The organism is Yinghuangia sp. YIM S09857 (assembly GCF_051388915.1).
Lineage (GTDB): Bacteria > Actinomycetota > Actinomycetes > Streptomycetales > Streptomycetaceae > Yinghuangia.
This window is the reverse complement of record NZ_JBPKBH010000003.1, coordinates 520,291-576,457: the sequence shown is the minus strand read 5'-3', so window position 1 is coordinate 576,457 and position 56,167 is coordinate 520,291. Positions and strand designations below refer to the sequence as shown.

General features: G+C 69.9%; 55 protein-coding genes (1 of these 55 cut by a window edge). 16 read left to right on the top strand and 39 right to left on the bottom strand.

From position 1 onward, the window contains the following. Positions 1-1,917 carry the 3' portion of a transglutaminaseTgpA domain-containing protein gene (locus ACRX5S_RS08655; protein WP_436772195.1) on the top strand. The gene continues 525 nt to the left of window position 1, outside the view, so only the last 1,917 of its 2,442 coding nucleotides appear in the window; the start codon falls outside the window, past its left edge; its stop codon occupies positions 1,915-1,917. Here the strand turns inward: ACRX5S_RS08655 and ACRX5S_RS08650 are convergent. Genes ACRX5S_RS08650 through ACRX5S_RS08640 form a run of 3 tightly spaced genes read right to left on the bottom strand, consistent with a single transcriptional unit; the run spans position 1,851 to position 6,697 of the window. Further along, a complete protein-coding gene (locus tag ACRX5S_RS08650; RefSeq protein WP_436772194.1) occupies positions 1,851-3,119 on the bottom strand; it encodes a pyridoxal phosphate-dependent aminotransferase in 1,269 nt (422 codons plus the stop codon). The two genes, ACRX5S_RS08655 and ACRX5S_RS08650, sit on opposite strands and share 67 nt — an antisense overlap. A 50-nt stretch (positions 3,120-3,169) precedes the next feature. After that, complete coding sequence (locus ACRX5S_RS08645; RefSeq protein ID WP_436772193.1) at positions 3,170-4,168, bottom strand: AAA family ATPase; 999 nt, start codon at positions 4,166-4,168, stop codon at positions 3,170-3,172. A 36-nt stretch (positions 4,169-4,204) separates the two neighbouring features. After that, the gene (locus tag ACRX5S_RS08640) at positions 4,205-6,697 is read right to left on the bottom strand and encodes a fibronectin type III domain-containing protein (RefSeq protein WP_436772192.1); all 2,493 of its coding nucleotides are present in this window, start codon (positions 6,695-6,697) and stop codon (positions 4,205-4,207) included. Positions 6,698-7,195: 498 nt separating this feature from the next. On the opposite strand from ACRX5S_RS08640, the gene ACRX5S_RS08635 reads away from it, so the two are divergent. From ACRX5S_RS08635 to ACRX5S_RS08625, 3 genes are all read left to right on the top strand, one after another. Continuing rightward, positions 7,196-8,203: an AraC family transcriptional regulator gene (locus ACRX5S_RS08635; protein WP_436772191.1), complete on the top strand. Its 1,008-nt coding sequence runs from the start codon at positions 7,196-7,198 to the stop codon at positions 8,201-8,203. Positions 8,204-8,328: 125 nt separating this feature from the next. After that, positions 8,329-9,348, top strand: coding sequence for a lytic murein transglycosylase (locus tag ACRX5S_RS08630; RefSeq protein WP_436772190.1), 1,020 nt, complete (start codon positions 8,329-8,331; stop codon positions 9,346-9,348). 48 nt (positions 9,349-9,396) lie between these two features. Continuing rightward, positions 9,397-10,260, top strand: coding sequence for a hypothetical protein (locus ACRX5S_RS08625; protein WP_436772189.1), 864 nt, complete (start codon positions 9,397-9,399; stop codon positions 10,258-10,260). Positions 10,261-10,283: 23 nt separating this feature from the next. On the opposite strand, the gene ACRX5S_RS08620 is transcribed toward ACRX5S_RS08625, so the two are convergent. The 11 genes from ACRX5S_RS08620 to ACRX5S_RS08570 all read right to left on the bottom strand — a co-directional run bounded on the left by ACRX5S_RS08620 (position 10,284) and on the right by ACRX5S_RS08570 (position 23,141). After that, a complete protein-coding gene (locus ACRX5S_RS08620; RefSeq protein ID WP_436772188.1) occupies positions 10,284-10,589 on the bottom strand; it encodes a hypothetical protein in 306 nt (101 codons plus the stop codon). After that, the gene (locus ACRX5S_RS08615; RefSeq protein WP_436772187.1) at positions 10,582-11,124 is read right to left on the bottom strand and encodes a DUF4913 domain-containing protein; all 543 of its coding nucleotides are present in this window, start codon (positions 11,122-11,124) and stop codon (positions 10,582-10,584) included. The genes ACRX5S_RS08620 and ACRX5S_RS08615 overlap by 8 nt, the downstream gene beginning before the upstream one ends. Then, complete coding sequence (locus ACRX5S_RS08610) at positions 11,121-12,890, bottom strand: type IV secretory system conjugative DNA transfer family protein (RefSeq protein WP_436772186.1); 1,770 nt, start codon at positions 12,888-12,890, stop codon at positions 11,121-11,123. Before ACRX5S_RS08610 ends, ACRX5S_RS08615 begins: the two co-directional genes overlap by 4 nt. A 51-nt stretch (positions 12,891-12,941) precedes the next feature. After that, positions 12,942-14,192, bottom strand: a complete 1,251-nt coding sequence (locus tag ACRX5S_RS08605; RefSeq protein WP_436772185.1) for a hypothetical protein — start codon at positions 14,190-14,192, stop codon at positions 12,942-12,944. Next, complete coding sequence (locus tag ACRX5S_RS08600; protein ID WP_436772184.1) at positions 14,180-15,502, bottom strand: ATP/GTP-binding protein; 1,323 nt, start codon at positions 15,500-15,502, stop codon at positions 14,180-14,182. Before ACRX5S_RS08600 ends, ACRX5S_RS08605 begins: the two co-directional genes overlap by 13 nt. Positions 15,503-15,747: 245 nt before the next feature. Next, positions 15,748-17,244, bottom strand: coding sequence for an SCO6880 family protein (locus tag ACRX5S_RS08595; protein WP_436772183.1), 1,497 nt, complete (start codon positions 17,242-17,244; stop codon positions 15,748-15,750). Positions 17,245-18,194: 950 nt separating this feature from the next. Beyond that, entirely contained in the window at positions 18,195-18,485 is a 291-nt protein-coding gene (locus tag ACRX5S_RS08590; protein ID WP_436772182.1) for a hypothetical protein, read from the bottom strand. After that, positions 18,482-19,012: a DUF6668 family protein gene (locus tag ACRX5S_RS08585; RefSeq protein ID WP_436772181.1), complete on the bottom strand. Its 531-nt coding sequence runs from the start codon at positions 19,010-19,012 to the stop codon at positions 18,482-18,484. The genes ACRX5S_RS08590 and ACRX5S_RS08585 overlap by 4 nt, the downstream gene beginning before the upstream one ends. A 162-nt stretch (positions 19,013-19,174) precedes the next feature. Further along, the gene (locus ACRX5S_RS08580; protein ID WP_436772180.1) at positions 19,175-19,408 is read right to left on the bottom strand and encodes a hypothetical protein; all 234 of its coding nucleotides are present in this window, start codon (positions 19,406-19,408) and stop codon (positions 19,175-19,177) included. 208 nt (positions 19,409-19,616) lie between these two features. Then, complete coding sequence (locus tag ACRX5S_RS08575; protein WP_436772179.1) at positions 19,617-21,266, bottom strand: long-chain fatty acid--CoA ligase; 1,650 nt, start codon at positions 21,264-21,266, stop codon at positions 19,617-19,619. Between the two features lie 108 nt (positions 21,267-21,374). Continuing rightward, positions 21,375-23,141 (bottom strand): MDR family MFS transporter, encoded by a 1,767-nt coding sequence (locus ACRX5S_RS08570; protein WP_436772178.1) that lies wholly within the window; start codon positions 23,139-23,141, stop codon positions 21,375-21,377. Between the two features lie 301 nt (positions 23,142-23,442). On the opposite strand from ACRX5S_RS08570, the gene ACRX5S_RS08565 reads away from it, so the two are divergent. Continuing rightward, on the top strand, positions 23,443-23,820 hold the full coding sequence (locus ACRX5S_RS08565) for a hypothetical protein (protein ID WP_436772177.1): 378 nt from the start codon (positions 23,443-23,445) through the stop codon (positions 23,818-23,820). On the opposite strand, the gene ACRX5S_RS08560 is transcribed toward ACRX5S_RS08565, so the two are convergent. From ACRX5S_RS08560 to ACRX5S_RS08535, 6 genes are all read right to left on the bottom strand, one after another. Beyond that, the gene (locus tag ACRX5S_RS08560; protein ID WP_436772176.1) at positions 23,774-24,574 is read right to left on the bottom strand and encodes a glycoside hydrolase domain-containing protein; all 801 of its coding nucleotides are present in this window, start codon (positions 24,572-24,574) and stop codon (positions 23,774-23,776) included. The genes ACRX5S_RS08565 and ACRX5S_RS08560 overlap by 47 nt on opposite strands. A gap of 191 nt (positions 24,575-24,765) precedes the next feature. After that, complete coding sequence (locus tag ACRX5S_RS08555; RefSeq protein ID WP_436772175.1) at positions 24,766-25,947, bottom strand: lipid-transfer protein; 1,182 nt, start codon at positions 25,945-25,947, stop codon at positions 24,766-24,768. Next, positions 25,944-26,369, bottom strand: coding sequence for a MaoC family dehydratase (locus tag ACRX5S_RS08550; RefSeq protein ID WP_436772174.1), 426 nt, complete (start codon positions 26,367-26,369; stop codon positions 25,944-25,946). Before ACRX5S_RS08550 ends, ACRX5S_RS08555 begins: the two co-directional genes overlap by 4 nt. Further along, positions 26,366-27,493, bottom strand: a complete 1,128-nt coding sequence (locus tag ACRX5S_RS08545; RefSeq protein WP_436772173.1) for an acyl-CoA dehydrogenase family protein — start codon at positions 27,491-27,493, stop codon at positions 26,366-26,368. The genes ACRX5S_RS08550 and ACRX5S_RS08545 overlap by 4 nt, the downstream gene beginning before the upstream one ends. 2 nt (positions 27,494-27,495) lie before the next feature. Next, positions 27,496-28,494, bottom strand: coding sequence for a bifunctional MaoC family dehydratase N-terminal/OB-fold nucleic acid binding domain-containing protein (locus tag ACRX5S_RS08540; RefSeq protein ID WP_436772172.1), 999 nt, complete (start codon positions 28,492-28,494; stop codon positions 27,496-27,498). After that, complete coding sequence (locus tag ACRX5S_RS08535) at positions 28,491-29,672, bottom strand: acyl-CoA dehydrogenase family protein (protein WP_436772171.1); 1,182 nt, start codon at positions 29,670-29,672, stop codon at positions 28,491-28,493. The genes ACRX5S_RS08540 and ACRX5S_RS08535 overlap by 4 nt, the downstream gene beginning before the upstream one ends. Before the next feature lie 144 nt (positions 29,673-29,816). On the opposite strand from ACRX5S_RS08535, the gene ACRX5S_RS08530 reads away from it, so the two are divergent. Continuing rightward, the gene (locus ACRX5S_RS08530) at positions 29,817-30,761 is read left to right on the top strand and encodes a hypothetical protein (RefSeq protein ID WP_436772170.1); all 945 of its coding nucleotides are present in this window, start codon (positions 29,817-29,819) and stop codon (positions 30,759-30,761) included. Positions 30,762-30,824: 63 nt separating this feature from the next. Here ACRX5S_RS08530 and ACRX5S_RS08525 read toward each other — a convergent pair whose 3' ends face one another. Next, positions 30,825-31,475 carry a DUF4291 domain-containing protein gene (locus ACRX5S_RS08525; RefSeq protein ID WP_436772169.1) on the bottom strand — a complete coding sequence of 217 codons (651 nt, stop codon included), beginning with the start codon at positions 31,473-31,475 and terminating at the stop codon, positions 30,825-30,827. Between the two features lie 412 nt (positions 31,476-31,887). Between ACRX5S_RS08525 and ACRX5S_RS08520 the strand changes: the two genes are divergently transcribed. Next, positions 31,888-32,736 carry a phosphotransferase family protein gene (locus ACRX5S_RS08520; RefSeq protein ID WP_436772168.1) on the top strand — a complete coding sequence of 283 codons (849 nt, stop codon included), beginning with the start codon at positions 31,888-31,890 and terminating at the stop codon, positions 32,734-32,736. A 74-nt stretch (positions 32,737-32,810) separates the two neighbouring features. On the opposite strand, the gene ACRX5S_RS08515 is transcribed toward ACRX5S_RS08520, so the two are convergent. After that, a complete protein-coding gene (locus ACRX5S_RS08515) occupies positions 32,811-34,250 on the bottom strand; it encodes a DUF2079 domain-containing protein (RefSeq protein ID WP_436772167.1) in 1,440 nt (479 codons plus the stop codon). A 52-nt stretch (positions 34,251-34,302) separates the two neighbouring features. Then, positions 34,303-35,115 carry a DUF1838 family protein gene (locus ACRX5S_RS08510; protein ID WP_436772166.1) on the bottom strand — a complete coding sequence of 271 codons (813 nt, stop codon included), beginning with the start codon at positions 35,113-35,115 and terminating at the stop codon, positions 34,303-34,305. Between the two features lie 226 nt (positions 35,116-35,341). On the opposite strand from ACRX5S_RS08510, the gene ACRX5S_RS08505 reads away from it, so the two are divergent. Beyond that, a complete protein-coding gene (locus ACRX5S_RS08505; protein WP_436772165.1) occupies positions 35,342-36,151 on the top strand; it encodes a cyclase family protein in 810 nt (269 codons plus the stop codon). Between the two features lie 288 nt (positions 36,152-36,439). On the opposite strand, the gene ACRX5S_RS08500 is transcribed toward ACRX5S_RS08505, so the two are convergent. From ACRX5S_RS08500 to ACRX5S_RS08490, 3 genes are all read right to left on the bottom strand, one after another. Beyond that, positions 36,440-37,177 carry a methyltransferase domain-containing protein gene (locus ACRX5S_RS08500; protein ID WP_436772164.1) on the bottom strand — a complete coding sequence of 246 codons (738 nt, stop codon included), beginning with the start codon at positions 37,175-37,177 and terminating at the stop codon, positions 36,440-36,442. Continuing rightward, positions 37,174-37,527, bottom strand: a complete 354-nt coding sequence (locus ACRX5S_RS08495; RefSeq protein WP_436772163.1) for an ArsR/SmtB family transcription factor — start codon at positions 37,525-37,527, stop codon at positions 37,174-37,176. Before ACRX5S_RS08495 ends, ACRX5S_RS08500 begins: the two co-directional genes overlap by 4 nt. 153 nt (positions 37,528-37,680) lie before the next feature. Beyond that, entirely contained in the window at positions 37,681-38,043 is a 363-nt protein-coding gene (locus tag ACRX5S_RS08490) for an ArsR/SmtB family transcription factor (protein ID WP_436772162.1), read from the bottom strand. Positions 38,044-38,271: 228 nt separating this feature from the next. On the opposite strand from ACRX5S_RS08490, the gene ACRX5S_RS08485 reads away from it, so the two are divergent. Both ACRX5S_RS08485 and ACRX5S_RS08480 read left to right on the top strand, forming a co-directional pair. Then, positions 38,272-38,445 (top strand): hypothetical protein, encoded by a 174-nt coding sequence (locus tag ACRX5S_RS08485; RefSeq protein ID WP_436772161.1) that lies wholly within the window; start codon positions 38,272-38,274, stop codon positions 38,443-38,445. Positions 38,446-38,491: 46 nt separating this feature from the next. Next, positions 38,492-38,992 carry an ArsI/CadI family heavy metal resistance metalloenzyme gene (locus ACRX5S_RS08480; RefSeq protein WP_436772160.1) on the top strand — a complete coding sequence of 167 codons (501 nt, stop codon included), beginning with the start codon at positions 38,492-38,494 and terminating at the stop codon, positions 38,990-38,992. Positions 38,993-39,105: 113 nt separating this feature from the next. Here the strand turns inward: ACRX5S_RS08480 and ACRX5S_RS08475 are convergent, their stop codons facing one another. The 3 genes from ACRX5S_RS08475 to ACRX5S_RS08465 are packed head-to-tail and all read right to left on the bottom strand — an operon-like array spanning position 39,106 to position 40,944. Continuing rightward, entirely contained in the window at positions 39,106-39,948 is an 843-nt protein-coding gene (locus ACRX5S_RS08475) for a 1-aminocyclopropane-1-carboxylate deaminase/D-cysteine desulfhydrase (protein WP_436772159.1), read from the bottom strand. Beyond that, positions 39,929-40,111 (bottom strand): DUF397 domain-containing protein, encoded by a 183-nt coding sequence (locus tag ACRX5S_RS08470; protein WP_436772158.1) that lies wholly within the window; start codon positions 40,109-40,111, stop codon positions 39,929-39,931. Before ACRX5S_RS08470 ends, ACRX5S_RS08475 begins: the two co-directional genes overlap by 20 nt. After that, positions 40,108-40,944, bottom strand: a complete 837-nt coding sequence (locus ACRX5S_RS08465; RefSeq protein ID WP_436772157.1) for a helix-turn-helix domain-containing protein — start codon at positions 40,942-40,944, stop codon at positions 40,108-40,110. Before ACRX5S_RS08465 ends, ACRX5S_RS08470 begins: the two co-directional genes overlap by 4 nt. 193 nt (positions 40,945-41,137) lie before the next feature. On the opposite strand from ACRX5S_RS08465, the gene ACRX5S_RS08460 reads away from it, so the two are divergent. After that, positions 41,138-41,611, top strand: a complete 474-nt coding sequence (locus tag ACRX5S_RS08460) for an ATP-binding protein (RefSeq protein ID WP_436772156.1) — start codon at positions 41,138-41,140, stop codon at positions 41,609-41,611. A gap of 43 nt (positions 41,612-41,654) precedes the next feature. Beyond that, positions 41,655-42,728: a serine/threonine-protein kinase gene (locus ACRX5S_RS08455; protein WP_436772155.1), complete on the top strand. Its 1,074-nt coding sequence runs from the start codon at positions 41,655-41,657 to the stop codon at positions 42,726-42,728. 25 nt (positions 42,729-42,753) lie between these two features. Here ACRX5S_RS08455 and ACRX5S_RS08450 read toward each other — a convergent pair whose 3' ends face one another. Together ACRX5S_RS08450 and ACRX5S_RS08445 are read right to left on the bottom strand one after the other, a co-directional pair. Further along, entirely contained in the window at positions 42,754-43,611 is an 858-nt protein-coding gene (locus tag ACRX5S_RS08450; protein ID WP_436772154.1) for an RNA polymerase sigma-70 factor, read from the bottom strand. A 23-nt stretch (positions 43,612-43,634) separates the two neighbouring features. Then, on the bottom strand, positions 43,635-44,546 hold the full coding sequence (locus tag ACRX5S_RS08445) for an NAD-dependent epimerase/dehydratase family protein (protein WP_436772153.1): 912 nt from the start codon (positions 44,544-44,546) through the stop codon (positions 43,635-43,637). Between the two features lie 273 nt (positions 44,547-44,819). Between ACRX5S_RS08445 and ACRX5S_RS08440 the strand changes: the two genes are divergently transcribed. Continuing rightward, positions 44,820-46,229, top strand: coding sequence for an SPFH domain-containing protein (locus ACRX5S_RS08440; RefSeq protein WP_436772244.1), 1,410 nt, complete (start codon positions 44,820-44,822; stop codon positions 46,227-46,229). Positions 46,230-46,316: 87 nt separating this feature from the next. Here ACRX5S_RS08440 and ACRX5S_RS08435 read toward each other — a convergent pair whose 3' ends face one another. The 4 genes from ACRX5S_RS08435 to ACRX5S_RS08420 all read right to left on the bottom strand — a co-directional run bounded on the left by ACRX5S_RS08435 (position 46,317) and on the right by ACRX5S_RS08420 (position 49,356). Further along, entirely contained in the window at positions 46,317-47,681 is a 1,365-nt protein-coding gene (locus ACRX5S_RS08435) for a chloride channel protein (RefSeq protein WP_436772152.1), read from the bottom strand. A gap of 150 nt (positions 47,682-47,831) precedes the next feature. Continuing rightward, entirely contained in the window at positions 47,832-48,023 is a 192-nt protein-coding gene (locus ACRX5S_RS08430) for a hypothetical protein (RefSeq protein ID WP_436772151.1), read from the bottom strand. Between the two features lie 183 nt (positions 48,024-48,206). Then, entirely contained in the window at positions 48,207-48,869 is a 663-nt protein-coding gene (gene tenA / locus ACRX5S_RS08425; RefSeq protein ID WP_436772150.1) for a thiaminase II, read from the bottom strand. 169 nt (positions 48,870-49,038) lie between these two features. Beyond that, positions 49,039-49,356: a cupin domain-containing protein gene (locus tag ACRX5S_RS08420; RefSeq protein WP_436772149.1), complete on the bottom strand. Its 318-nt coding sequence runs from the start codon at positions 49,354-49,356 to the stop codon at positions 49,039-49,041. Between the two features lie 123 nt (positions 49,357-49,479). Between ACRX5S_RS08420 and ACRX5S_RS08415 the strand changes: the two genes are divergently transcribed. From ACRX5S_RS08415 to ACRX5S_RS08405, 3 genes are all read left to right on the top strand, one after another. Beyond that, positions 49,480-49,854, top strand: coding sequence for a phage holin family protein (locus ACRX5S_RS08415; RefSeq protein ID WP_436772148.1), 375 nt, complete (start codon positions 49,480-49,482; stop codon positions 49,852-49,854). A gap of 79 nt (positions 49,855-49,933) precedes the next feature. Next, a complete protein-coding gene (locus ACRX5S_RS08410) occupies positions 49,934-51,055 on the top strand; it encodes a cystathionine gamma-lyase (RefSeq protein ID WP_436772147.1) in 1,122 nt (373 codons plus the stop codon). Between the two features lie 290 nt (positions 51,056-51,345). Continuing rightward, positions 51,346-52,242 (top strand): LysR family transcriptional regulator, encoded by an 897-nt coding sequence (locus ACRX5S_RS08405; RefSeq protein ID WP_436772146.1) that lies wholly within the window; start codon positions 51,346-51,348, stop codon positions 52,240-52,242. A gap of 100 nt (positions 52,243-52,342) precedes the next feature. Here ACRX5S_RS08405 and ACRX5S_RS08400 read toward each other — a convergent pair whose 3' ends face one another. The 4 genes from ACRX5S_RS08400 to ACRX5S_RS08385 form a co-directional block, all read right to left on the bottom strand. Beyond that, positions 52,343-52,807: an NUDIX domain-containing protein gene (locus ACRX5S_RS08400; RefSeq protein ID WP_436772145.1), complete on the bottom strand. Its 465-nt coding sequence runs from the start codon at positions 52,805-52,807 to the stop codon at positions 52,343-52,345. Between the two features lie 169 nt (positions 52,808-52,976). After that, entirely contained in the window at positions 52,977-53,648 is a 672-nt protein-coding gene (locus tag ACRX5S_RS08395; RefSeq protein WP_436772144.1) for a response regulator, read from the bottom strand. Then, positions 53,633-55,024, bottom strand: a complete 1,392-nt coding sequence (locus ACRX5S_RS08390; RefSeq protein ID WP_436772143.1) for a sensor histidine kinase — start codon at positions 55,022-55,024, stop codon at positions 53,633-53,635. The genes ACRX5S_RS08395 and ACRX5S_RS08390 overlap by 16 nt, the downstream gene beginning before the upstream one ends. A 31-nt stretch (positions 55,025-55,055) precedes the next feature. Beyond that, positions 55,056-56,167 (bottom strand): MMPL family transporter (locus ACRX5S_RS08385; RefSeq protein WP_436772142.1); only part of this gene is annotated, 1,112 nt, incomplete at its 5' end.

Here is a 56,167-nt window from a genome sequence, read left to right as displayed (position 1 = left end):
GTCTGGGCCGTTGCCTTCGGCGGGGCCGAGTTGGCATTGCGCGGTCGGGGGCGCATCACGGCCGTTCTCCCTGCTGCTCTGACGATCGCCGCGGTACCCCTCGTAGTCGTCGGCGGGGCAGCCACGGAGACGCCCGTGACCGTCCTCGCCGTCGTCGCCGCCTGCGTGTTCGCACTCCTCCGGGCGCCGTCCGAGGCGGGTCGGATCACGCCACGCGTCGCCGGGGCCGTCGCGCCCGGTGTGGTGCTCGCCCTGGTCGCGGTGGCCGTTTCGACGGCCCTGCCCGGGACCTCACGGCATGCGGTCGACCTGCGCGGCCAGGTGAGTGCCGGGGAGCGTACGGAAGTCGTCGGGGTCAACCCGCTGGACCGCATCTCGGCATGGCTGGCCGACCCGCATCGCCCGATGTTCCGTGTCTCGACTCCCGATGCAACGCCTGAACAGCTCTGGCGGCTCACGGTCTTCGACCGGTACGACGGCGTCTCGTGGCACCCGGTGACCCGACTTGAGGCAACCGGCGGCCGAATCCCCGAGGCCGGAGAAGCCGCACCCAAGTCCATTCATGTGGCGCAAGAGATCACGTTGGACAAGCTCCCGGGCCCCTGGCTGCCCACCGCCGAACGCCCAACACAGGTCCAACCGGAAGACGGCAGCGTGCAGTTGGCTGTGGACGCCGACGCGGGAGTGGTCGCGAGCACCGCGAAGTTCAGCCCTGGTACCCACTACTCCGTCGAGTCGGCCGTACCCGTCCACGAACCGCAGGACATCCAGTACGCCCCGGTCGCCGACGATCCCGAGAACACCGACATCCCGCTCGTCGACGCCGCCGGCACCGTGATCGACGCAGTCGCTTCGCTGCGCGAACAGGCTCAAACAGCCACCGCAGGCAGCGCTTTCCCCTACCAGCAGGCGCTGCGCCTGGCCGAATGGCTGCGCACGAAATACACCTACGCCCCGGCCGCCGTCCCCGGTCATGGCTACCGCAACCTCCAGTTTTTCCTGGAGTCCACAAAGCAGGGTACGTCCGAGCAGTTCGCCGCGGCGTTCGCGGTCATGGCCCGCACGCTGAACCTGCCCACCCGCGTCGTCGTCGGCTTCCGCTCGTCCCCAGCCGTCGACGGGACTGTCCAGGTACATGCGGGCGACGTACTGGCCTGGGCCGAGGTCCATTTCGAGGGCATCGGATGGGTGCCCTTCTTCCCGACCCCGGAGCAGTCGCAGACCGCCCGCACCGCTCCCGCGCCGCCCGAGAACCCGGCACAGGCTCCCCCGCCCCCGGCCACGCCGCGGGAGCAAGCCGCCCCCGCGGACCGTGCAGAGGCGGATGCGCGCATCCGCGAGGCGGAACGCGACGGCGCAGCCGCTCCGGCCGAGGACGCCGAGCCCGGCACGCCGTGGTGGCTGTGGGCCGCGGCGGTCGCGGCGGCGTGTTCGACGGCGACGACCCTGGTGGTGGCTGTGCCCGCGACGGGCAGCGCCTGGCGTCGACGGCGGCGGACGAGAGGCAGCCCCGAGCAGCGCGTCCGTGGTGCCTGGGCGCAGGCGGAGGATCAATTGCGCCGGGTGGGCATGCCGCGTACCGACACCCTGACCACCGGCGAGGTCGTCGCGTTCGGACGACGCAGGCTCGGTGCAGAGGCCGGGGAGGCGCTGTCTCTGCTCGCGCGGTTCTACGGCGAACTGGTCTATGGAGAGAGCGACTTGGTCGTCGAGCAGGATGCTTTCCGCAAGGGTGCCGGAGACGACGCCGACCCACGCCGCTCAGCGGACCTCGCCTGGCGCTGCTGCGCCGAAGTGGAGGCGGCGGTAAGGGCCGCGGCCTCCCGGCACGCGGCACTGCGGTCCCGCGCTCAGTCCTCGTCGGCCCGTACCGCGAACAGGTCGGTCAGCGCATCGTCGAAGAAGTCCAATGCCTGAGAAATCCACGGAAGTTCGAGCGGGTCTGCGGCTTCGAGCGCGGCCGTGCGCTGCTCGTCGTCGGTGCCGTAGAGCCGCGACGTGGCGATCCTCAACCGCAGGTCCTCGGCGCTGTCGCCGAACACCTCACCGGGCAGTACACCGATCCCGTGCCGCATCAGCAGCAGGTCGGCGAGGTCGGCACCCGTGCGGACGTCCCAGTTCCGCGCGAGACGCCGGGCCTGCTCGACCAGGCGCGGGTAGATGTAGAACCCCGCCTCGGGCAGGTAGTCGAGGCTTCCCCAGGACAGCCAACGTGCGGCCACGGCACCGGCCATCCGGCCGTGCAACCGCGCGCTGCGGCGCACTCGTTCGACCAGCTCGTCCGGCTCGTCGAACGCGGTCGCGGCGGCCACCTGGATCGGATGCGAGGGAGCCGACCACACCTCGTCCGCGAAGGTTCTGACGCGCTTCCACAGCCGGTGCCCGAGGTGTGAGTCCGGGAACCGCGCGGCGCCGAGGCGCCATCCTCCAAGCCCCAGGCTCTTACTGGGCCCGGTGGTCACCACCGTGCGGTCGGGTGCGATCTCCGCCGGGCCGACCAGCTCGGCGCCGTCCTCGTGCACCAGGTCGCGGTAGATCTCGTCGGAGACGATGACGAGGTCCCATTCCTCGGCGACGCGGCACAGTTCGCGTACGGTCTCGGGCTTGGGCAGCGAACCGGTCGGATTGTCGGGGATGGTGACGACGATTTGGCGGATGTGCCGTCCTTCGGCCCGGGCGCGGACCACCGCCTCCCGGGCCAACTCCGGGTCAGGTACGCCGCCTTCGCCAGGCGGAGTCGGGACGGTCCAGTTGCGGCCGCCCAGCATTGCGGTCTGCGGCGCGTACCCGAACCAGTTGGGACGGGGGAGGATCACGTCGCCGCGCAGTGCGACACGAAGTGCGTACAACAGGGGCTTGCTGCCAGGTCCTATGACGACGAGATCGGGGTCGGCCACGATGCCGCGGCGCGACCAGTAGCCGGACACTGCCGCTTGCAGGCGTGCGTCGCCGGTGACCGGGCCGTAGGTGTTGTGTCCCGCGGCGGCGGCCAACTCCGCGCGCAGCAGCGGATGTACGGGAAGCCCCGCCTCCCCGAAAGCCAGACCGTACGCACGTTCACCGCGCCGTCGCCGCTCCTCCAGGAGCTCGTGGGCGGCCAGGGTCGCGGGCGATTCCATGGTCTCTCCGGTTGGCGTGTCGGTCGCTCGGCCGCCTAACTCCCCCGCCGTTACTGCGGCTTGGGTACCGCGATGCGGCCGAGTACTCCCTTCACCAGCTCGACGTCCGTCACTCCCGCCGCCTCGGTCTCCGGGTCCAGCAGCAGGCGGTGGGCCAGCACCGGCACGGCGAGTTCCTTCACGTCGTCCGGCGTCAGGTACGACCGGCCCTGCCATGCGGCCCGCACCCGGGCGGCACGCACGAGCGCGACGCTGCCGCGCGGGCCGGCGCCGAGGCGTACGCCCGGGAGTTCGCGCGTCGCGATCCCGATGCGGAGGGCGTACGCGACGACCGCCTCGGGCAGGCGCACGCGTTCCCGTACCACCTGGGCGAACTCCGCGACGTGCGTGGACGTCGCGATCACCGGAAGCTCGCCGACGCCATCGCTCCCCCCGCCCGACGCGACCGCCAACTCCGCGGCGAAGTCCGGGTATCCGACTGTCAGCCGCATCATGAACCGGTCGAGCTGGGCTTCCGGCAACGGGTAGGTCCCCGCCATCTCGACGGGGTTCTGCGTCGCGAACACCATGAAAGGACGCGGAACGTCATGGGTCACGCCGTCGGCGGAGACGCGTGCCTCCTCCATGACCTCCAGCAGGGCCGACTGCGTCTTGGGCGACGCCCGGTTGATCTCGTCGCCGATGACGACGTTCGCGAACACCGGCCCCGGCAGGAACTCGAACCGCCCGGTGTCCTGTCGGAACACGGACGCGCCCGTGATGTCGGAGGGCAGCAGATCGGGGGTGAACTGGACACGATGACATGTCCCGTCGAGCGAGGCCGCCATCGCGCGGGCGAGCGTGGTCTTGCCGGTTCCGGGAACGTCGGTCACCAGCAGATGGCCTTCCGCGAACAGGCAGGTCAGGGCCAGTTCGACGACATCCCGCTTGCCTTTGACGACGCGTTCGATGTTGTCGGCCAGGGCGCGGAAGCACTCGGCGAAGAGCTTGAGGGGCGAGGGCGGCGCGGCGGGCGCGGCGCCGTTCGACCGCACGGGGACGGACGTCATGCCGCGCTGCCGTTCATCGTTGCCAATCTCACCGTCTCACTCGCATTCCCACAGCTCGGGGGAATAGGCGTTCCTTCCGGAGTTCGACGTGGAGATGTAGACGTCGGTCGTATATCCGGTGATCCCCTGGTACGTGACCTTGTCCCAGATGGCGCTCTTGCCACCGGTGCCGTCCCATCGGCTCTCCGTGGTGCCCTTCGTCTGGCAGTGGACCACGATCGCCTTGTTGTATCCGGACGGAATCGCCCCGGCGCGCCCGCCGTTCTGCGAGTCGGGCTCATTACGAATGCCCATGTTGACGCCGTCGTCCTCGTTGTGGTGCACCTGCAACGTCAGTTTCGGCGGCGTCATATCGACCTTGACCGACGACGCGGAGCTGGTGCCGGCCGCGTTCACCGCCTTCACTGTGACGTTGTAGATACTGCTGTTCTTCAGGTTCTTGATCGTGTACGACGTCGACGTCGTGGTCGCTTTCCCGTCCGGCGCGTCGCCGTCGCCCTTCCACGTCACCTCGTACATCAGGCCGACGCCCGGCGGGGCCTTCCAGCTCATCTTGACCTGGTGGTTGCTGCGCGTCTGACCGGTGATCTTGGGCGCGCCGGGGGCCACACACGGACGTACCGCCGATGAGGCAGGGGAGGCCAGCCGCTTGTCGCCGTACACGGCGACGACCTTGAAGCTGTACTCGACGTCCTTCGCGCACGTCAGCTTGCCGATGTCGAAGCGGAACGGCCCCTTGGGCGACCCCGTCTTCGGCGTGACCTCCGAGCCCGCGGGTGCACCCTCCAGCTCGTAGCGGTCCGGCCGGGCGCCGGAACCGGGGGCGTACGTGAGGGTGATCCCGTCCCCGGATGTCTGTGCCTTCGGTCGGCCAGGCGGAGTCTGCTGCGGTGGCGGTGAGTTCGTCTCCGTGGGAGTCGGACTACCGGTGCCGGTACCGGTGTTGCCCGTCGGCCCCGGCGTCTTCGTCGGCGCGGGCGTCGTCGGTGCGGGCGGCGGCGAAGTTGGGGCAGGAGGCGGGTCCTTGGGGATCTGCGGCGGTGCGGGAGCAGGGGGTGGCGTGACCGTCTTCGTGACGGTCACGACGGGCGCCGGAGCACCGGCGGGCGGATTCGCAACGGGGTCCGGATCGGACGCCGGCGGATCGAATGACCCACCGTCCGCGGAGTCGTCGCCGGGACCGCTGCCCGTCCCGTCGCCCGCATCCGATCCGGGCGCATCCCCCACGGGATCCGCCACCGGGTCGATGACCGGGTCCACCGGCGTGCCGACCGGTGGGCGAGGCGTGGAGGGGTTCGGTGAAGGCGTGTTCGACGCAGAGGGCGACGCGGACGACGTGTCCGCCCCGGGAACCTGCGTGTCGTACTTGTCGATGCGGTGGACCTTGCCCTCGTCGTCCACGACCGCCGCGGTGGCGTTGTCCTGGTCGTTGACCCATAGCCGGTCGCCGCGGGCGTGGACCTCCAGGTCACCGGGCTTGCCGGTGACCTGGATCCGCGACTCGAACCTCGCCGACGCCGTGTCGTAGACCACGAGTTCGCCCGTGCCCGTGTCCGGGATGTAGATGCGCGACCCGAGCGCTTGCGGGGCACCGTACGACCTCCCCGCCGTCTCGTCGAGTTTGGTCGCCTGGACCACGCCGCTCTCCACGTTGGCCACCACAAGCGAGCCCGTGTCGGGCGCGAGGATCGGGACGAGCGGGCTGACGTGCTGCTCGGCCATCAGCACCGAGTCCGGTGCCGACGCCGCGAGTTCGCCCGGGAGCCTGATGGTCAGCCCCTGGGCCTCCGACGAAAGGACGCTCAGTGTCCCGGCCTTCGTGTTGAGCACCGCTGCACGGCCGGCCGCCACGGTCAGGCGTGCGCGTTCACCGGGTTCGCCGACCACTGCGGGCTCGCCGAGTTCGTCGTCGGCGACGGGAATCGCCGTGCCTTTGCTCGGGACCAGCACCCACAGCACGTCCTCTTCGTCGATCCGTGCCGCCTCGGGCTTGCCGGGCAACTGGACCATCTTGCCGTCGGGGCCGAGCGTCACCCGGTCGATGCGCTGGACCGTGGCCGCAGCCTCGTCGACGGCCCAGGTGCTGTCCTCGGACGCGACGATCCGCATCCGTGCGCTGTCGAAGGACTTCGCCTGGGCCACGGTGAGTTGGCCTGGATCGATCCTGGTCACGACGCCGGTGGAGCGGTCGAGCACGAGAAGGCCCTGGCCTTCCTGGACGACGTCCAGTGGACCCTTCGTGTCCGCACCGACGCGGACGACGCCGTCGACGCGTCCGGTGCTGCCGTTGACGTGAACGATCGTGCTGTTCTTGAGACTTGCCAGCCATGCGCCCGCGTCCGACATCCGGCTCTCGGTGCCGGCCGCGCCCACCCCCACCAGCACCGACGCGGCGATGAGCGTGCCGACGACAAGCGTGGACGTCCATCCCGCGGCGCGACCGGTGCGCGCGTTGCCGCGTCCGTCCTCGACAGGCCGCCGGGAACCGTGAAGTCCGGCCCTCGACGCACCGATCCATGTCTTCCGCATGCGACGGCTCCGGGGTATGTGTGCCGCCCGACTCAGGGGCGCTGGGATATTTCGGAGGCTAGGCAGCGGACCGACACACGGTCAATATCCATTGTCGGTATCGCGATTGGGATAACCCCGGTGCGACGCCCCCGGCGGTGCAGAACGACACCCGTGGCGCGTTTCCACCGTGCAGACAGGCCCTCGCCGCGCCACCCCCGGGCTCCGTAAAGTCCGGTGTTGATCGGGTTTCCGCGGCGCCGTTCTCCGGAACGCCCGTTTACCCGTTTACCCGTTGGAGTTTCGCGCGTTATCGGAAGGGACCGCATGAACAGTGCCGCCATAAGCGTGCTGCACGATGCCGCCGCCCCGCACGCATACGCAGGTGTCGAACGCTCCCCGGGACTCGAACGCTCCGCGCGGCACAGGAGGATTGTCGGCGCCCAACGGCCGACCTCGGTCAAGGGAAGCCCGCAGCTCGTGCGGCCCCGCCCGGAAGGAGACCGCGCGCCGAGCGCCATGCCTGGCACCACGTTCGCCGGGAGCGACCTCACGCGACTGCAAGAGGCACTCGGCGAACACCTGGGCCCGTACCACCTCCGGCCCCTCGGCCCGGGCCGACTCCAGGCCCGGCTGACCGTCGCACGCTCGCACGACCTGGTGGTGGCCACGCTGACCAGCGACATCGGCCTCCAGGTGGACGTCGCGGCGATCCCGGACAACGCGTACTTCATCACGCTCGCGTCCGGCGGCCTGGCCGGCCAGGTGGACAGCGGCTCCGTCTACCACGGCTCGCACATCGTCGGCCCCGGCCGCCGCTACCAGGCGCGCTGGGCCGCGAACCGCTCGATCACCGTGATCCGCCTCTCGCGCCGCCTCGTCGAGGTCGTCTGGCGCGAACAAGGCGGCCGCCGCCTGATCCGCCCCCTCCGCTTCTCCTCCCCCCTCGCGCAGGTCTCCGTACGCAGCGGCATCTGGGAAGCCCTCGCCGACGCCTTCGTCGCGGCCCGCGACACCGGCCTCGTCGTCCGCTCCACCGCCGTCAACGCCCGCTTCGGCCAGCTCTTCGCCCAGGTCCTCCTGGCCTCCCAACCCCACATCCAGCCCGAGCCGGCCCCCGTCCTCGGCACCCAAGCCCCGCACCACACCGGCGAGAACGGCGCCGACACCGTCCTCCCCCTCCCCGTCACCGTGCTGCGCGCCTTGGAGTTCTGCCACTCCCACGCCCGCGAACCCCTCAGCGTCGCCGACATCGCCGCCGTCGCCGGCCTCAGCGTCCGCCGCCTCCAGGCCACCTTCCGAACCCACCTCGGCACCACGCCCATCGACTACGTCAAGTCCCTCCGCCTCGCCGGCGCCCACGCCGACCTCAAGCGGATAGCCGACGGCTCCGTCCACGAAACCGTCACCGACGTGGCCCTCCGCTGGGGCTTCACCCACCTCGGCCGCTTCAGCGGCACCTACCGCTCCGAATTCGGCCAACTCCCCTCCGAGACCGCCCGCAGCGCACGACCACCCGCCCAGTGAACCGCTTCGCCCGGCGGCGCGGCGAAGACGGCAGGCCCGCAGGGCCAACGGGGCGACTCCCCAGGGCTGTTGTGGTCATGCCCGTGGTGCTGTGCTGCCTTTTCCTCACGGGATGTGCGGGGGGCGTGGAACTCGTGGAGAGCGCTGCCGTGCGCCACGTGATGTTGGAACGGAGGCGGTTTGATCCGAACCTGCTGCCTCCCGAGGCACAACCGTACAAACAGTGGATCTGGGATGCCGGCGCGTTGTGTGACGACGTCCCGCCGGAAGTGGTGGCAGCGGTGATCACCGCCGAGAGCCAATGGGACCCGCTGGCCAACAAGGGCGAGGCAGGCGCGGCGTACGGCATGGGGCAGTTCATGCCGGAGACGTGGTCCGAATTCGGCCAGGACGGCGACGGCGACGGCGTGAAGGACGTCTTCAATGGGGCCGACGCCATCATGGCCACCGGCACCTACCTGTGCCATCTGGCGACTCTGATCCGTGGCTATCTCGCGAACAACCAGATTCCCGGTCTGGTGGGCGAGGGCAATGTGCGGAACCTGATGCTCGTCGGCTACAACCAGGGACCGAACATCTACCTCCCCCCGCACACATGGGTCAAGGACGGCAAGACGATACCGATCAATTACGACAGCGAGGGAATTCCGGACTCGGAGGACGGCAACGGGACCAGTGGCCGGGAATATCTTGAGATGATCCTGCCCAACATAGAGAAATACCTCTCCGCGACGGCTTCGACCACCCACCGTGCGGAGATACTGCGCCGCGCCAAACGCTGGGCAGATCTCGGACTCGGCTACAGCTGGACAACGTATTTCGACGGCTACCGTATGGACTGCTCCGGTTTCGTCTCGATGGCTTGGGGGCTGCCACCGGACGGCCTGACCACCGACACGTTGCACCAGGTCGCACACCCCATAGAGAAGGACGAGCTGCTCCCAGGGGACATTCTCCTCAACGACGCCCCTGGAATTTACGGCCACACGTTGATATTCGCCGGATGGGTTGACGACACACGTACGCATTACTACACGTACGAGGAGAGCGGCGACCGGGGCGCACACTATGGCACGGTGCCCTATCCGTATTGGCCCGGAAAGGGAACCTATAAAGAATACCGATTGAACTCGCTCCGCGACTGAGGTGTGCGTCGATTCCATCAGGGTTTTCCTCTTCTTCGAAAAGCGAGCATGGTGACCCCGAAAGAACCAAACCTGGCCGATGTGCCTGCCTGGCCCGTCCTGACCGTCGAACTGCGCACCGACGGCTACGTCGTCGTGGAAGGCGAGACCATCCCGGTGGCCGCCGGCGACGATGCCCGACAGACGGCCGTCGAAGTGGTCGCCGCGACCGCCACCTTGATAGGGCGTCCGGTACGCGTGGAAGCGCGCGAACCCGACGGAACCGTGTGGCCGTTGATCGTCACACCCGATGCCCGCGTCGTGGCGGCGGGCGCAAGTCGGAACCCGATTCAAAGCCGCAGGCGACGCGGACTGCGCAGAGGATCCCAACGCCGTCCCGCAGCCAACTCCCATACTGGTGTGCCCGTTCCACCGCCCGCCCCGGGGGCAGAGACGCGGTCCGCACCGGATCCGGACACCCAGGCCACTCTGGCCCGGATCCTGAGCGACCTTCGCAACGGCAGGACCGCGGCGGCCCGCAGCCGCGCGCAGTCTCTGGTGGACCGGCTAGACGAAGGGCATGGCCGCACCTCTCCCGCGGCATCCGCAGGGCGCGAAGTACTCGCCTTCACAAGCTTCGTCAACGGCGACGTCCTGGGCGCCGCCACCTTGTACGCCGAGTTGGCCATGTCCCGCCCGAACGGCGAGGGCCCGGTCGACGAACGAATTGCGCGTTGGGCGGACAATGCCCAATTCAGCTGGTCACAAGCCACCTACTCCGCCCACGCAGACCGCGTCGGCCGGAGGGTCCTCGCCATGCGTGTCAGCGGTTGGGGGCCGGCCAGTGCCGAAGCCGACGCCGTGATCAGGCGGCTCTCTCAATCGCCGGTTGAGGCCCAGGCGCTCCCGGAGGGAGACGACCAACAAAACTGACTGTGAGTGTTCTTCTGCGGCGGCTACGCCTTGCCCTTTTCCTTGGCCAGGGCCACTCCCGCCCCCAGAACTGCCGCGACAGCTCCCACCGCCAACGCGGGAGCCACGGAGGCGCCGAAAACTACGGCGGTGCCGGCGCCGACGCCGGCCGCCAGCACGGGGGGCTTCTGGGCCAGGGCAAGCGCGGACTTGGAGACTTTCCATCCCTCGTGAACGACCTGTGTCGCCACCCCGGATGCCGCGACCGCGGCGTCCCCGGCAACGTCGGCCCCTGCTTCGACTACTGCGCTCACAAAGTCCAGGGCTCCGCCGGTATCGGCATCACTCACGACCCGACCCCACCTTCCTGCCCAGTCGATACAAGGCCTGGTTCCATGCCTCAGATGGTGCGTCCCGTACGGGAAGCGGCGTCAACGGCCGACGGGCGTGTCCTTCGTCCGGATCACAGATTGCGAACGGGCCGTAGTCCGGGTCCAAGAGCGTCCGCAGATGCGGGTCGGCATGGTGCACCCACCACGACGACATGGCGAGCGGATCACCACTTGCAGCGCATGCCTCGAAGGCACCCCACAAGCTGTCCAGGCGAATCACGGCCTCCGCATGGCGCCACCATTCAGGGCACCACAGTGCTGTGCCCTGACCTAGCCTGCGGCAAATGATCTGCGCCAAATACTTGTTCACGAAGTGTTCCGCAGAGTCAAAGAGCCCCGTCGGCGTCACGGCACGCACAACACCGGTGGCCCCGGCTGCCGGCAGGACTTCCTCCTCCTCGACCGTCGGCGTGACAATGGGGGGCGGTATCAGCACAACCGGCGGGGCGTAGCGTCCTTGGCCCCACAGATCGCGACGCGTCGGACTGATCACGCGGCCTCCTTTGCCGTCGCCGGAGGCGCCGTGGTCGCTGCCCTGGTCGGACGGGGCTCGTAACGTGCCAGCGACGCACGGATGGCATCGGCGTACGGGCCCTCCCACCACGGCACGGTGCGTACCAATGTCGGACGGGAACCGCTCAGTTGCACGAAGGCTCTACCCCGCGGCATCGACTGCAAATCTGCGGCGTCCAGCACGCTTTCGGAGCGTGTGGAAACGCCGAAGGATCGGCGTTCACCCCACTTCACGGTCATGCTCCCGGTGCGCGGTTCGAACACGCCGCTCGACTGCGCCAGATCACCCAGGAACTTCATGTCGGAGACCCCGCCTCCGTAAACACGTACGTTGGCGGAGCCCCAGAGCTTGGCCATCCCGGTGTCCCCCCATACCGATACCCCCTGTGCCCAGGACTGGAGAATGAGCATCACGATCACCCCCCGGGAACCGAAGTGCGTGTATTTGTCGGGAAGTGCCTTCCACGGACAGATGTTCGCCGCTTCGTCCAAGACGAACAGAGCGGGGATCGGAAGCCGTCCGCCGGGAGAGTCCCGTGCGATGTTCTCCGCCTCCTCGGCCAGTGTTGTGGTGAGCGCCAAGACCAGAGGCGCGGCGACCTTGTTGGTTTCCTCCGACATCAGGTAGAGAGTGCCGGGATTGGTCAGGAAGGCTGTGACGTCGAACTCGGGCCGAGTCGGGTCGCTGCCCGGCGTCACCCACTCGTTGATGTTGTCCGCGACGAGGAAGGAGGCGAACTGGACGGCGGTGCCGTACACGCCGGCGCGCTGCCTGTCCGGCGCCGTGATCACCGACATCAGGGATCGTGCGGGCAGGCGGTGTCCCCCGTCCCGCAGGATCCGCACCGGGGTGTCGTCGGTCGGTCGCGTCAGCCAGTCATAGACCTGGGTGATGGGTTGCCCGTCGAGTGAGGCGGCGAGTAGGAGATTCGCGAAGAGGTCCAGTGCGGCAGGCTCGAAGTACGCGTCGCTGCGCGCATGTTCCGGTCGGTTGATGGCGCTGAATCTGTTGGCGAGCTTCACAGCCTTGACAATGCTGTCTCCGACATAACTGAGCGGATTCCACCAGAAGACCGGCTTGCCTCCGGCCTGGTTCTGCGGGTCAAAAATCCATACCGGGCCGACCTCTTCCCGCACACCTCGGGTGTGGTCCACGACATCACGCTTGTTGGACGTCACCACGACCGGCCCGGGCGCGGCCACGATGTTGGGTATGGCGCGGCTGGCTGTCTTGCCGGTACGAGGCCCCCAGACATCGACATGCATGTCCTCCCAGGAACCCCAGAGGTCCGCATCGCCCCGCACCGTGCGGCCGACGAAAATCCCGGGTGGAGCGGATTTGGGAATCATCAATTTGCGTGCGGTGGCCAACACGCCGGGCGTGCTCATGGGGCGCAACTCCTTGGCCACCGCCATGTAGCGACATGCGCGGTCGATCCGGTGCTGCCGTGCCACACGGCTCATCCATAGGTACATTGATGCCGCCGCGACCGCCAACAGCGCGGAAATCATGACGACCAGGGCGACGGTCGCGATGGTGCCAGGCCAAGGGTATTTGCCGAGCGCGATATGGAGGATGGTGACGGGCGGAACCTTGGGCGGTCGTTGTTTCCCGGTGACTGCCGCACCGAACGCGGCCGCGACCGTAACCACTCCTGTCAGGACCAGCACGCCGAGGATGACAGCTACCACCGCCACCGCCTCGGCGGTCACATCCGGCCCACGACGTCCTCCGGTAGCGGTCATCGTTCCCCTCCTCCGCCCATGTCGTCGCCTCCCGCCTCACTGAAAACGGAGTCAACGAAGCGTCGAGATCCCGCTCTTCACGACCTTCGCTCCCACGGCGACCGGCGCCATCGCCAGCGCTTGCGCGGCCCTGTCCCCCTGTGCGGCAGCCGATGTGAAAGGGAACGCGAGCCGGGTCATGGCAGGCAGCAGAACCGTCCCGAAGAGCAGGAACCCTGCGGACGAGAACTGCATGACGTCGGACGGCACCCCGTCGCCCGGGTCGGAAAGACGCAGGCCGACCACGTAAATGACGGTCGCCGCGGGTTTCACGAAGATGAACGCCACGACGTACGACACCATCTTCCCGAACCACTCCTTTCCGGCCTCGGTCGCGGTGCCGGCAGCGGCCAGGGGCATCAGCCCCGCCAGGAGAGTGATGACGAAGACCCGGCCGAGCATGTAGAAATACACGACCACGGACGCCACCAGCAGGAAAACGGAACACAGCACGAACAGAAAGAAGTTCATCTGGTCGAATTGCGCTGGAATCTGCGCTATGCGCGACTGTATTGCCGTGCAGTACTTGGGATTATTGGGATCCGTGCCCGCCCCCAGACTCCCCGGTGGCAGCGTTCTTAAGATGAAATATTGAGTGAACTTGTCACATGCATTGAGCAGGAACTTGATGAAAGTGAGGCTGCCCGCGGTGACAACCACCAGGGTGACCAAACCTCGGAATGTGTCCTTGGCTGGTTGGGCGTCGCGTCGCAGCGCCATGCGCGCCGCCACGAACAACAAGGAGACGACCGCGATGACGCCTGCGGTGAATGCAGTGGTTTCAACAAGGTTGCTCTGGAGCTGTCCGGCGTCCTTGGTCGCTCCGCTCCCGTAGTCTCCGACGAACGGGTCATCGACGCCCAGCCACCACTGCACCGACTTCTTGATCAGACTCGACAGTTCGAAGCGGGTCCACTCGATCGGATCGTAGAGGAAGTTGTTCGGATTGGCGTCGTCGAGCTGGATGGATTCCCAGACCTCCTTCCATTTCTCTTCCGAACCGATACGGCATTCAACGAACGAGTAGAGGTCGAACCCTTCGTCCACCTCGGCGATGGACTTGTTCCCCTCACTCTCTGTGTAGAAGACATTGTCATCCGTGCACCCGCGGGCCCAGATCTGTTTTATTTCGCTGGAGTAGTCGTTGTCGGGCATATGGCTGCCCGTGGTGTGGATGATCGAATAGGAGCCCTGGATCGTTTCCATGTAATTGGGCGCCGGGGGATAGTCCTTGTAGTCGGCGCAGGTACTCACCGCGTCCACCGCCTGTTGGTGTCATTGACGGCACGCTCGTCATCGGTGAGATCCACATGCACGGGTATGCCCGGGCGCCCGCCCACCTTGATCATGAAGTTGCCCAGGCCAGGTGGAGGCGCCTCCCCCTCCGAAGTTGCGTCCCAGGTCGGTGGTGTGGACCAGTCGGTGATCATGTGCTGCTCGGCATCCGTCATCGCCACCACTTGTGTCAACTGCGGCATTTCCGCTGCCGGCAGCCCGCCGCAGATCACCATTCCGGCACGCTCCACGAAACCCTTGGCTTTCATACGGTCCTCGGGCTCTGCCAGGGCAAGGAGGTCCGACATCGTGTGGGTGATCATGGCCATCCCCACACCGCGTTGGCGGTTGAGCCTGGTGAGGGCGTCAATGCGGTCGACGAGCCCGCGGCCCGCCCGAAGGACGCGCCACAGCTCGTCCAGGATCACGAAGTATCGGCGCTGCGGCTCCAGTCCGGCATCGGCGAGAGCCTGGGCCACGGAGATTGTGCCGAACCCGTAGCTCCAGCACGCGAGCAGCGCGGCAGCCTGCATTTGGGCGTCGGCGTCGTCGATGTTGCTCACGTCGAAGCAGACCGGCGTGTCGTGCCGCATGGGTTCGGACGTCGGCTGCGAGAACATCTCCCCCAGGCGCCCGCGCCCCAACAACCCCACCAACGATGATTCGAGGTTTTCGGTGATGTCGCGGTATCGGGCCATTTCACCCCGGTCCAATGCGACTTGCCGCAATTCTTCGGGCGCCTCATGGATCAGGCGCAGGAGGTCCCCGAGCACCGGCACCCCCTTGTGTCGTTCGTCAAGCAGGTCCAGTGCGGCGTTCAAAATGGTTTCTTCCCGGTCGCTCGGCGGGACACGGCGCAGCACGGTGATCAGCGAGGCAACGGTGTTGAGCCGTCGGCCGTGCGCGTCGGCGAGTAGCGCCCTTCGCTGCTGGCCGGACAACCGGGCTGCGGTGGTCACCGCCTCACCAGGGTCCAGGACGTTGAGGAAACCACGTCCCCGGCCGAGCGTGATGACCTGGCCGCCCAGGGCCTTGATGAGATCGACGTAATCGGGCTTGAGATCTCCGAAGACGACGGGATTGATCCCGTATCCCGCAAGGCCGAGGGCCTGGCGGCGGACGATGGTCGACTTTCCGAGCCCCGGTTTGCCGAGCACGAACTCGCTCGGGTTGAGGATGAGTTTTGCGCGCTGGAACCAACTGATCGGATCACAGCACAGGGCTGCTCCGCCGACGATCGACCGTCCCAGAGGGACACCTGTCATCGGGCTGCCGGACCCCGCCGAGAACGGCCACATGCCGCACACCTGCACCGAAGTACCCCGCCACTCCGGGACCGGTTCGATGTGGCCGACCGTTCCCGCGCCCCAGCCGGGCCACCCACGTGCCCCGGGATCCGCAGGTGTGATGCGTGGGGGGACTCCCGCGTCTGGGGCACGCCTCCCCCGACGGCCGAACCACGGGCCCCGCGGGACCACGCTGCTCGCGACCTCGGACCTGCTCCCGGCAGTCACCGAAACGTTGTCCCGAACACCGTTGCGGCTCATATCGCTTCCCGGACGACTTGCGGCACTCGGGCGTGCCGCGGCAGAACCAATCCGAGAGGGAGTGCCGCGGCGAACGAGGATGCCTGTGCTCCATATGCACGACGGAGCACGAGACGTGCTGACGCCGACAGGTTGTCAATTGCCGACGCGGCAAGGTCGAGCTTTTCGATGTGGTCCACCGTCGCCGTGACGAGCATGCCGAACCGCAACAAGCCGGCACCTGTTGCCTCTTCCAAGGCCGTCTGTTCGGCCGCGGTCAACGCCACCGAATTCCGCGCGGAGGCCTTTTTCGCCTGGTTGGCCTTGAACCGGGCGTCCTTGATGTCGCGTTCGACGATGCGCGCTGCCGTACCCGGATCATGCGGCCGGTAAAGGATCGTCACGCGTTTGCGCAGGATGTCTTCGTGCGGCGCAAGCAACCTCTGGAGGACGGTCGCGAACACCTCGCCCCGCGGTGCATCCGACATCGCCCAAGTGATGGAGAAGGCGCTGTCGTGCCGGTAGTGCCCCCATGACTCCTGTGTCGCGAACGGCCCCGCTTCGCTCCATCGCAGCCCAGTACTTTGGTCCGCCTGTGCGCGGTCGAGCAGCACCGCGACAGTCGGGTCGTAGGCCACACGCACGGCAGCGGCGATTTGGGCGCTTGTCATGGGGACCGCCGCGCCGGCGCCGGTCATCGAAAGCCCCGATGTGAGGGCCGGAAGACGGGTGCCGATCTCGGCCGCCATTTCCTCCGCGCTACGTCGCCGTCCGTTGGTGCGTGAACGGCCCTCGTAGGTCAGGGCGATGCGGGTGGTGATGCGCGCCGCGCCTTCGGGGTAGTCGTTCATGACCTTCGTCAGCACGCGGCGGGACAGTTCCGGCGCGTCGGTTCGCAGGTTCGTGGTGATCTCTTCACGGAGTCGTTCCCCCGTGTCCGGTGCCGTCTCCACGGTGATCGACGCAGCGGCCAAACCCGATTCGCTGCCGAGAGAACTCAGCCACAGACCCCAGTAGGCCACCCACGTGTCCACTTGGTCGTCGTCCACAAGCGCTGCTCCGTCGGCGTCGCACTGAAGCACCACGGTGAAATCGTCCAAGGACCGGATGTGCAGAATCCCGAACGGTCGCTTGTAGGCGTCAGTGGCGTCGAGTAGACGCGTCTTGGCCGCAAGCCCGGGCAATTGACAGGTCCCCGGCGGGATCCGTCCGATCGGCCCGGAGCGGTACAGATGCCGGCCCCTTGCCTTAGCCATGGTCCACGCCAGCCTTGTCGACAACCATTGCATACCCGTACGTCCGTGTCGGTCCCGGATCATGAGTGGCCCCAGCGCGGCACACATCAGAACCATCAGCACGAATGCAAGTGCCATCGACACCAGCAGCGTGAAGATCACGACAACGAGCCCCGCAAGCAGTGCAACCGTGGGGGCCAAGCCGAGCCCGAGAATTCCCGGCGATGTGGGCTTGCGCCAATTGCCATAGGTCCTGGGCTTGGCTCGCAGCGTCTCCATGTGCACGCACCCCTTGTTGCTTGAGGGTCACGGGAATTCCTCTCGTCCGAGTGGTTTCGCCGTCGTCGGCCCCGTCATCCGGATGACTTCACGGCGCCAGGCTGGTTGTTCCGCCTCGCGCTGTGTCCCATCTGACGAACACGTCCTGCTCCCGCGTCGGAACCGAGGCGGGTTCGCCACCGGGCGGGAGTTCCAGACGCCAGTCACCTTCGATCCACACCAATGTCCAGACGGTGTGCGAACCGATGCCGCTCAGCGGCGAACCGGTGATCACATCAACCCGTGCCCGGTCCGGCGTCTGTTCCAGAAGTCGGAACCCGATCGGCTGGGGGCCGTCTTTTGCTGTCGTGGTCGGAGCGGCCTGTCCGTACGGACCGCTGCGGACGCTTCGGTCCCGTACGTAGGCGTCCCGTCCGGGCCCCGGCGCCAGCAAGTACTGGGCCGCTGCTCCCCAGTCCTGCGTCCATCTGTACCGCCAACTGTGGTGGACGGCTGCGAATACGGCGCCGATCCGGGTTCGACTGAAGCAACGGGCGATGTCTCCGTCGATCACCTGTGGTCCGGAAATCACGGAGGACGGAGTGAGGTGGCCGCCCGCAGGAACCCACTGCGTGTCGATTGGTTCGACAGTCGGAGGCTCGGCCGCGGTCGGCGGAAACGCGGCGCAAGCACCGTTCGGTCGAGGAGCGGGGTTGTTGGCTCCTTGGGAGGGCGCGGGGACTCTCGTCTGGGGTTTCGGCGCGGCTGTGACGGACTTGGAGAATGATGGCTGCGCAACCGTGCCGGCAGATTCGGGGGGACCCGTAATGAAGGCCACGGCTCCGCAGACGGCCACGAGAGCCATGAACCCCGCGGCCGCAACGAACCCCCTTTCGGTAAAGGGGTTGTCGCTGCCCGGATCGACCGTTCGCGAACGTCGTCGCCGCAATACTGCCAACGTCCCGACCGTCTCAGCCGATGAACGTGTTGACGATCGCCGCCCCGCTCCCCGCCAGGACGGCCGCGATGATGATCCACACGAGGCCCACCATGTGTTCGCCTCCGTCGGCACCACTCCTGTGGGCCATGGCCATTCGTCCGGCGCACACCAGCACAGCCAGTCCACAGATGGCCATGACAACCCACGAGCCCCAGTTCATGAGGGTGGAAAGGCCGTCTCCGATGGATCCGGGCGGCTGCTTCGGCTTGCTGTCCGGTATGTCGTCGGCAAGGGGGGTGAACCAGTAATCCTGCGTCTTCATCGGATCTCCAAGCTCGACGGAACAAGCCGTGCCAAGTCCGCTGCCAGTCGGACGGTTTCGCGAATAGAAGGACCGGTGTGTGACGGATACGCCGAGCGCCAGTCCTCGACCCACGGAATGCGCCACAGTCGCGGTAGTCCGCCGGCCACGAAACGCAGAGAGTCGCTGAGCGCTTTGGGCATACGACCGGGGGCGTCGGCAACCGCTATCAGTCCAAGCAGAACAACGTTGCCCGCGGCGCCGGATGCCCACTGACGCGCGGCATCCTGCGCCGCTGTCAAACCTCTGGCATGCGTACGGGCGACAAGCACGACCTGCGTTGCTCCGCCATCCGGGCGGATCGGCCAGGCACGGACCCCCAAATCCGCACCGCCGGGCACCTCGTGGTGCAGCTTGGTCACTCCGGCCCCCCCGTGGCAGCCCACCCACCACCATCGGGCGACGGGCCACTGTTGTGGCGTCCACAGGGGAAGGCCGACGTCGGGCGTCGACAGGCCGCGATGCGGGCGGTCGGGTCCCACGCTCATATAGGAAGCCTCCGCACGCTTTGCGGGTGCGGTCGGCTGCATTTCCTCGCGCTTTGCGACCCATGGATTGGGTGGCAGAGGCTCTTGGTGCCGATTCATTCCTCCCCCGGAATCTCCCACTGCGAATCACGCAGCGCCGCGCACTTACAACGAGGCAGTCGATTACACGAGCGCGGAAACGATCGCCGTCGCCGAGACGGCAAGCAGGCAACCGCCCATGACCCACAGCAGACCGAAAGCCTCACGCTGCGGGTTGCCTTCAATCACACCCATGACGATCTTGGCGGCGACGATCAGGACGCCGAGCGCACAAACGGCGAGGGCATACCAGAGTGCCCCTTCAACCAACCGCATGACGTAGGCCTCGTAGTCCGACTTTTCGTCGGCAAGAAGCATCTACGAAACACCCCGCCTCCCCCATCGGTCCTTTCGCCCATGCGTTCCACACGTGACGACTTACCTCTGAAACGAGGCTAAGAGCACGGGTGTTGCCGATCTATCCGCGGGCCGCCATACGGGTGGTTGACGTAAATGGGACAGGGTGGGCATGGGTAAGGGCCCGACGCGTGGCGTGCGTCGGGCCCTGGGGAACCGGGAGTTGGGACTACGGGAGCTTGGTTACGTCGAGTTCGTTGTCGTGGTACTGGCGGCGGATCACCTTTTTGTCGAACTTGCCTACGCTGGTTTTGGGGACGGCTGCTACGAGGGTCCAGCGTTCGGGGACCTGCCAGCGGGCTACGCGGCCGGCGATGAAGTCCTTGAGGGCGGCGAGGTCGGCGGTGGCGCCTTCCCGCAACACGACGGTGGCGAGGGGGCGTTCGCCCCACTTTTCGTCGGGGACGCCGACGACGGCGGCCTCGGCGACGTCGGGGTGGGCCATCAGGTGGTTTTCGAGGTCGACGGAGGAGATCCACTCGCCGCCGGACTTGATGACGTCCTTGGAGCGGTCGGTGAGGGTGAGGTAGCCGTCGGCGGAGAGGGTGCCGACGTCGCCGGTGCGGAGCCAGCCGTCGTGGAAGCGGTCGCCCTCGACGGAGTCGGAGCCGGTCTCGCCGCTGATGTAGCCGCCGGCGATCCAGGGGCCGCGGACCTCCAACTCGCCGACGGACTGGCCGTCGTGGGGCATGAGGGAGCCGTCGGGGCCGACGAGGCGGCCCTGCACGGAGGCGGGGAGGCGGCCCTGGGTGACGCGGTACGGCATCTCCGCCTCGCCGGTGACGCCCGCCGGGGCGCGCGCGACGGTGCCGAGCGGGGACGTCTCGGTCATGCCCCACGCGTGGATGATGCGCAGCCCGTGCCGCTTCTCGAATGCCTCCATAAGCGCGGGCGGGCAGGCCGAGCCGCCGACGATGACCTCGCGCAGCGAGGTGACGTCCTGCTTGGTCTGGTCGAGGTGGTTGAGCAGCGCGGTCCAGATGGTGGGGACGGCCGCGGCCATGGTCGGCTGCTCGGCGACGATCATCTCGGCGAGCGGTTCGGCCTGGAGGAAACGGTCCGGCATGAGGATCGACGCGCCGGAGAGCATCGCGGCGTACGGCAGGCCCCACGCGTTGACGTGGAACATCGGCACCACCGGCAGCACGTTGTCGCGCGATCCGAGGCCGAAGCCCTCCATCATGCAGATCTGCATGCTGTGCAAGTAGGTCGAGCGGTGGCTGTACGCAACTCCCTTGGGGTTGCCGGTTGTTCCGCTCGTGTAGCACATCGCGGCCGCGGACCGCTCGTCGATCTCCTCGTCCCAGTCGAACTCCGTGGGCTGACCGGCGAGGAGGTCGTCGTAGCGGTGGATCGTCTTGCCGTGGTCGCCGTCCAGCGGCGTGAGGTCCACGTCGCCGGTGACGACGACGTGCTCGATCGTCTTGAGCGCGGGCAGCGCCGGGGCGAAGAGCGGCACGAGGCTGCCGTCGACGACCAGCACCTTGTCGTCGGCGTGGTTGGCGATGTAGATGAGCTGGTCGCCGGGCAGCCGCAGGTTGAGGGTGTGGAGGACGGCGCCCATCGAGGGCACCGCCAGGTAGCACTCCAGGTGCTCCTGGTTGTTCCACAGGAAGGTCGCCACCCGCTGGTCGCCGGTGATGCCGAGTCCGCGCAGTGCGTGCGCGAGCTGGGCGGCGCGGCGCCCGACCTCGGCGTACGACGCGCGCCGCGGCTCGGCCCCGGTCCATGTCACGACCTGCGAGGCGCCGTGCACCGTTGTGCCGTGCCGCATGATCCGTGTGATCGTGAGCGGCACGTCCTGCATCGTGCTCAGCATTTACGAGACCTCCTGGTGGTCTGCGGCCGCGTGGGGACCGGGCAGTGTCGGGCTGCCTACCGGCCGGTACGCCGATTACCAGGATTGTGCTGCCCGAAACCGCTGTTGTCAGCCCCGGACGCCGGCCCTTTGCGAGACGGGCGCTCCGGCTTCGGCCGCGGTCGTACCTGGCGGTACGTCGGACTCCGCATCTGCGGCGTCCCCGCCGCGCTCGCCGCCCCGCCCGGCACGCGACGCACGCGCGCCGCCGCGGGCACCGCCGCGGTCCCCGTCCCCGCCGGCCGGCCCGTCGTCCGGCCCGATCGCCTCCTTGGCGTTCCGCCCGCCGCGCAGCGCGACTTCGCGGATGGCGAGCACCGCGATGAAGCCGAGCAGCGTGACCGGCGCGGCGGTCAGGAAGACGGTGTGCAGGCCCTGGGTGAAGCCGTCCACGACGGTGTCGCGCAGCGGCGCGTCGAGTTCGTGGATCGCGGACGGGCTGCCCAGCAGGTGGTCGACGTCCGTCCCGGGCGGCGGCGCGACATGCCGCTCGCGCATCAGCTCGGGGATGCCGGAGCTGAGCCGCGAGCTGAGGATCGCGCCCAGCACGCCGACGCCGACCGCGCCGCCCATCGAACGGAAGAAGGACGCCGACGACGTCGCGGTGCCGATGTCGTCCGGGTCCACGTCGTTCTGGATCGCCAGCACCAGCACCTGCGACGACAGCCCGAGCCCGACGCCCAGCACGAGCATGTAGAGCCCGGCGAGAGCGAGCGGCGTGCCGACCGCGAGGTTGCCCAGCAGGAACAGGCCGAGCGCGATCATCGGCAGGCCGACCAGCGGGAACGCCTTCCAGCGCCCGAACCGGGTGATCATCCGCCCGGACACGATGGACGCCCCCAGCATGCCGAGCACCATGGGCAGCGTCATCAGCCCCGACCGCGTCGGGCTCATGCCGCGCACGATCTGGAGGTACTGCGGCAGGTAGATCATCGCGCCGAACATCGCGAAGCCGACGAAGAACGAGCCGGTGCCGGCGAGCCTGAAGGTCCGGCTGCGGAACAGGTGCGGCGGCAGGATCGGCTGCCGCGCCCGGCGCTCCTGCCACACCGCGGCCAGGCCGAGCACCACGGTGAGCGTCGCCAGCGTGTACGTCGTCCCCGAGTTCCACGCCCACTTCTGCCCGCCGAGCGACAGCGCCAGAAGGACCGAGGTGATCGCCCCGGTGATCAGCGCGGCGCCGAGGTAGTCGACGTGCGCCTCACGCCGGACGTGCGGCAACTTGAGGACGCGCTCCACCATCACCAGCGCGGCAACCGCGAAGGGGATGCCGACGTAGAAGGTCCAGCGCCAGCCCAGCGCCTCGGAGCCGACGAGGAAGCCGCCGATCAGCGGGCCTGCCACGGTCGCGACGCCGAACGCCGAGCCGATCCAGCCGGAGTAGCGGCCGCGGGTGCGCGGCGTCGTGACGTCCGCCATGATCGCCTGCGTCAGCGCGGTGATGCCGCCGACGCCGACGCCCTGGGCCGCGCGCGCCGCGATCAACTGGGGCATGCTCTGCGAGAGTCCGGCGAGCGCCGAGGAGGCCGCGAAGAGGATGAGCGCGATGCGGAACAGCCGCTTGCGGCCGTAGAGGTCGGAGAGCTTGCCCCAGAGCGGGGTCGAGGCGGTGGTGGTGAGCAGGCCCGCGCTCGCGACCCAGGCGAGCTGGTCCTGACCGCCGAGGTCGCCGACGATCGTGGGCAGCGCGGTGCTGATGACCGTGCCGGATATGCAGGCCACGAAGAGGGAGACGAGCAGGACGCTCATCACCTTCATGATCTGACGGTGCGTGAACTCCCCGTCGGCGCCCGGCTCCGATCTGCCTGACGCCGTGTCACTCGCAATCGCCGACATCGCTCCACCATCCACCATTGTTTCGTGCAACTAAAGATAGCGGCGTTAGTTGCGGCAAGCAACAGAGTTGACGATCACCCGCCGAGGTGTGACGCGAGTCGCGCGCAACCAGCGCCGGCGCCGGGAGGGTTTGCCGGTGCCCGGCCACAGCACCAGGCCCCCGGCCGCGCGCGGGCGCGCACGGCTCCTGCGCCCGGCGTGCCGCGCCTCGCACGCAATGCAAGTCCCCAAAAGCCCTACGTACGGGTGAAATCAGGCGCTTGTTCCACCATTCGGCCTAACCCCCGATGACAATCAGGCCATGTACGCGCCCTTCACCCCCAGGCCGTTCGACGTCGTCCTCCCCGACGCCCTCGGCCACCCCGCCCTCGGCTTCCGCGACGGCCGATGGTTCCGCGTCGGCTCCGACCAGCAGCCGCCGCACCCCGTCGCCGCCCGCGCGGCGATCCTCGGCAACCCCCACGCCGCGGGCCCGATCGTGCAGATCATGTGCTGGTGGATGCGCGAGAACCCGCGGCACGGTCACGCCGTCGACCTGGCCACCGAACTGGCCCTGCTGGTCGGCGAGATGAGCCGCGAGTTGAGCCGCGAGATGTCCCGCGGCGGTACGCGCGGCACTCCGGTGCGCGAGCTCAGAGCACCCCGACCGGCCCTGCCAGCGCGTTCCGGTCGATATTGACCGTCACCCCGCCGTAGGTCTCCTTGACGTTCCCCGCATGCTGCTTGACCCGGCGCCCCGGCCACAGGTGGTCCGGGACGGCGCCGTCCCCGCTGGTCACCGCCTTGTCGTCCCAGCGCGCGTACCAGATCGCGTCGGGCACCGACCGCGTCCCGGCGACCGCCACGAGATCCGCGACGCCCGAGCTGAGACTGCTGTAGTACCCCGGTACAAAGCCGCGGGCCCGCACCTTGTCGCTCCACGCGGACACGAAGTTGAGCACGTCACGCCGACAGTCCGCGTCACGGTTGTCGTAGTGCTCCATGTCGAGGTAGACGGCGCTGCCCTTCTTGAAGCCGACGGCCGCCGCCCGGTCGACCGCGTCGTCCCCCTCCGCCCGGCCCATGTCCCAGCTCCGCGCCGGGTCGATGCGCTGCATTTTCTTCGAGGTCGTGCAGGATGCCTGGGAGCCGACGTACAACGGCAGGAACTCCCAGCCCTGGGCGTGCACCTTCCGCACCCAGTCGCGGGTCAGCCCCTTGTTGGCGCAGCCGCGGTTCGCGCCGCCGACGTAGATGCCCACGGCCTTGTACGGCGAGGCCCGCCACGCCTTCATCGCCGAGACCGCGGGCGCCTCGCACGTGTCGAACGCGGCGCCGGTGACCGTGCGCATCCCGCGCGGCGCGGCCTCCCGGGCGTCGGCGACGGGCACCGCGAGGGCCGTCAGGGCGGCGGTGAGCAGGACGGACGTCCCCGCCCGGTGGATGCGGCGCACGACCGCCTCCCTTCTCGTCCACAGGTGTCGGTCGTTCCACGCTGCGTACGAGAAGGCAGAAGATCGGACAAATACCGCAGGACGCGCGGCACGACCACGCGTTCGGCCTAGGTTGTGTCGGCAGGCACGGCCTGGCCCCGGCCTTCCTGGGAAGACCGGGGCCGCAAGACCGTCAACCGAGCGGCGGTGCCTCAGCCCTGACCGAGGATCAGACCCGAGGTCGGCACGCCCGTACCCGCCGTGACCAGCACGTTGTGCACGTCGTCGACCTGGTTCACCGAGGTGCCCCGGATCTGCCGGACCGCCTCCGCGATGCCGTTCATACCGTGCAGGTAGGCCTCGCCGAGCTGCCCGCCGTGCGTGTTGGTCGGCAGCTTGCCGCCGCGCAGCAGGTTGTTGTCGGACACGAAGCCCGGCGCCTCGCCGCGCCCGCAGAAGCCGAACTCCTCAAGCTGCATCAGCACGAACGGCGTGAAGTGGTCGTACAGCACCGCCGTCTGGATGTCGTCCGGCGTCAGGCCCGACGTCTGCCACAGCTGCTTGGCGACCACCTGCATCTCCGCGAGACCGGTCATCTCGTCGCGGTAGAAGCTGGTCATCATCTCCTGCTGGCGGCCCGCGCCCTGCGCCGCCGCGTTGATGACGGCCGGCTTCTGCTTCAGGTCCTTGGCCCGCTCGGCGCTCACGACCACGAGCGCCTGGCCGCCGTCGGTCTCCTGGCAGCAGTCCAGCAGCCCGAGCGGCTCGACGATGCGCCGCGCGTTCTGGTGGTCCTCCATGGTGATCGGCTTGCCGTAGAAGTACGCCGCCGGGTTGGTCGCGGCGTGCTGCCGGTCCGCGATCGCCACGTGGCCGAACGCCTCGGTGCTCGCGCCGTACACGTGCAGGTAGCGCTGCGCGAACATGGCCACCCACGACGCGGGCGTGAGCAGGCCGTACGGCATGTTCCACCCGATCGCGACGCCCTCCGCGCTCGGCTCGCGCTCCAGCACGCCCGAGCCGAACCGGCGCCCCGAGCGCTCGTTGAACGCCCGGTAGCAGACCACGACGTCGGCGAGCCCGGTGGCCACCGCCATCGCCGCGTGCGCCACCGTGCCGCACGCCGCGCCGCCGCCGAAGTTCACCCGGCTGAAGAACGTCAGGTCCCCGATGCCGCACGCCTGCGCGACGGAGATCTCCGGGTTGGTGTCCATCGTGAAGGTGACCAGGCCGTCGACCTCGGACGGCGCGATGCCCGCGTCGTCCAGCGCGGCACCGACCGCCTCGGCGGCGAGCCGCAGTTCGCTGCGCCCCGACTCCTTGGAGAACTCGGTCGCGCCGATGCCCGCGATCGCGGTCTTGCCCTTCAGGGAGTCCGCATGCTTGAGACTCACTTCTCGCCTCCCGGAAGCGCGACGGTGACGGTCCCCGTCACGTGGTTGCCGAGCTTGTTCGCACCGACGACCGCCACCTCGACCAGGCCGTCGGCCTTCGCGGTGACCTTGCCGGTGAGCGTCATCGTGTCGCCCGGGTAGTTCGGAGCGCCGAGGCGGATCGCGACCTTGCGCAGCTCGGTCTCCGGACCGCCCCAGTCGGTGACCAGGCGGCCCACGAGGCCGTTGCTGGTCAGGATGTTCATGAAGATGTCCGGCGAGCCCTTCTCCTGCGCGAGGCCCGGGTCGTGGTGCACGTCCTGGTAGTCGCGCGTGGCGATCGCGGTCGCCGTGATCAGGGTGCGGGTGAGCGGGATCACCAGCTCGGGGAGCTCGTCGCCGACGTTGACGTCGGCGTACGTGCGGCTCGTCGTGGTGGTCATGCGCCTGCTCCCTTCGCACTGCCCTGCGCGAAGAGCGCACCGAGGGCCGCGAGCTGCTGGATGCCGCTGCCGAGGGTCACGTCGATCTGACGGCCCCACAGGAAGTGGCGGTGGATCGGGTGGTCGATGTCGGAGCCCATGCCGCCGTGCAGGTGCTGGCACGCGTGGACGGCGCGCTTGCCGCCCTCGGAGGCCCACCAGCGGGCGACCAGCGCCTGCTCGGTCGCGGCCTCGCCCTGGTCCATGCGCCAGGCCGCCTCCAGGACGGTGACGCGGATGGCCTCGGTGTCCATGTACGCCTCGGCCGCGCGCATCATGACGCCCTGCTTGGTGGACAGCGGCTTGCCGAACTGCTCGCGCGTCGTGACGTACTCGACGGTCCGGGTGAGCGCCTGCGCGCACACGCCGACCTGCACCGCCGCGAGCGCGACCCGCGCCCGGTCGACGATCCACGCCGCGACCGCCTCGCCGTCGGCGACCTCGCCGACCGGCAGGCCGCGCGCGCCGCTGAGGGTCACGTGGCCGGACGCCCACGGCGCGGTCGTCGGGGCGGCCTCGACGGCGACCCCGTCCGCGGCGGTGTCCACGAGGAACACCGCGGTACGCCCGTCCGCGTTCGCGGTCACCAGCACGTGCGTGGCGACCTGCGCCCACGGCACCGTGCGCTTGACGCCGTCGAGGACGTACGCGTCGCCCTCCTGACGCGCCGTCACCTTCGGCTTGCCGGGCAGCCCCGCCCCGGCCTCGGCGATCGCGCCCGCGACGATGCGGGACCCGTCGAGCAGCCCGGGCAGCTCCGCCTCGATGCGCTCGGCGGAGCCGAACCGCAGAAGCGGCAGGACGCCGTACGCCAGCGTGTCCAGGAGCGGCACCTGGGCGGTGAACCGGCCCTGCTGCTCCAGGAGCAGCGCGAGGCCGACGATGCCCAGGCCGCCGCCGTCGTGCTTCTCGTCGATGACCGCGCCCACGAGCCCGGCCTCGGCGACGTCGCGCCACAGGTCGGCGTCGAACTCCAGGCCCGCGGCCTTGAGCTGCTTCATGCGGTCGTGCGTGGACCGCGCCTCGAAGATGTCCCCGGCCAGTCCGGCCAGCGCCTGCTGGTCCTCGGTGAGGTTGAAGTCCATGGTCAGCCCTCCTGCTCGACCGGGCGGAAGGCGGGCACCTTGAGTTCGGCGTCGTGCTGCACGAACTCCAACTGCACGCGCATGCCGATGCGCACCTCGTCGTGCGGGATGCCCTCGATGTTGGACAGCGTGCGCACCCCCTCGTCGAGCTCGACGAGCGCGACGGCGTACGGCATGTCGAACGCCGCGAACTTCGGGTAGTGCATCGTGACGTGCGAGTAGATCGTGCCGCCGCCGGCCGCCTCGATCGTGTCCCACTCCAGCGACGCGCACTTGTTGCAGCCCGGGCCGAACGGCAGCCGCAGCGTCTGGCAGTTCGCGCAGCGCTGGATCAGCAGCTTGTCGGCGTCGACGCCGTCCCAGAAGGGCTGGTTGTCGCGGTTGACGACGCGGCGCGGGCGCGGCGGGCGCTTCGCCTCCTTGGCCTTCTTCTTGTGCGGCGTGTAGCGCAGGATGCGGAAGCGGTGCGTGCCGACCAGCTCCCGCTCCTCGCCGTCGCGCACGAAGATGTTCATCAGCGTGGTGATGAAGTGGCCGGTGCCCAGGCCGGTGGTCTTCTCCTCCGACACCGTCTCGATGAGCTGGTCGAACTCGATGACCTCGCCGAGCCGCAGCGGGCGGACGTACTCCTGCTCGCAGTTGGTGGCGACCACCGAGCCGAAGCCGGCCTCGACGACGAGGTCGTACAGCTTCTGCACCGGGCTGTCGGGGTTGGCGACCGCGGGCTGGAGGCCGCGCATCGTCCACACCTGGAGCATGGTCGCCGGGGCGACGATGCCGCCGAAGTGCGTGCCCTCGGCGAACTCCGCGTCCACGTAGACGGGGTTGGTGTCGCCCATGGTCTCGGCCCAGTGCCGGATCATCGGCCCGTTCACCGGGTCGAGCGCCACGACGCCCGACTCCGAGTGCACGCCCTCGAACTCCTTGAGGCGCGCGAGGAACGCCGCCTTCGCCTCGCCGTCCGCCGCCTCGGCCGCGTTGGCCGCTGTATTGACCGTCACCGCTTCACCTTCGTCATCCCGAGCCGCACCATGGCGACGATCTCGCGCTGGACCTCACTGACGCCGCCGCCGAACGTGTTGATCTGCGCCCGGCGGTTCATCGCCTCCAGGTGGCCGCCGCTGAACGCACCCGGCGCCTTGGGGCGCAGCAGGGCGTCCGGACCGACGATCTCCATGAGGTTCCGGTACACCTCGATGGCGCCTTCGGTACCGAAGAACTTGACCCCGGAGGCGTCACCGGCGTTGAGCGTGTTGTTGCCCACGTCGTGGACGAGGCGCCAGCTGAACATGCGCACCGCGGACAGACGGGCGTACGTCTCCGCCAGCTTGAGCTGCACCCACGGCTGGTCGATGACCCGCACGCCGTCCTCGACCTCGGTCTCACGCGCCCACTCCAGGACCTCGTCGAAGAAGTCCTCGGCCTGCATGCCGAGCGCGGCCAGCGCCACCCGCTCGTGGTTGAGCTGGTTGGTGATGAGGTTCCAGCCGCGGTTCTCCTCGTACACGAGGTTCGAGTACGGCACGCGGACGTTGTCGTAGTACGTCGCCGTCGTGGCCATGCCGCCGACCGTGACGATCGGCGTCCAGGCGAACCCGGGGTCGTTGGTCGGCACCAGGATCATCGTGATGCCCTTGTGCTTGGGCGCCTCGGTGTCGGTGCGGCAGGCGAGCCAGATCCAGTCGGCGCCCTGGGCGGTGCTGGTGAAGATCTTCTGGCCGTTGATCACCCACTCGTCGCCCTCGCGGACCGCCTTGGTCTGGAGCGACGCGAGGTCGGTGCCGGCCGAGGGCTCGCTGTAGCCGATCGCGAAGATGATCTCGCCGGAGACGATCTTGGGCAGGAAGTACTTCTTCTGCTCTTCGCTGCCGTACTTGATCAGCGTGGGGCCGACCGTGTTGAGCGTCACCATCGAGACGGGCGCGCCGGCGCGGTACGCCTCGTCGAAGAAGATGAACTGCATCTCCGGGCCCTTGCCCTGGCCGCCGTACTCGACCGGCCAGCCGATGCCCAGCCAGCCGTCGCTGCCCAGCTGCCGCCGGACCCGCTGCGTCGTCTCGCCGCCCGCCTCCCCCTCGGCTTCGAGGGCTGCCCGGACGTCCGGGGTGATCACGCGGGCGAAGTACTCCCGCAGCTCGGCGCGCAGGGCTTCCTGCGCGGGTGTTGGGGCGAGATGCACGTCATCGGCTCCTATTACGCAGGTACTTGGCAGAGTCGAATTTCTCCCAAACGAAAGAGCTTGTCAATATCAAGCATCTTGGGACACCGGGGCGGCCACTGTCTCGGACTGCGGGTGAGGATAGGGCGGCTTAGCGTGGTTTGTATGGATACAGACCGGCCGTACGAGCCGCCGGACCCCGGAGCGCCCGGGACTCCGGAGCCGCCGCACACCCCTCCCCCTGCCCAATCGGCGCCCGGACAGACGCCTGGACAGGCGCCTGGACAGACGCCCGATGAGGCACCGGGCCGGACGCCCGGCCAGGCACCCGGCAACGCCGCCGGGCAACCGCCGTCGGCGTCCACCCCCGCCGCGGGCCGGGCGCCCGCTCCCCCGCCGCCCCCGGTTCCGCCGACTCCGCCGCCCCCGCCCGCCGGGCCGACCGGCTCGACCCAGGCAGGCGCCTCGTCCACCGCCCCGCCCGGGGTGCCGTCCACCGCCTACGCCAAGCCGCGCGGCGGCTTCGGCGATTTCGACATGACCGAGGACTGGCCCGCGCTCGCCGCGATGGTCTGCGGCGTGATCGGCGTCGGGATGATGTTCCCCGACTGGTGGGTCGCCGAGATCTTCGATGCGGAGGAGACCCGCAACGGGTTCAACCGCGACATCCTGCCCGCCGCGCCGATCATCCTGGTGATCCTCCTGGCCGCGGTGGTCGCGATCGCCGGCTACGTGCTCCTGACGCGCCGCCGTCGCCTGCTGCCGCTCGCGGGTGTCCCCGCGTTCGCCGCGCTGATGATCATCGTGGTGATGATGACCACGCTCGACCGGGCCGGCGAACCCATCGACGACCTCCCGAACGGCTCGTTCGACCTGGCCGTCGGCGCGTATTTGTGCCTGTTCTTCACTTTGCTGGCCCTCTGCGCGAGCCTGTACCCGCTGCTCGCGATGCTCCGCCGCGGCGACGGCACCCCGGCAGCGGCGGCCCCCGGATCCGCGCGGGCCGGAGGCGAGTGGACGGCGACGGCCCCGGGCACCCCGGCCGCCACGTCGCAGCGCCCCCCGGCGCCACCCAGGCCCCCGGAGTTCCCGCACGCCGAAGGCGACTGACGCGCAGCTCGTTCCGCGGCCGCGGCCGGTTCGGGCGTACCAGTAGTAGGCGTACCAGTAGTGCTAGACGGGCGTCGCGCCGATCGTGGCGGTGAGGTCGGGGGTGAGGTCGTACGGGCGCTCGTCCGGCAGCAGTGCCGACGCTGCCGCGAGGTCACCCGCGCGGACCAGGTCGTGCATCTCGTGCGCGAGGGCGGTGACGTCCCGGACCGAGACGAGCCATTCGTCGGCGTAGGCCCGGGTCGCCCAGCCCGCGAGGCCGAGTTGGAGCGAGCGGTGGGCCAGCGGGCGCAGGTGGAAGTCGCGCTCGGGGTCCCACTGCACGCGCACGGACGTGCGGTGCAGGCGCGTGCCCCACGTGTCGCGGTCCGGGTAGACGTTCGCGTCGAAATGGCTCAGGCACGCCCCGGCGAGTGCGGACTCGAATCCCTCGCGGGTGATCTCCAGCGCGAGCACGCGTTCCTGGAGCTTCTTGGTGGCCCAGCCGCAGCGGTACATCATCCACAGGAAACTGGGCTTGACCCAGGTCATGCGCTCGCGGCTCCAGGTGTCCGGAAACTGCCCCTCACGTGCGGCGAAGGTGGCGATCTGCGGCTTGTAGGCCTGGTAGACGGTGACGGTCGCGTCGGTGTGCAGCGCCCGAATCGCGCGGTTGGGCGGGGCCTCTTGCGCGGTGGTCCCGCGGTCCGCCTCGGTGTTCTCGTGGCTTCTCATGTCCCCGGCAGTCTGCCCGTGGCGACGCGCCGACGACCACGGATTTAACCCACGATCGCATGATTCCGGCCGTGCGCCCTTGTGACGCGCCCCCCGTCGCGGCCATGCTCGATTCTCCGGAGCACCTTCCGTCCGGAGCACGAACGAGCAGTGCAGGGGTGGGAGTCGTGCCCGATAGATGTCCGCCGCACGACTGGGTCGACTGGAGCGGCAAGAAGCGCTGCCGCCTGTGCGGAACCACCATGTCGCCGCTGCGACCTGCGCCCCCGCCGCCCGGCGACGACAACCGAGGTGACAACCGTGGCGACAAGCGGGACGACAACCGCGATGCGCGCGACGGCACCGCGGGTCGGCGGGGCCTCGGCGGACCGGCGCGGCACGGCCCGGGAGGCGGCGGTCCGGGCGGTCGGCGATGACGCTCCGGATCCCCCCGCCTCCGCCGGGATTCCAGACCGCGCCGCGCATCCCGTGGCCGGATCTGCACCCGGAGGTGCGCGCCTGCGTCGAGGAGACGGTCGGCGCCGTCGGTGATTCCGCCACCGTATGGGCCGGGTACAGCTGCGACTTCGCGTCCGCGCTCGGCACCACCTCGGGCAGCTTTTTCGTCAAGGGGGTGCGCCTCGGGCATCCGGCGGTCGCGCAGCAGCACGTCGAGGCCGTCGTGGCGCCGTACGTCACCGAGCTGTCCCCGCGGCTGCTGCGGCACATAAGCAAGGGCGGCTGGGACGTCCTGGTGTTCGAGTACGTCGAGGCGCGGCACGCCGACCTGTCCCCCGGCTCGGCCGATCTGCCTTGCGTGGCCGACGCGTTGCGGCGGCTGGCCGCGCTCGCGCCGCCGGGCGCCGACGTACCCCTGGAGCGCGTCGCGGACCGCTGGGCCGACTACCTCGACACGACCGCGCTGCGCCTGCTGGAGGGCGAGAGCCTGCTGCACACCGACCTGAACCCGCACAACCTGCTGTCCTGCGGCAAGCGGGCGTACGTGGTCGACTGGGCCACCGCCGCGCGCGGCCCCGCGTGGCTGGAAGTCGCGCACGCGGTGCTGCGGCTCATGGAGCACGGCCACACCGCGGCGGACGCCGAGGCTTGGGCGCGCCAGGTCCCGTGCTGGGCCTCGGTGTCGGCGGCCGAGATCGACGCGCTCGTCACCGCGCACGTGCGCGCGTGGCAGGCGCTCGCCGGGCCGGACGACGCCCGGCGCTGCTCGGCCCGCCTGGTCGCGCTCGGCGGCGTGAAGCGGGACGGGCAGCGCGACGGGTAACGGGTCGAGAAACGGGACGGGCAGCGGCGCCGCCGGGCGTGATCAGGCCACCCGCGCGGCGGCGGCGGGCGTGCTCAGGCCACGCGTTCGAGGATGACGAACGTGTCCGCGAAGACGATCTCGTACACCGCGCCCGGGTGCCGGTCGGCGGCCTCCTGGACCAGCCGCTCGCGGGCCTCCTCGCCCCAGTCGTCCGGCTCGTTGACCGCGACGTAGTCCGGCACCACGCCGCCGGTCGCGCCGATCCAGAACACCCGGGCACGGGACGGGAGTTGCGAGATCAGCCCGAGATCGGTCTCGACCGTGGAACCCTTGGCCACCTTGTGCACCGCCGCGTTGGCGGCGGGAAGGCGCGGCGGGGTCTTGTACTCCTCGGGCTCGATGAGCCGCGACGCCGGCAGGAAGGCGCACAGCGCGAGCGACGCGCCCGCGACGCCGGCGGGGATGTTGCGCGCGTACGTCCGCAGCCACGGCCGCGGCGACTCGCCGGCGCGCTTGATGCCGTCCACGAGGGCGACGAAGACGATCGGCATCAGCACGGCGTTGTAGTGCCAGTCCTGGCCCCAGTGGTTCGGGGTGTCGGACAGCAGCCGCCAGGCGAGCGTGGGGACCGCGATGACCGCGACCGGCGAGCGCAGCGCGAGGAATCCGACCGCGCCGAACACCCACAGCAGCGTCTTGACCTTGATGAACGGCCACACCAGGTCCTTGGGGAAGCCCCCGAAGATACCGAAGAGCGAGCCGCCGCCCGCGCTCTTGCCCTGGTCGTACACGCCGTCCGGGTTGAGCGCCGGGATGAGGACATAGACCGTCAGCGCCATCGCCGCCGCGCCCGCGACCATCAGCACGGCACCCAGCCGCCACTGACGCTGGGTCAGCAGGTAGATGCCGACCGCCCCGACGGTGAGCGCGAGGTCTTCCTTGACCAGCAACAGCGGCAGACACCACAGGATCGCGGCGAGCCAGCGCCGCAGCAGCAGCTTCTCCAGCGTGAACGCGATGAGCGGTACGGCGAAGGCGATCTCGTGGAAGTCGAACTCGACCGCCCGCTGGATGCCCCAGGACAGGCCGTACGCGATGCCGACCGCGGTCCCGCGGGCCTCGCCGAGGAACCGGATGGCGATGCGTGTGACGGGGATGACGGCGACGGCGAACAGCAGCGCCTGCGCGAGCAGCAGCGTCACCGGCGACGGGAAGACACGGTACAGCGGTGCGAGGGTGACCAGGATCGGGCTGAAGTGGTCGCCGAGCTGGTTCATGCCCGGCTGCCGCACGTCCACGATCGGCGCGCCGAAGTGCGCGTACCCCTTGACCGCCTGCTCGAAGATCGCCAGGTCCCACGACGCGTTCTCGACGCGGCGGAAGCGCAGCAGCGATATCAGCGTGTAGGCGCCGAAGAACATGGTCGCCAGGATGTACGGCACGGGCTGCGCGACGATGTCCCGCGGCGGCCGGGCAGCGCCGGTCTCGCGCTGCCTCGGGATGGTCAGGGTTCCGATCCGCAACTGCTGCACACACGTTTGTCTCTCACGAGGGCAGCACTTGTCCACTTGGCGCGGATGACACTTACCCGAGGGGTTCGTTTCGCTTCCGGAAATAGGTCCAGCTGGTCTCGTTGGGCGCCGACCACTCCTCCGGAGCCCGGGCGAAACCGGGGTTCTGCGCGGCGACGTATTTGCGCAGGTGCTCGGGCAGATCGCCGTAGCCGCCGAGCTTCGTGCCGTGGCAGTGGAAGACGAGCCCGCCGGGCCGGTCGCCCATGCGCATCCACGGCAGCCACGGGGACAGCCGCGACCAGGAGAAGTGGCACGGCACCGAGGGCAGGTCGGCGCGGTCCAGGTCGGACCGGCGCGCGAAGAACTGGAACAGCTCGGCCGCGCGGTAGACGTCGTCCGCGGAGTTCTCCGGGTACTTCGCGACGGGCAACGGGGAGGGGTAGGCGAGCAGGATGTCCTGGCCCCAGACGACGTCGTCGCCGACCTCGGTGACCAGCGCCCGCCACGGGCCGCGCGGGCCGTCGAGCAGGAAGTCCATGTTCACCGGGTCGTTCCAGACGTGCAGCACGCCGCAGTCGTCCCCGGTGAAGGGGTTGGCCCAGTTCTCCAGGATCTCGCCGGTGCGCGGGTCCTGGTAGAACGCGGCCTCGCGGGCCAGGAAGCGGTGGCCGCCCTCGACCTCCTCGGTGCGCCCGATGTTGAAGCCCTCGAAGCGGAACAGGTGCCGGAAGTTCTCGCCGGGCGCCTGCGCGTGCACGTTCCCCGTCCACCACACGACGGTGTCCTCCGGCCCGAGGCTCGCTCTGGCCCGTACGAACGCCCTCAGGTTGTCGGCCGGTTGGGAGAGGTCGGGTCGGCTCGCTTCTTCGCTGTCGTGCGGCACAGGGCACCTCCGTGCGATCGGCGTTCCCCCCGCAGCCTACTGATCCCGGACGCCGTGTCGGCGGGCGTCGCGACGGGGCAGTGGACGACTTCCGAGGCGCCGGGCGCCGACGATCCCCAAACCGGTCGTCCGCAAGTGCTGAAGTGCGGCCGCTGTGCCGGTACGGTCGCGCTCCGGGGGAAACGGCATGTGACACCTTGCGGCGGCTTGCACAGAGGGAGAGCGCATGGCGTACATCGACGGGTACCAGTTGGCCGCGTCCCGCGTCCTCGACCTCGCGCAGCCGATGCGGAAGGGCATGCCGCAGTCGGCGAACCACCCGCCCTTCCGCATGTCGCTGGAGCGCAGGCACGGCGACTACGTCCGCACGGACGGGGGTTCGGCGGCCAACGAGATCATCGTCACCGGCGGCCACGTCGGCACCCATGTGGACGCCCTCGGCCATGTGTCGCAGGACGGCCTCGTGTACGGCGGGCTGGCCGCGTCCGACATCCAGAACCACCAGGGCCTGTCGGCGCTGGGCATCGACGCGTTCCCGCCGTACGTCGGCCGCGCGGTCGTCCTCGACATCCCGCGCCTGTACGGCGTGCGGGTGCTGCCCGCGGGCTACGAGATCACCGCGGACGACCTGTCCCGCGCCGAGGGCCTCGCCGGTTCCGACGTACGCCCGGGCCAGGCAGTCCTCATCGGCACCGGCTGGTCCCGCCTCTGGGACCAGTACGACCTCTTCACCGGCATGCGCGAAGGCGTCCCCGGCCCGGGCCCCGACGCCGCCCGCTGGCTGGCCTCCCGCCGCGTCCGCGTCGTCGGCGGCGAGACCCTCGCCTTCGAACGCATCGGCCCCGGCCTCGGCCACAGCACCCTGCCGGTCCACCGCATCCTTCTGGTGGAATCCGGCATCAACATCGTCGAGACGATGCGCCTGCACGAACTCCTCGACACCGGCCTCGGCGAATGCCTCCTGATCCTCGCGCCGCTTCCCATCGTCGGCGCCACCGGCGCGCCGGTGCGCCCCCTCGCCCTCATCCCGGCCTGACCGGCGCGCCCGGGGACGACTGGGTCCGCAGGTCAGCGGACGAGTAAGTGCCCTGTGTCATAGGGATGTTCAGGAGACATCACCGGGATGTCCGCGAGGGCCGGGTACGCCGCGGGCGGGCGATGACTGCCGACGTACTCGGCCGAGGCTGCGCGGACCAGGCTGCCGGGCCGCAGGGGCCGGTTGATCAGACGCGGTTGCTACGGCGTTCGGTCATGACGACGTCGCGCCAGGTGCCAGGGTGGCGGCAGAGGCGTTCGCGGGTGCCGCCGGTGCGGATGCCGGGTGTCATGGGCGCCTCGCGCGGACGATGGCGGCGTGCAGCCCGGGGCCGGCCTGGTGGGTGGCGGCGACGGTGATCTCGTCCAGGCCCGCGGCGGTGAGGAGTTCGGTGTACTCCTCGGCGGTGATCGCGGTGGTGCCGCAGCCGGTGGGGTCGACGTCGAGGGTGCGAGTGGCGTCGGTTTCGGCGATCAGGTCGCTGATGCCGAGCCGCCCGCCGGGTCGCAGGACGCGGGCGATCTCGCGGAAAACGGCGGCCTTGTCGATGGACAGCGTGATGACGCAGTTGGAGATCACCACGTCCACGCTTGCGTCCGGGAGCGGGACGTCCTCGATGCGGCCGTTGAGGAACTCCACGTTGGTGGCGCCGGCTTCGACGGCGTGCCGGCGGGCCAGGTCGAGCATCTCGTCGGTCATGTCCAGGCCGATCGCGCGCCCGGTCGGGCCGACGCGGCGGGCGGAGAGCAGGACGTCGACGCCTCCGCCGGATCCGAGGTCGAGGACGGTCTCGCCCTCGCGCAGGTCGGCGACGGCGAGCGGGTTCCCGCAGCCGAGGCTCGCCGCAGCCGCACCGATCGGAATCGCCTCGACGAAGTCGCCGTCCGCGTACAGGCCCGCTCCGAACCGGGCGGTCTCGCACGGGTCGACGAGGGTCTCGCCTGCCGCGGCGCGGGTGGCGGCGGACGCATAACGGTCGCGGACCTTGGCGACCGCGGCGGACCGTTCGGTGTGCTCGTCGCTCATGGCGTCTCCTCGCAAGGGACGGCCGACGGCTCGGGCGCGGGGTGGCCCATGACGGCGTCGGCGGCGGTCGGGAAGCAGGACAGGCAGTTCTCGTTGACGCGGTAGAACACGGAGGTGCCGCGTCGTTCCGCGAGGACGAACCGCACGTCGGCAAGCTGCTTGAGGTGGTGGGACACGGTCGACTGGCCGACCTCGGAGCGCTCGACGATCTCGCCGACGCTCATCGGCCGACGTTCGACGGCGAGCAGGTTGACCAGGCGAACCCTGGTCGGGTCGGCCAGCGCCTTGAACCAGGCGGCGTAGGTGGCGGCGGTGTCGGCGTCCAGGAGGCGCGGGCGTTTCTCATTCATCGTCAATCGACGATAGTCGATTAATAGGGCCGACGAAACCCCCGGCAGCATTTCCCGGGGCCGCGAGGTGGGATGGATCAACCGTCGGGCGAAAGAAGTTCGGCGAGCAGCGCGTGGATGCGGGTTACGTGAGTACGCCGTGCGGCCCGCGGATCAGCCTCGGCCGGCCAGCAGCCCCGAGAGCGCGGTGAGCGCGGCGGGCTCGGCCTTGTAGAACATCCAGCTCGCCTTGCGCCGGGCAGACACCAGCCCCGCTTCGCGCAGCTTCTTCAGGTGGTGGGACACCGTCGGCTGCGACACCCCCACGTCCGGCAGATCGCACACGCACGCCTCCCCGCCCTCGTGCGAGGCGATGAACGAGAAAAGTCGCAGCCGCACCGGGTCGCCCAGCGCCTTGAACATGGCCGCCAACCGCTCCGCGTCGACCGCGCCCAGCGGCTCGCTCGACAGCGGCGCGCAGCACGGGACCGCGTCCGCGACGGGGTCCAGGACCGGAAGCTCCCGAAGATTCGACATACGTCGATATTGACACCCGTCGAGCCCCTCGGCAAGCAGCTCCTGCCCCGCCACGTCCTCACCCTCATCCGCCCCACCCGAGCCGGACGGACGGATGGGCGAATGGACAGACCAGCTGATTCGACAAACACCGATATTGACAAGTGCCGAATCGAGAGGGATGCTCGAAGCACCACATAGACAGACGTCGAAACAGTGGCGTCGCCGCCGTCCGAAAAGGGGCACCCCATGCTCACCGCAGTCCGCCGCGCCGCCGCCACCATCGCCGCCCGTCGCGCACGCTCGGCGAGCCGCGGGTCGGTCACCTTCGACGAGGCGACCAGCCAGGTCTGCGACAACCGCTGCCGCGCCGCCGCGCAGTACGACCGCAACCGCACCGCCGCCATCTACGGCGCGTTCTAGACCCCGCACGACCGCGAACCACTCACCCAATCCGGAGGTACCCGTCATGTCCCGCGTTCAGCTCGCCCTCCGCGTCGCCGACCTCGACGCCTCGATCGCCTTCTACAGCAAGCTGTTCGGAACCGAGCCGGCCAAGCTGCGCGACGGCTACGCCAACTTCGCCGTCTCCGAGCCGCCGCTCAAGCTCGTCCTGATCCAGGGCACCGAGGGCGAGCCGACCGTCATGGACCATCTCGGCGTCGAGGTCGAGACCACCGACCAGGTCACCGCCGCCACCACCCGCCTCGCCGACGCCGGCCTCGCCACCGTCGAGGAGAACGACACCTCGTGTTGCTACGCCGTCCAGGACAAGGTCTGGGTACACGGCCCCGGCGCCGAGCCGTGGGAGGTCTACGTCGTCAAGGGCGACGCCGACCGGATGGCCAAGGACTCGGACTCCGCCTGCTGCCTGCCCGCCACCGAGTCCGGCGTCCCCCTGGCCGACGGCACCTCCGTCGGCGGCCTCATCGACCTCCAGCCCGCGAACACCGGCGGCTGCTGCGGCTGACCGCGCACAACCGGCCCGCGGTGGGGTGCGGGGCCCGGGCGGGCCGTGCACCCCACCGACGCGTCAGGCCCCGGTTCCCTCGGTCCGACGGCACCGATCTCGATCGGTGTTGATCAGCCGGTTTTTACGGCGACGATGTCGGTGCCCGGGGGGAATTCGCCGCGTTCGGCGGCTCGGGTGAGGCCGTGGAGCATCTTCCCGACGTAGATCTCATCGAGAGCGATGTCGTGGCGGTGGTCGAAGTCGGCGATGAACGCGCGCAGTTCGTGGGTGGTGCGGGCGTATCCGCCGCAGTGGGCGGAGTTGTCGACGCGCCAGTCGCCGCGGTTCTCGCCGTACGTCTGCCGCTGCAACTCCGCGACGTCGCGGGCCAGGAAGTCGCCCTTGAGGACGGCGTACCCGACCGCGGACTTGCCGGCCGGGAGCCCCGCGGCGATCCCGGCGAGCGTCCCCCCGGTCCCGCAGGGGACGGCGACGAGGTCGTACGGTACGTCGATCTCTGCCGGGAGTTCCGCGCATCCGCGCACGGCGGCAGGATTGCTGCCGCCTTCCGGAATGGCGAAGAAGTCGCCGTGCTGGGAGCGGAGTTCATCGAGGAACGCAGGCTCCGCCCGCCGCCGGTACGCTGCGCGGTCCACGAACACGAGCCGCATTCCACGCTCGGCGGCGTACGCCAGGGACGGGTTCAGCGGCTTGCCCGCCAGTTCGTCGCCGCGGATGACGCCAATGGTGGCGAACCCGTACAGCGCCCCGGCGGCCGCCGTCGCGCGGATGTGGTTCGAGTACGCCCCGCCGAAGGTCAGCAGCGTGCGGTGTCCGCTGTCGCGGGCCGCGGCCAGGTTGTACTTCAGCTTGCGGAACTTGTTGCCGGGCAGTTCGGGGTGGATGAGGTCGTCACGCATGATCCACAGCCGGAGCCCGCGCGCGGTGAAGCGCTCATCGTGCAGTTCGTGCAAGGAAGACCAGCCAGGAGTGGTGCGGTACCGCGATGTTGCCGTGGGAACGGTCCTTGCTGTCGCGGACGCCGGTCGCGGAGGTGAGGTCGGCGACCTCTACGCAGTCGGACGCCTGGGCACCACCCGAGTATGAGGACTTGCGCCAGACAGGTTGGGCGTTCACAGCTCTCGCAGCCTCGCTTGGATACGGACGAGCGTTTCCTCTGGTGACAACGCATGGGACTTCACATAGTCGATGTCCCTTTTGTAACGCCGCACTTCGTGTGCACGGTGATAGGCATTCAGCCCTCCCGCATGCTCGGTGTACGCGACGCTCGTCGCGTTGGCATCGAACTCGAACAGCAACAGTCCTCCGATCATGATGACGCTCTCGGTGGTCAACGGAACAAGCTGAAGAGTGACATTGGGTTGATGCCCAGCCTCAAGCAGGTGGGCAAGTTGCTGATGGAGGATGTCGACGCCCCCAAGCGGCGTCAGCAGCAGGGCCTCGCTCAGCACGGCATGGAGCTGCGTACCACCGTCAAGTACTCGACGGCGCCGCATCCGAAGCTCGACCAACGCCTCGACGTCGTCAGGGTCGGGAACTTGGGCAGACGCACCGAACACGGCCTGGGCATAGCCCGGTGACTGCAACAACCCTGGGAACGTCGCCATGTTGGCGGCCTGGATTCGCGATGCCTGCGACTCCAAGGCCAGGAACTCATCGAGAACCGTAGGCACGAGTCGGCCGTAGGACTGCCACCATTGGCCCTCCTCAGTCCGCTCCATCAGTTCGATCAAGTGCTCGCGCTGGTCCTCGGTCGCCTTGTAGAGGTCCGCAAGTACGTGCAGGTCGTGGAGGGTGAGCGTTACGTTGCCGCCTTCGAGGCGGATGACCTTCGTGTTGCTCCAAGAGCACGTCTTCGCCGTGCGAGCCTGCGTGAACCCCGCGGCCTCGCGCAGACGTTGCAGTTCCTTGCCAAGCTCCCGCCGCGCATAGGTGGGCACTACCGCCATCGCGTGGCACTCCCTCCGAACCGACATGTGCATCTGCATCCTGCCGCAGCGCCCGGGGTGGTCGCGACGGGTCGACTTTTCCGAGTCAGGTAGCGCGCCACGTGGCGAGCGACCTATCGTTTGGCTGTGATCGTGCGGTGACGCTCCGTTTCGTTCGCCTGCTTCAGCCTGCTCGCAGCCCAGGAGGCCGCACATGACAGCAGCTCTCGCCACGTCCGCCCCTGCCGAGCCTCCGGGTGGTCGTACGCTCCTCGATCGCGAGTTCCGAGCCGTACTCGCGCAGGTCCCCGCGATCCGCTCCGACGTACGTGCGCGGCTTCGTGAGGAGGCGTCGATCCCCGCGGCAACTGCGGACGACGCGTTAGCCGTGCTCGGCGAACTGATCGCGAACTCCTGCCTCCACGCCGCCGGTTCCACGGTCCGCGTACTCGTCGCCCTCATCGAGGACATCGGCATCCTCACCGGCGTCGTCCACGACGACGGGCCCGGGAGCATCACGCTGCCCTGCCCTCGAACCCGCCAAAGCCCCGACCGGGAAGGCGGATTCGGACTCGGGATCGTCACGGCGCTCGCCGACACCTGCGGTGCCCGACGTACACGCCACGGCAAAGAGGTCTACTTCGCCCTGCATCTGAACGACCGAGCCGTCCCCGACACGCGCGCATAGGATCGACTTCCGCCGCTTTGTCGCCCGCGCCGACGGAAGGTCGATGGCACGCAAAGGGAAAGACCCGCCCCTGCCCGCCCGGTTCGCCCCGCTGCGGGAGGTCGGTCGCGGCGCGACCGGCGGCGTGTGGGCGGCGCACGACCGGGTCCGCGGGCATGCAGTCGCGGTCAAGCTCCCAACTGGCAGATCCGCCGAGGAGTTGCAGAGGTTCGCGCAGGAGGGCCGCCTGATCACCGGGCTCCGGCACCCGAACATCGTGCGCGGGTTCGACTTCGACGCGACACCGGGCGGGGTGTACCTCTCGATGGAGGTCGTCCAAGGCCCGACGATGGCCGAAGTCCTGGAAAAGCAGGGACCGTTCACGCCGGAGCAGACGGCCTTCGTCGGCGCGCAACTGGCGTCCGCACTCCGGACCGTCCACGAGGCCGGCTGGATCCACCGGGACATCGACACGGGCAACGTGCTGATCGAACCGGGCAACCGCCCAAAACTGATCGACTTCGGGGTCGCGGCCCCCATCGACACGCGCGAACCGGACTGGGCGCCCCGGGAGTACACGCCGGGGTACGCCGCCCCCGAGCGCGTACCGTCCGAACTCGGCGGGATGGCGCACGGCGGCCCCGCGACCGATTTGTACTCGCTCGGCGTCGTGATGCACGAGATGGCCACCGGGCGCCCGGTGTTCCCGGGGCGCCCCCGCCGGCGGCTGGCCCGTCAGCAGCGCGAGACACCGCCCAGGCTGAGCCAGGTCGTCCCCGGCGTCCCCCGGGAACTGAGCGACGTCGTCGCCCAGTTGCTGTCACGGGAGTACGCCCGGCGCCCGCAGTCGGCCCAGGAGGTTCTGGACCGACTCTCGGCCGTCGCCGACGGACCGGCCAGGCCCGCGGCGGCGCCCCGCAGCCAGGCCACGGGCAAGTCACCGGGCAGGTCCCCTGATCCGCCGGGCACCACGACGGTGACGAGCCGACCCGCCGACTTCCCCGGCGTCATCGGCCTCACCCGCGTCGACGCCAACCCCGTGCAGAGGCCACCGGGTCCGTCGCCCGCCCCACGCACACAGGGCCAGGGACCCGGGGTCGGCCAAGCACGCAAATCCACGCGCGACTTCGAGCGCTGACCGTTCAGGTCCGTGCTCACCCCGACTACCCCTGAAGGCCCCGCAGCTTGCCCGGGTTGAGGGCCATCCGGATCGCCGTGATGCGGCCCTCCGCGGACGCCTCGAAGTTGATCGCGCCGATGTTCATGCCGCCGAGCGTGAGCAGCAGCCCCAGTTCGCCGTTGATTTCCGCGACGTGCATCTCGACGCCCTGCGACTCCGGCTTCGCGAGCACGCCGAGCAGCCAGCGGGCGACGTGGTCGGGACCGTGCAGCGGGCGGAGGGCGGCGGTGACGACGCCGCCGCCGTCGGACCACGAGGTCACGTCCGGGGCGAGCAGCGCCAGCACACTGTTGAGGTCGCCGCCCGCGCAGGCCTCTCGGAACTTGTCGGCGATCTCCCGCTGTTCGGCCGCGTCGGCGGTGAAGCGCGGGCGACGCGCCTGCACATGCTCGCGGGCGCGGTGCGCTTGCTGCCGGACCGTGGCCTCCGACTTGCCGATGGCCTCGGCGATCTCGGCGTGCGAGTAACCGAAGACCTCGCGCAGCATGAAGACCGCGCGCTCGGTCGGGGTCAGGGTCTCCAGCACGACCAGCACCGCCATGGAGACGGTGTCCGCCAACTCGGCCTCCTCGGCCACGTCGGGTGAGGTGAGGATCGGCTCGGGGAGCCAGGGGCCGACGTACGCCTCCCGTGCCACCTGCGCCGACGTGAGGCGGTTGAGGCTCAGATTGGTGACCGTGCGCACGAGGTAGGCCTTGGGGTGCTCCACCGCGGAGCGGTCGGCCTGGTTCCACTTGAGCCAGGCGTCCTGCACGATGTCCTCGGCATCGGCGACGCTGCCCAGCATCCGGTACGCCGTGCCGAACAGCAGGCGCCGGTGCTCCTCGAAGACGTCGGTCATGGGCCCCACCGTCGCACCGGAGATCACGCCGCGGCAAGGGCGCGCAGGCCCTCCGCGGAATCCGGGTACCGCGGCTCCCACCCCAGTTCGTCCCTGGCCTTGGCGTTGTCGACGCGCATGCTGGTCGTGGCCACGCGGTAGGCGTACGACATCGGCCGCATCATCAGCGCCGGCACCTGCATCGGCCGCGGCGTCCCGAACACCTCTGCGACCTCGCGCACATGCTCGCCGAACCCCCTCGGCACGTCGTCGACGATGTTGTACGCCTCCCCGGCCCGGCCGCCCTCGACCGCCCTTGCCACGGCCTCCCCCGCGTCCGCGAGGTGCAGCCACGGCAGGACGCGCCCCTGGTCGGCGACGGCGGGCAACTGCTTCGCGCGCAGCAGGTCCACGACGCCTTCGGTGCCGCCCGGCCCGTACAGGAAACCGAGGCGCAGCGCGATGCCCTCGATGCCCTGGGTGCCGAGCATCATGCTCTCCTTCACGCGCACGGCCTCGACGTGCCGCGCCACGGCCCGGTCCGCCGGGGCACCGAAGACGTCGTCCTCGGTGACGACGTGGTCTCCGAAGTCGCGGTAGCCGTAACCGAAGACCGTCGACTCGGCGACGACCCGCCGCGCGCCGACCTCTTTGGCCGCCTCCATGAGGTTGCGCGTGCCGAGGACGCGCAGGTCGTCGGTCGCGAACATGTCGCGGTGGCGCATGGGCGCCTCGCGCAGCGCGGTGGCCGCGTGCACGACCGCGTCGACCTCCAGCCCGTCGACGGCGCGCATCAGCCCGTCGCGGTCCAGCAGGTCGGCGATCACGTCGGCGTCGGGGGCGCGGCCCAGTCCGATGACGTGGTACCCCGCGTGTGACAGTGCCTCGGCTATGTGTCTGCCGAGGACTCCGCTCGCTCCTGCCAGCAGCACGTTCTTGATGTCGGTCATGGCCATGGGACAAACACTCCCGGTCCGAAGTGACAGTTCCAATTGTGACCCCGGTCACATCGCGCCCGATGCCGCAGAGGGATCTCCATCGATCTTCCAATCCGCCGTGGTCGTAACGGACTTCCCCCTTGGAGGGGGATGTGGCGGGGAGCACACTCCAAATCGACGCACCGCACAGTGAGCGTGCAGTCCGCCGGTCAGCGGTGTGCGAGAGGGGGAAGCCTTGTGACCATCGGGATCATCGTGGCGGCAGTGGTCCTGCTGCTGGCCGTCGTGATCATGTTCAAGATGATGTGGCGGGTCGCCGAGCCGAACGAGGCGCTGCTGATCTCCGGTTCCCGGCACCGGACGGAAGGGCTCGGCGAAGGACTCGGCTTCCGGATCGTCACCGGCCGCGGCACCCTCGTCCTGCCCGGCGTGCAGGCCGTACGCAAGCTCTCGCTCGACCTCAACGCCGCCGACCTCGCGGTCGAGTGCGTCACCCAGCAGGGCATCCCGGTGCACCTGCGCGGCGTGGTGATCTTCAAGGTCGGGGACGACTACATCTCGATCGCGAACGCCGCGCGCCGCTTCCTCGACCAGCAGAAGGCCATGGTCGACCGCGTGCACAACGTCTTCGCGGGACACCTGCGCTCGATCGTCGGCGGGCTCACCGTCGAGGACCTGATCCGCGAGCGCGAGAAGCTGACCGAGCAGACGCGAGCGTCCTCGGGTGCCGAGATGGAGAAGCTCGGGCTGATCATCGACTCCCTCCAGATCCAGGAAATCCTGGATCCAACCGGCTACATCGAGAACCTGGCCCGCCCGCACGCCGCCGCGGTGCAGCGGGACGCCCGCATCGCACAGGCGCTCGCGGACCGCATGGCGACCGAGGCGGAGCAGGAGGCGGAGGCGCGCAAGGCCGAGGCGACGCGCGACAGTTGGCTGCAACGCACCGGCTACCAGGCCGAGATGGACAAGGCCGCGGCCGAGTCCAAGCAGGCCGGGCCGCTCGCCGACGCGGCGGCGCGCCAGCAGGTCATCGTGCAGGAGACCCGTGCCGCGGAGTTGGAGGCCCAGCGGCGCGAGCAGCAGTTGCAGGTGGACGTACGCAAGCCCGCGGACGCCCAGGCGTACCAGACCCGCACCGTCGCGGAGGCCGAGCGCGACGCGCGCATCTCGGCCGCGCAGGCGCAGGCGCGCGAGACGGAACTGAAGGCGGCGGCCGAGGCGACCCGGGTGCGCACGGCGGCCGAGGCCGAGGCCGAGGCCGCCAAGGTGCACGGCATGGCGCAGGCCGAGGCGACCCGTGCCATCGGCACCGCGCAGGCGGACGCAGACCAGGCGCGCGGCATGGCCGCCGCCGAGGCCGCAAAGGCGCTCGGTCTCGCGGAGGCCGCCGCGATCCACGCCCGTGCGGAGGCACTGCGCGACAACCAGGACGCGGTCATCGCCCAGCAGTTGGCGGAGAACTGGCCGGAGATCGTGCGGGCCGGTGCCGAGGCGTTCGGCAACGTCGACCACATGGTGCTGCTGAACGGCGCGGACGGGATGTCGGACATGTTCGCCAAGGCGCTCACCATGGGCGGCACCGGGCTCGGTCTCGCACGGCAGTTGCTGGCGTCCATGAACACGGCCCCGGAGAACGGCGCGGCGCCGAAGAACGGCACGCCCGTCGCGCCGGTGAAGCTGGACGCCGAGGGGGCTTGACCGGCGGCCCTCGGAGCCGTGCCCGCGTTGCCCGGATGACGTACCGCTCCGGTCGCACCGCCCCTGACCCGCCGCACGCGCGGTGGGTCAGGGGCGGCTGCCGTTGTCCTTGGACGGGTCCGTGGCGGCCACCGCCTGCGTCTCCGGCGCCTCCTCGGTGCCCGTGCCGGTCAGGCGGTCGACGGCGACGACGGTCAGCAGTGCGGTGACCGACGAGATCACCAGGATCGGCATCAGGTCGCCCGCCTCGCTGCCGAGCAGCGCGGCGGCCAGGACGATGGCGGTGATCGGCAGGCGGGTCGCGGCGACCCCGGCCGCGCAGAGGCCGGCCGCCAGTGCCGGGGCCATGCCGAAACCGGGCAGCGCGCCGCACGCGATGCCGACCGCGGCGCCGATCATGATTGCCGGGAAGATCGGCCCGCCCCGCAGGCTGCCGAGCGCGATTCCCCAGCCCACGACCTTGGCGGCGACGAGCGCGACGAGGGCCAGGACCGCCCAGTCCCCGGGATCGGCGGCCAGCAGTCCGACCGTGCCCTGCCCGGACAGCGCGGCTTCCTCCGGCGAACGATCGGTGGCCAGCGCGTACCCGGTGATGCAGACGCCGACGGCGATCGCGCACGCGAGGATGCGCGGGCCGGAGAGCCCGGTCCAGCGCTCGCTGCGGCGTCCGAGCCCGAGGCCCGCGACGACCAGGAGGGCGACCAGCGCGGCCATCGGAATGCCCCATAGGAAGTCGCCCGCGTCCGGGAGCCCCGCGGACGGCTTGCTCGGCAGTTCCAGGGCGCCGACCTCAAGCCCCGTCCAGTGCCCGAAGCCGGTGAACACCAGGGCACCCACGCCGCTGGCCAGCAGGCAGGGCACGATCAACACGACCCGGGCCGGACCCGCGAGGGCCACGCTTTCCAGGATCATGACCGCCGGGATCAGCGGACTGCCGAAGATCGTGCTGATGCCCGCCGTGGAGCCGGCGGTCCCGAGCACCGCGGCGGCCTGCGGGTGGGCGGTCCGCCGCGCGGCGGGAAGTGCGAGCAGCGCCACGGCACTTCCCAGCGCCATCAGCGGGGCCTCGGGGCCGAGCATCACCCCGAGCGGCAGGCAGGCCAGCGCGGCGAGCGCGACGCCGGGCGCCTCGCGCGGCAGCGTGGGCGCCCCGCCCAGCCCGTGCACGGGTACGTGCCCCCCGGCCCCCGGCAGCCGCGTGATGACGGGCACCGCGAGCAGGCCCGCGAGGGCGAGGGTCGGCAGACCCCACCACCACGGCGCGCGGTCGTAGCCGAGGGCGTCGGGGGCGGACTCCCAGATCCAGTGCTGGAGTTCGTGCACGAGGCCGACGAACCCGAAGGCGACGAGCGAGACCGGGATGCCGACCAGCGCCGACACGAGCAGCAGTCGCAGGACCGCGGGATCGGTGAGGAGGTGTTGGAGCGGCCTGGGCTGCTGCGACTCGCTCATACAGGGATCCGTCCGTCCGATCCACCGCCCACCGCGGCGTGCCCGTGGCGGCAGTAAATCAGACATTCATCATGAATCCCCTGATATACCCCGAGTTTTCTCGTCGGCGACCGGTCCGGTGTCCGCGCGGCGCTCCGGCGGACGCGGGTCTCAGCGGGTCATCTGGCGGTCGCGCGTGGTGCTGCCTATCAGGGCGACGAACCCGATCACGATGATCGAGCCGACCAGCAGTTTGACGATGAAGCCCAGGAACGCACCGATGATCCAGATCAGCAGCGCGGCGATCGCGAGCAGAACGGCGGCCGGTACGCCGATGCGCAGCCACGCGGGTACGGCACCCATGGCATCCCCCACATGAAGTCGCGGACGGTTCGCCGGCGGTGGACCCGCCGGCCGGGCACTCGTCATCTGCCCGTGACCGACGACGTCACACCTACCCCATCCGGTTCCCGCGCCGGGCGTCCTTTCCCGTACGGGGACCCGGAGTTCGGAGCCTCCCGGGGCGAACCCGCCGGGCGCCGTGGATCAGACCGGCCAGGCCTCGCGGCGCCAGGCGGCGTCCCAGAACATCCACTCGTAGCGCGACGTCGTCACGAAGTGCGCGATCACCTTCGTGCGCTCGGCGGCCGACAGCTCGGCGCCGACGCGGTCGGTCAGATCGAGCACGGCGCGGACCGTCGCCTGGAACTCCTCGTCGCCGTACGTCGCGATCCAGCGCGCGTACAGCGGGTCCGGCGACGACTTCTCCAACAGCGCCTCGCCCACGCGCGCGTAGATCCAGTAGCACGGGAGCACCGCGCCGAGGCCCTCGGCGAAGGATCCGCCGTACACGGTGGCCAGCAGGTAGCTCGTGTACGCGCGGGTCGTGGGCAGCACCGGCTCGGCGGCCGCCTGCGCGGCGGAGCTGCCGTACGCCGCCATGAACTCCGCGTGCATGGCCTGCTCGGCGGCGATGGCCCCGGCGGCGTCGGCGGCGAACTGCCGCACGGCGTTCTCGTCCGGCGCCTTGGCCGCGCACACCGCGAGGGCGCGGGCGTAGTCGCGCAGGTAGTGCGAGTCCTGGACGACGTAGTGCCGGAACGCCTCGGGCGGCAACGAGCCGTCGGTCAGGCCCTGGAGGAAGGGGTGGGCCAGGATCTCCGCGTAGACGTCGTCGATCGCCGACCACAACTCGTCGCGGAACGCCACTGTTCTGCCCCTCTCCCTGCCTGCCGCCGTCCGGTTCACCCTAACCGGGTGGGGTCCGGGGGCGGCGGGCCGGGCGCGGAATCGAGGGCGCGGAATCGAGCCGAGGCGTCGGGGCTCGGGTTTCGGGCCGCGGACGGCGTCCCGCAGGTAAGCGGTTCGGCCCGCCGCGTCACGACTCCGGTGGCGAGAAGAAGACCAGCACGCGCAGCGGCTCGGTGATGCGCTGGAAGCGGTGCTCGACCCCGGCCGGGACGAAGATCACGCTGCCCCGCGCGACGTCGGTGACCTCGGTGCCGACCGTCAGGGCCGCCCGGCCGCTGATGACCACGTACACCTCGTCCTGCCCGTGCGGCTTCTGGGTGTCGACCTCGCCGGGCTCCAGGGCGTACAGGCCCATGGAGAAGTGCCGCTCGTTGAGGAAGCGCAGGTAGGCACCCCGCTCCTGGGCCCGCTCCAGGTCGAGGTCGTCGAGTCGGAACGCCTTCACGCCGGGTGTCTCCTCACGGACCGTGGCCCCCGCGGGGCCGTTGCGTGCCGAACATACGACACAGCCGGACAGCGTGGCGTCCGTCTCCTCCCAACAGAAGGCGCGACCTGACACGATGCGGACATGAAGAGCCTCCTCATCAAGCTGATCGTCAACGCGGCGGCCATCTGGATCACCGCCGTGGTCCTGGACGGTGTGAACATCACCGGCGACTCGTGGGGCGACAAGGCCCTCACGGTGCTTTTCGTCGCGCTGATCTTCGGTGGCATCAACATCGTGATCAAGCCGATCGTGAAGCTGTTCTCCCTCCCGCTGTTCATCCTCACGCTCGGCCTGATCACTTTCGTGATCAACGCCCTGATGTTGTGGCTGACCTCGTACGTGTCCGGAAAGCTCGATCTGAGCTTCCACGTCGAAGGCTTCTGGCCGGCGCTGCTGGGTGCCCTCGTGGTCTCGCTCGTCAGCTGGTTCCTCAACCTGATCCTGGACCGCGACTGACGGTTCGGTTGGATGTTTCACGTGAAACTTCGCACGGACGGGTGACGAAACCGGTGGCGGTTCGGACTGGAGGAGCGACATGACCTCAGAAGGCACGCGTGCGGTACATGCCGGACTTCCTGAGGTTCGTCCGGGAGGACCGTTCGGCTCCAGTCCGGTATTCGCCAGTACATTCCACTTGAGCGGCGATCCTGACGGTCCCTACCAATACGGGCGGCTTGCGAACCCGACCTGGGTCGCGCTCGAAGCGGCCGTCGGCGAGCTCGAAGGCGCCGCGGCCACCGTGACGTTCGCGTCCGGCATGGCGGCGGTCTCCGGGACGCTGCTCGCGCTCGCGGAGCCCGGGGCGACGGTCGTCCTGCCGTCCGACGGCTACCCGGCCACGCGCTCGGTCGGCGACCACCTGGCCGCGCGCGGCGTCACGGTACGCCTGGCCCCGACCGCCGGCGACGCCCTGCCCGCGGCGGTGCGCGGGGCCGACCTGGTGTGGCTGGAGACGCCGTCCAACCCCGGCCTCGACGTCTGCGACATCGCACGGATCTGCGAACTCGCCCGCGCCGAAGGCGCCTTGGTCGCCGTCGACAACACGCTCGCGACGCCGCTCGGCCAGAACCCGCTTGCGCTCGGCGCCGATCTGTCGGTGGCCAGCGGCACCAAGGCACTGACCGGGCACAGCGACGTCCTGCTCGGCTACGTCGCCTGCGCGGACCCCGAGATCGCCGAACGCGTGCGCTCTTGGCGCACGTTGACCGGCGGCATCCCCGGGCCGATGGAGGCCTGGCTGGCGCACCGCTCGCTCGCGACACTGCACCTGCGCGTCGACCGGCAGGCGGCCAACGCCCTTGCCCTGGCGACCTGGTTGCGCGGTCGCCCCGAGGTGGCGGACGTGCGGCATCCCGGCCTCGCCGAGGACCCCGCGCACGCCGTCGCCGTCCGGCAAATGCGCAGGTACGGCTGTGTGGTGGCGTTCACCCTGCCGGACCGCGAGCACGCCGAACGCTTCCTCGACGCACTTCAACTCACCGCCGTGGCCACCAGTTTCGGGGCCACGCACAGCATGGCCGAACGGCGCGGCCGCTGGCCGGGCGAGAGCGTCCCGCCGGGCTTCGTCCGCTTCTCGGTGGGTTGCGAGGACACCGACGACCTCGTCGCCGACGTCGCACAGGCGCTCGACGCGGCGCTCGGGAAGGTTGACGGCTGACCTGCTCGGCGCCGAGCAGGTCGGAACGGAAGCCGCGCGCGGCCGCGCATCGGGCAGCCACGCGGAAGGTGCCTCGGGAAGCATCTCGGAAGGTGCCCCGTCACAAGATCACGTCAACCCTCGACGGTTTCCGGTCATTACCCCAGGATCCGGTGCACAACGACTTGTTCGCGCCTGCGGGCGCGTCAAGGATGACACTGGCCCCGTGCGGGGCCGACACTTCATGAGGGTGCTGCACGCGGATCCCGCACCGGGGCCGCGGGGGCGGGTCCGGACGGCGAGGGGGGTCAGTGGATCTGACGTTGCTGCGCACGTTCCTGGCGGTGCACCGGGCAGGATCGTTCACCCGGGCCGCGCACCTGCTCGACCTGTCGCAGCCCGCGATCACCGCGCAGATCCGCAGCCTGGAGAAGCAGGTCGGACGCCAGCTCTTCCAGCGCCTCCCACGCGGCGTGACGCCGACCACCGTCGCCGACGAACTGGCCGCCAAACTCGCGCCGCACCTCGACGCGCTGGAGGAGATCACCGCCCGCGACGTGCTGGGCACCGACCCCCTCCAGCACACCGTGCACCTCGCCGGACCGCCCGAGGTCACCGGCCGACGCGTACTGCCCGCGCTCGCCGACCTGGTACGCCGGGGCCTGCGCCTGCGCGTGACCCTCGGCGCCGGGGACGACCTGCTCGCCGGACTCGCCGCGGCCCGGCACGACATCGTGGTCTCGGACGTGCGGCCGCGCGGCCGCGGCATCTCGTCCACGCCGCTCGCGGACGAGGAGTACGTCCTCGTCGGCGCCCCGCGCTGGGCCGAGCTGCTGCCCCGGGGCCGAATAGAGGCAGGCGGCCCGAGCGCCCTCGACGGCGCGCCGCTCATCAGCGACAACGAGGAGCAGCCCCTCGTCGAGCGCTACTGGGCCAGCGTGTTCGACACCAAGCCCACCTCGCCGGCGGGGCTGGTCGTCCCCGACCTGCGCGCGGTGCTCGACTGCGTGCGCGCGGGCGCAGGCATCGCCGTCCTGCCGCGCTACCTGTGCGCGGACGCGCTGGCCGACACGTCGCTCGTGGCCCTGCTGGAGCCGGAGATCCCGCCGCTCAGCACGCTGTTCCTCGCGGTGCGCACCGGCGAGCTCAGCCGCCCGCATCTGGCGCAGTTGCACGCCCGGCTGGTCGCGCGCGCCGCCGGGTGGTGACGCGCGCGTGGTGACGGGCGCGCGGTGACACGCAGGCAATGCGGCGGCCCGCGCGTAACGCCGTGCGGGCCCCCGCGGCCTTGTGCGCGGGTGGTGGCTCCTACTGGAGGTCTCGGGCCAGCAGGCTCAGCACGCCCTCGATGTTCGCGGTCAGGTAGGCCGCGAGCGTCGCGGGCACGACGTCGACCGTGGCCAGCCCCTCGGGCGTGAACGGCACGCGCACCACCTCGTACGCGCCGTTCGGCTCCTCGACCTCCGGCCCGTGCCGCAGCCCCGGATCGATCGACTCCAGACGGCACGCGAAGAAGTGCTGCACCTTCACCCCGCCGCCCGGCTCCGGCACGGTGTCGACGAACGCCGGTACGCTCCCGGCGAGTTTCGCGCCCAGCTCCTCCAGCACCTCGCGCCGCAGGCCCTCCGCGACCGTCGTGTCCCCCGGCTCGACACCGCCTCCCGGGGTGATCCAGTACGGCGTGCGCCCCGGCTTGGTGCGCTTGATCAGGATCAGCCGGTCCTCGTCGTCGAGCAGGATCGCGCGAGCCGTCCGTTTGACCACTTCCCGCATGGGTGCTCCAAGGCTGTCCGGGGTGTACCTGAACGGATCATTCCGATCCGCGGCCCGATTCATGCCTGGACAAGCTGCCTCGACGGATGTGTGGCACCGGGCGGGCGCGCCGTCCCGCCGTTCGGCCCGAACCCGCGGCCCGCGGCCCCGGCCTGTGCTCCGGTCCCGTTCAGCCCGCCTGCGGCCCCGGGCGTACCACGCCCGACTCGTAGGCGATCACCACCAGTTGCGCGCGGTCGCGCGCCCCCAGCTTCACCATCGCCCGGCTGACGTGCGTCTTCGCGGTCAGCGGCGACACGAACAGGTGCTCGGCGATCTCGTCGTTGCTCATCCCCGACGCCACCAGCGCCAGGACCTCGCGCTCCCGGTCGGTGAGCGCGGTCAGCCGGTCGGGCGCCGCCACCTTCGGCTCGGGCTGCGCGAGAAACCGGCTCACCAGCGCCCGCGTGGCACCCGGCGACAGCAGCGACTCACCGGACGCGACCGTCTTGATGGCGCGCAGCAGGTCGGCCGGCTCGGTGTCCTTCACCAGGAAGCCGCTGGCCCCCGCCCGCAGCGCCTCGAAGACGTAGTCGTCGACCTCGAATGTGGTCAGCACCAGCACCTTCACCCCGGCCAGGTCCTCGTCGCCGACGATCCGACGGGTCGCCTCCAGGCCGTCCATCTCGGGCATCCGGATGTCCATCAGGACGACGTCGGCCCGCGTCTCGCGCGCCATCTTCACCGCCTCGGCACCGGTCGCGGCCTCGCCCACCACCTCCAGCTCGGGATCCGAGCCGATCAGCACCTTGAACCCCGCACGGACCAGCGACTGGTCGTCCGCGATCAGCACCCGGACCATTTGCTTCCCTCCGTAGACTTCGGACGCGCCGGTCCCCCGGCCGCGATGGGCGGATTTTCGGTCGGCAGCTCGGCCGTCACCAGGAACCCGCGTTCTCCGCCGCGCGGTCCGACGCCCAGCGTCCCGCCCACCGCGGCGGCGCGCTCGCGCATGCCGAGCACGCCGTGGCCCGTACCGTGCCCGGCCCCGTCCGCGGCGGCCTCGCCGGACGGCTCGGGGGTGACCCCCAGTCCGTTGTCGGCGACCTCCAGGCGTACCGAATGGGCCTGGTAGATGATGCGGACCGTGGCCTCGGCCCCCGGGCCGGCGTGCTTGACCGCGTTGGTCAGCGACTCCTGCACGATGCGGTACAGCGCGAGGCCGACCGGCGCGGGCAGCGTCCGCTGCTCGCCGGTCACCTGCAACAGCACCGGCAGCCCGGCGGTACGGAACGACGCGACCAGCGACCCGATGCCCTCCGCACCCGGCATCGGCTCGGTCGGGTTGTCGGTGTCGCCGTCCTGCCGCAGCACGCCGAGCGTCGTCCGCAGCTCCGCGAGCGCGTCGCGGCTGGCCTCCTTGATGTGCACGAGCGCCTGCTTCGCCTGCCCCGAGTCCTGGTCGATGACGTGCGCGGCGACCCCGGCCTGGATGTTGATCATGGCGATGCTGTGCGCGACCACGTCGTGCAGCTCGCGCGCGATGCGCATGCGCTCGGCGGTGACGCGCCGGCGCGCCTCCTCCTCGCGCTCCCGGTCCGCCCGGGCGAGGCGGGCCTGCACCTCGGCCCAGTACGCCCGCTTCGCGCGTACCGCCTCCCCCACCGCGACCGGCAGGAAGAGCCACACCGCGGACAGGTAGTTCTCCGGCCGCAGGAACGCCGTGCCGAGGACCGTCAGCCGGATCACCGTGTGGCCCACCGCGACCGCGGAGGCGATCCACAGCGACCGGCGCAGCCCCTCGCGCGACGCGACCGTGTACATGGCCAGCAGGGTCGGGATCAGGATCGAGCCCTCGCGCCCGTCGGCCATGAGGTAGGCGAACTGGCCGAGTTCGGTGAGCGCCAGCACCAGCAGGGGATGACGGCGACGCACCAGGAGCGGCAGGCAGGTCACGACGGCGAGCGTCAGGTTGAACGCGTTCGGGTGGCCGATCATCTGCCGGTGCTCGTTGGGCTGGGCGAGCGCCCCGCCGATCACCGCGCAGATCGTGAGGCCGGTCAGCAGGACGTCCGACACCCACGGATGGACGCGCAGCACGCGCAGCCGCTCGGCCCACGGGCTGCCGATCCGGTGCGCGACGGACGCCGGCGCGGGCTCGAACGCGACGGCCGTCCCGGGCGCGGGCGCGGGACGGCCCCGCGCGGCGTCGCGCACGGGGCCGTCCTGCTGCTGCATCACTTCTCCTCGGAGTACTTCACACTGCGGATCAACGCCCCCCGCCGACGAGCACCGGCTCGCGGTCCTCCTCGCCCCGGCCCCCGTGTCCGGAATCGGGCCGGTCGCCGTGGCCGGGCCACCAGGCGGCGTGCCCGACCAGCGCGGTGACCGCGGGCACCAGGAACATCGACATCACGAACGCGGAGATGCAGATGCCCGCGGAGACCGCGAAACCCATCTCCGTCATCATGCTGATTCCCGCGAACATCAGGGAGGCGAACGTCCCCGCAAGGATGACACCCGCGGCGGCCACCGAGGGACCGGCGTGCTCGACCGCCAGCGCGGCGGCCTGGCGCGGCTCGTTCCCTTCCTTCGCCTCCTCGCGCAATCGGGCGACCATGAGGATGTTGTAGTCGGTGCCGATGGCGACCACGAACATGTAGATCATGATCGGCAGCATGAACATCACGCCCGCGTGGTCCAGCATCATCTGGAACACGAACACCGTCGCGCCCAGCGTCGCGGCGTAGCCGAGGACCACCGCCAGCATCAGGTACCACGGCGCCACCACGCTGCGCAGCAACAGGCCCAGGATCAGCGCGATCAGCAGTCCGGCCACCGGGAAGATGACCTTCATATCGTGGTTGGTCGCCTCGCGGACGTCCGTGAACGCGGCCGTCGCACCGCCCACCAGCACGTCGGTGCCGGCCGGGGCCGCCCGGTCGGCGGCGTCCCGCAGCGGGTCGATCGTGTCGAGGGCCTTGTTGGTGTACGGGCTCTCCTCCAGGACGAGCTTGATCTCCGCCGCCATGCCGTCCCGGCTGAACTTCACGTGCCCGGCACCCGGGTCGTCCGGGTTGACCTGGTTGACGTCGCCGACGCCCGCCGCCTTCTCCAGGTCCAGCGCGAAGCGCTCCACCTCCGGCTGGTTCAGCGGCGCGCCGTTGGTGGACTTGACGTAGACCTGCGTCGGGTTCAGCGTTCCGGCCGGGAAGCCGGTCTGCATGTCCTTCATCGCCTTGGCCGACTCGGTGTCGCTCGGCAACTGGCTGATCTGGTCGTAGTCCGCCTTGAAGCCCAGCACACCGGACGCCAGTGCGAGCATGATCGCGCCGGACACCACCGCCACGCCGACCGGTCGGCGGCCGACCAGCTTGCCCA

Coding starts and splice junctions, on each gene's coding strand:
- ACRX5S_RS08650 (WP_436772194.1), bottom strand. CDS start 3,119: ATGGAATCGCCCGCGACCCTGGCCGCCCACGAGCTCCTGGAGGAGCGG.
- ACRX5S_RS08645 (WP_436772193.1), bottom strand. CDS start 4,168: ATGACGTCCGTCCCCGTGCGGTCGAACGGCGCCGCGCCCGCCGCGCCG.
- ACRX5S_RS08640 (WP_436772192.1), bottom strand. CDS start 6,697: ATGCGGAAGACATGGATCGGTGCGTCGAGGGCCGGACTTCACGGTTCC.
- ACRX5S_RS08635 (WP_436772191.1), top strand. CDS start 7,196: ATGCCTGGCACCACGTTCGCCGGGAGCGACCTCACGCGACTGCAAGAG.
- ACRX5S_RS08625 (WP_436772189.1), top strand. CDS start 9,397: ATGGTGACCCCGAAAGAACCAAACCTGGCCGATGTGCCTGCCTGGCCC.
- ACRX5S_RS08610 (WP_436772186.1), bottom strand. CDS start 12,890: ATGACCGCTACCGGAGGACGTCGTGGGCCGGATGTGACCGCCGAGGCG.
- ACRX5S_RS08600 (WP_436772184.1), bottom strand. CDS start 15,502: ATGTGGCCGTTCTCGGCGGGGTCCGGCAGCCCGATGACAGGTGTCCCT.
- ACRX5S_RS08595 (WP_436772183.1), bottom strand. CDS start 17,244: ATGGAGACGCTGCGAGCCAAGCCCAGGACCTATGGCAATTGGCGCAAG.
- ACRX5S_RS08590 (WP_436772182.1), bottom strand. CDS start 18,485: ATGAAGACGCAGGATTACTGGTTCACCCCCCTTGCCGACGACATACCG.
- ACRX5S_RS08585 (WP_436772181.1), bottom strand. CDS start 19,012: ATGAGCGTGGGACCCGACCGCCCGCATCGCGGCCTGTCGACGCCCGAC.
- ACRX5S_RS08580 (WP_436772180.1), bottom strand. CDS start 19,408: ATGCTTCTTGCCGACGAAAAGTCGGACTACGAGGCCTACGTCATGCGG.
- ACRX5S_RS08575 (WP_436772179.1), bottom strand. CDS start 21,266: ATGCTGAGCACGATGCAGGACGTGCCGCTCACGATCACACGGATCATG.
- ACRX5S_RS08570 (WP_436772178.1), bottom strand. CDS start 23,141: ATGTCGGCGATTGCGAGTGACACGGCGTCAGGCAGATCGGAGCCGGGC.
- ACRX5S_RS08565 (WP_436772177.1), top strand. CDS start 23,443: ATGTACGCGCCCTTCACCCCCAGGCCGTTCGACGTCGTCCTCCCCGAC.
- ACRX5S_RS08550 (WP_436772174.1), bottom strand. CDS start 26,369: ATGACCACCACGACGAGCCGCACGTACGCCGACGTCAACGTCGGCGAC.
- ACRX5S_RS08545 (WP_436772173.1), bottom strand. CDS start 27,493: ATGGACTTCAACCTCACCGAGGACCAGCAGGCGCTGGCCGGACTGGCC.
- ACRX5S_RS08530 (WP_436772170.1), top strand. CDS start 29,817: ATGGATACAGACCGGCCGTACGAGCCGCCGGACCCCGGAGCGCCCGGG.
- ACRX5S_RS08525 (WP_436772169.1), bottom strand. CDS start 31,475: ATGAGAAGCCACGAGAACACCGAGGCGGACCGCGGGACCACCGCGCAA.
- ACRX5S_RS08520 (WP_436772168.1), top strand. CDS start 31,888: ATGACGCTCCGGATCCCCCCGCCTCCGCCGGGATTCCAGACCGCGCCG.
- ACRX5S_RS08505 (WP_436772165.1), top strand. CDS start 35,342: ATGGCGTACATCGACGGGTACCAGTTGGCCGCGTCCCGCGTCCTCGAC.
- ACRX5S_RS08500 (WP_436772164.1), bottom strand. CDS start 37,177: ATGAGCGACGAGCACACCGAACGGTCCGCCGCGGTCGCCAAGGTCCGC.
- ACRX5S_RS08495 (WP_436772163.1), bottom strand. CDS start 37,527: ATGAATGAGAAACGCCCGCGCCTCCTGGACGCCGACACCGCCGCCACC.
- ACRX5S_RS08490 (WP_436772162.1), bottom strand. CDS start 38,043: ATGTCGAATCTTCGGGAGCTTCCGGTCCTGGACCCCGTCGCGGACGCG.
- ACRX5S_RS08485 (WP_436772161.1), top strand. CDS start 38,272: ATGCTCACCGCAGTCCGCCGCGCCGCCGCCACCATCGCCGCCCGTCGC.
- ACRX5S_RS08480 (WP_436772160.1), top strand. CDS start 38,492: ATGTCCCGCGTTCAGCTCGCCCTCCGCGTCGCCGACCTCGACGCCTCG.
- ACRX5S_RS08465 (WP_436772157.1), bottom strand. CDS start 40,944: ATGGCGGTAGTGCCCACCTATGCGCGGCGGGAGCTTGGCAAGGAACTG.
- ACRX5S_RS08460 (WP_436772156.1), top strand. CDS start 41,138: ATGACAGCAGCTCTCGCCACGTCCGCCCCTGCCGAGCCTCCGGGTGGT.
- ACRX5S_RS08455 (WP_436772155.1), top strand. CDS start 41,655: ATGGCACGCAAAGGGAAAGACCCGCCCCTGCCCGCCCGGTTCGCCCCG.
- ACRX5S_RS08450 (WP_436772154.1), bottom strand. CDS start 43,611: ATGACCGACGTCTTCGAGGAGCACCGGCGCCTGCTGTTCGGCACGGCG.
- ACRX5S_RS08445 (WP_436772153.1), bottom strand. CDS start 44,546: ATGGCCATGACCGACATCAAGAACGTGCTGCTGGCAGGAGCGAGCGGA.
- ACRX5S_RS08440 (WP_436772244.1), top strand. CDS start 44,820: ATGTTCAAGATGATGTGGCGGGTCGCCGAGCCGAACGAGGCGCTGCTG.
- ACRX5S_RS08435 (WP_436772152.1), bottom strand. CDS start 47,681: ATGAGCGAGTCGCAGCAGCCCAGGCCGCTCCAACACCTCCTCACCGAT.
- ACRX5S_RS08430 (WP_436772151.1), bottom strand. CDS start 48,023: ATGGGTGCCGTACCCGCGTGGCTGCGCATCGGCGTACCGGCCGCCGTT.
- ACRX5S_RS08415 (WP_436772148.1), top strand. CDS start 49,480: ATGAAGAGCCTCCTCATCAAGCTGATCGTCAACGCGGCGGCCATCTGG.
- ACRX5S_RS08410 (WP_436772147.1), top strand. CDS start 49,934: ATGACCTCAGAAGGCACGCGTGCGGTACATGCCGGACTTCCTGAGGTT.
- ACRX5S_RS08400 (WP_436772145.1), bottom strand. CDS start 52,807: ATGCGGGAAGTGGTCAAACGGACGGCTCGCGCGATCCTGCTCGACGAC.
- ACRX5S_RS08395 (WP_436772144.1), bottom strand. CDS start 53,648: ATGGTCCGGGTGCTGATCGCGGACGACCAGTCGCTGGTCCGTGCGGGG.
- ACRX5S_RS08390 (WP_436772143.1), bottom strand. CDS start 55,024: ATGCAGCAGCAGGACGGCCCCGTGCGCGACGCCGCGCGGGGCCGTCCC.